Source organism: Burkholderia sp. 9775_39 (genome assembly GCF_015712225.1).
GTDB classification, from domain to species: Bacteria; Pseudomonadota; Gammaproteobacteria; order Burkholderiales; family Burkholderiaceae; genus Burkholderia; species Burkholderia cenocepacia.
Genome location: NZ_JACCQC010000003.1, coordinates 284796 through 341762 on the forward strand (window position 1 = coordinate 284796; position 56967 = coordinate 341762).

The 56967-nt window shown below is 68.6% G+C and carries 50 protein-coding genes (1 of these 50 cut by a window edge); 37 read left to right on the forward strand and 13 right to left on the reverse strand.

All coding sequences use genetic code 11. The features are described 5' to 3' along the window. Positions 1–221 precede the first annotated feature (221 nt). The gene (locus H0X90_RS06420; RefSeq protein ID WP_196438136.1) at positions 222–908 is read left to right on the forward strand and encodes a hydrolase; all 687 of its coding nucleotides are present in this window, start codon (positions 222–224) and stop codon (positions 906–908) included. A 63-nt stretch (positions 909–971) separates the two neighbouring features. Here the strand turns inward: H0X90_RS06420 and H0X90_RS06425 are convergent, their stop codons facing one another. Then, the gene (locus H0X90_RS06425) at positions 972–1895 is read right to left on the reverse strand and encodes a LysR family transcriptional regulator (protein WP_077191071.1); all 924 of its coding nucleotides are present in this window, start codon (positions 1893–1895) and stop codon (positions 972–974) included. A 98-nt stretch (positions 1896–1993) separates the two neighbouring features. Here H0X90_RS06425 and H0X90_RS06430 point away from each other — a divergent pair, with 98 nt between their 5' ends. Genes H0X90_RS06430 through H0X90_RS06455 form a run of 6 tightly spaced genes read left to right on the forward strand, consistent with a single transcriptional unit; the run spans position 1994 to position 7676 of the window. After that, complete coding sequence (locus H0X90_RS06430) at positions 1994–2161, forward strand: DUF1427 family protein (RefSeq protein WP_006498993.1); 168 nt, start codon at positions 1994–1996, stop codon at positions 2159–2161. An 18-nt stretch (positions 2162–2179) separates the two neighbouring features. Continuing rightward, complete coding sequence (locus H0X90_RS06435; RefSeq protein WP_060263230.1) at positions 2180–4072, forward strand: amidohydrolase; 1893 nt, start codon at positions 2180–2182, stop codon at positions 4070–4072. Position 4073: 1 nt separating this feature from the next. Then, positions 4074–4535 (forward strand): DoxX family protein, encoded by a 462-nt coding sequence (locus H0X90_RS06440; RefSeq protein WP_006482676.1) that lies wholly within the window; start codon positions 4074–4076, stop codon positions 4533–4535. A 26-nt stretch (positions 4536–4561) separates the two neighbouring features. Beyond that, the gene (locus H0X90_RS06445) at positions 4562–5476 is read left to right on the forward strand and encodes a glyoxalase (protein WP_077191070.1); all 915 of its coding nucleotides are present in this window, start codon (positions 4562–4564) and stop codon (positions 5474–5476) included. Beyond that, positions 5473–6174, forward strand: a complete 702-nt coding sequence (locus H0X90_RS06450; protein ID WP_006497734.1) for a YoaK family protein — start codon at positions 5473–5475, stop codon at positions 6172–6174. Before H0X90_RS06445 ends, H0X90_RS06450 begins: the two co-directional genes overlap by 4 nt. Next, positions 6171–7676, forward strand: coding sequence for an alginate export family protein (locus H0X90_RS06455; RefSeq protein ID WP_077191069.1), 1506 nt, complete (start codon positions 6171–6173; stop codon positions 7674–7676). The genes H0X90_RS06450 and H0X90_RS06455 overlap by 4 nt, the downstream gene beginning before the upstream one ends. Before the next feature lie 109 nt (positions 7677–7785). On the opposite strand, the gene H0X90_RS06460 is transcribed toward H0X90_RS06455, so the two are convergent. Beyond that, a complete protein-coding gene (locus tag H0X90_RS06460; protein WP_006490385.1) occupies positions 7786–9372 on the reverse strand; it encodes an acid phosphatase in 1587 nt (528 codons plus the stop codon). Positions 9373–9594: 222 nt separating this feature from the next. Between H0X90_RS06460 and H0X90_RS06465 the strand changes: the two genes are divergently transcribed. The 3 genes from H0X90_RS06465 to H0X90_RS06475 all read left to right on the forward strand — a co-directional run bounded on the left by H0X90_RS06465 (position 9595) and on the right by H0X90_RS06475 (position 11931). Continuing rightward, positions 9595–10953: a cytochrome-c peroxidase gene (locus H0X90_RS06465; RefSeq protein ID WP_077233820.1), complete on the forward strand. Its 1359-nt coding sequence runs from the start codon at positions 9595–9597 to the stop codon at positions 10951–10953. A gap of 109 nt (positions 10954–11062) precedes the next feature. After that, entirely contained in the window at positions 11063–11449 is a 387-nt protein-coding gene (locus tag H0X90_RS06470; protein ID WP_006482251.1) for a hypothetical protein, read from the forward strand. Between the two features lie 8 nt (positions 11450–11457). Beyond that, the gene (locus tag H0X90_RS06475) at positions 11458–11931 is read left to right on the forward strand and encodes an NUDIX hydrolase (protein WP_034200688.1); all 474 of its coding nucleotides are present in this window, start codon (positions 11458–11460) and stop codon (positions 11929–11931) included. A gap of 134 nt (positions 11932–12065) precedes the next feature. Here the strand turns inward: H0X90_RS06475 and H0X90_RS06480 are convergent, their stop codons facing one another. Next, positions 12066–13775: a glutamine--tRNA ligase/YqeY domain fusion protein gene (locus H0X90_RS06480; RefSeq protein WP_006482253.1), complete on the reverse strand. Its 1710-nt coding sequence runs from the start codon at positions 13773–13775 to the stop codon at positions 12066–12068. A gap of 253 nt (positions 13776–14028) precedes the next feature. Between H0X90_RS06480 and H0X90_RS06485 the strand changes: the two genes are divergently transcribed. Both H0X90_RS06485 and H0X90_RS06490 read left to right on the forward strand, forming a co-directional pair. Next, entirely contained in the window at positions 14029–14238 is a 210-nt protein-coding gene (locus tag H0X90_RS06485; RefSeq protein ID WP_006497729.1) for an ornithine acetyltransferase, read from the forward strand. Positions 14239–14428: 190 nt separating this feature from the next. Then, complete coding sequence (locus tag H0X90_RS06490; protein WP_006489670.1) at positions 14429–14977, forward strand: alpha/beta hydrolase; 549 nt, start codon at positions 14429–14431, stop codon at positions 14975–14977. Positions 14978–15010: 33 nt separating this feature from the next. On the opposite strand, the gene H0X90_RS06495 is transcribed toward H0X90_RS06490, so the two are convergent. After that, complete coding sequence (locus H0X90_RS06495) at positions 15011–16231, reverse strand: CaiB/BaiF CoA-transferase family protein (RefSeq protein ID WP_034200686.1); 1221 nt, start codon at positions 16229–16231, stop codon at positions 15011–15013. 243 nt (positions 16232–16474) lie between these two features. Between H0X90_RS06495 and alaS the strand changes: the two genes are divergently transcribed. Further along, positions 16475–19099: an alanine--tRNA ligase gene (gene alaS, locus H0X90_RS06500; protein ID WP_077191068.1), complete on the forward strand. Its 2625-nt coding sequence runs from the start codon at positions 16475–16477 to the stop codon at positions 19097–19099. 140 nt (positions 19100–19239) lie between these two features. Here the strand turns inward: alaS and H0X90_RS06505 are convergent, their stop codons facing one another. Then, complete coding sequence (locus tag H0X90_RS06505; RefSeq protein WP_077020087.1) at positions 19240–20154, reverse strand: LysR family transcriptional regulator; 915 nt, start codon at positions 20152–20154, stop codon at positions 19240–19242. A gap of 125 nt (positions 20155–20279) precedes the next feature. Here H0X90_RS06505 and H0X90_RS06510 point away from each other — a divergent pair, with 125 nt between their 5' ends. The 8 genes from H0X90_RS06510 to H0X90_RS06545 all read left to right on the forward strand — a co-directional run bounded on the left by H0X90_RS06510 (position 20280) and on the right by H0X90_RS06545 (position 27255). After that, positions 20280–21542: a YbfB/YjiJ family MFS transporter gene (locus tag H0X90_RS06510; RefSeq protein WP_077191067.1), complete on the forward strand. Its 1263-nt coding sequence runs from the start codon at positions 20280–20282 to the stop codon at positions 21540–21542. Positions 21543–21654: 112 nt separating this feature from the next. Continuing rightward, the gene (locus tag H0X90_RS06515; RefSeq protein WP_227739772.1) at positions 21655–22257 is read left to right on the forward strand and encodes an NUDIX domain-containing protein; all 603 of its coding nucleotides are present in this window, start codon (positions 21655–21657) and stop codon (positions 22255–22257) included. Between the two features lie 11 nt (positions 22258–22268). Then, the gene (locus tag H0X90_RS06520; RefSeq protein WP_077191066.1) at positions 22269–22706 is read left to right on the forward strand and encodes a thioesterase family protein; all 438 of its coding nucleotides are present in this window, start codon (positions 22269–22271) and stop codon (positions 22704–22706) included. 9 nt (positions 22707–22715) lie between these two features. Further along, positions 22716–23651: a branched-chain amino acid ABC transporter permease gene (locus H0X90_RS06525; RefSeq protein WP_077191065.1), complete on the forward strand. Its 936-nt coding sequence runs from the start codon at positions 22716–22718 to the stop codon at positions 23649–23651. Continuing rightward, on the forward strand, positions 23644–24873 hold the full coding sequence (locus tag H0X90_RS06530) for a branched-chain amino acid ABC transporter permease (RefSeq protein ID WP_077191064.1): 1230 nt from the start codon (positions 23644–23646) through the stop codon (positions 24871–24873). Before H0X90_RS06525 ends, H0X90_RS06530 begins: the two co-directional genes overlap by 8 nt. Next, a complete protein-coding gene (locus H0X90_RS06535; protein WP_058901375.1) occupies positions 24870–25622 on the forward strand; it encodes an ABC transporter ATP-binding protein in 753 nt (250 codons plus the stop codon). The genes H0X90_RS06530 and H0X90_RS06535 overlap by 4 nt, the downstream gene beginning before the upstream one ends. After that, positions 25619–26323: an ABC transporter ATP-binding protein gene (locus H0X90_RS06540; RefSeq protein ID WP_077191063.1), complete on the forward strand. Its 705-nt coding sequence runs from the start codon at positions 25619–25621 to the stop codon at positions 26321–26323. The genes H0X90_RS06535 and H0X90_RS06540 overlap by 4 nt, the downstream gene beginning before the upstream one ends. A 185-nt stretch (positions 26324–26508) precedes the next feature. Beyond that, a complete protein-coding gene (locus H0X90_RS06545; RefSeq protein WP_006481604.1) occupies positions 26509–27255 on the forward strand; it encodes an SDR family NAD(P)-dependent oxidoreductase in 747 nt (248 codons plus the stop codon). Positions 27256–27301: 46 nt separating this feature from the next. Here the strand turns inward: H0X90_RS06545 and H0X90_RS06550 are convergent, their stop codons facing one another. From H0X90_RS06550 to iolC, 5 genes are all read right to left on the reverse strand, one after another. Continuing rightward, positions 27302–27796 carry a heme-degrading domain-containing protein gene (locus H0X90_RS06550; protein ID WP_077191062.1) on the reverse strand — a complete coding sequence of 165 codons (495 nt, stop codon included), beginning with the start codon at positions 27794–27796 and terminating at the stop codon, positions 27302–27304. Positions 27797–27921: 125 nt separating this feature from the next. After that, positions 27922–28740: a 5-deoxy-glucuronate isomerase gene (gene iolB, locus H0X90_RS06555; RefSeq protein WP_077191061.1), complete on the reverse strand. Its 819-nt coding sequence runs from the start codon at positions 28738–28740 to the stop codon at positions 27922–27924. A 56-nt stretch (positions 28741–28796) separates the two neighbouring features. Further along, entirely contained in the window at positions 28797–29726 is a 930-nt protein-coding gene (iolE, locus tag H0X90_RS06560; RefSeq protein ID WP_077191060.1) for a myo-inosose-2 dehydratase, read from the reverse strand. Positions 29727–29785: 59 nt separating this feature from the next. Next, positions 29786–31669, reverse strand: a complete 1884-nt coding sequence (iolD, locus tag H0X90_RS06565; protein WP_006494057.1) for a 3D-(3,5/4)-trihydroxycyclohexane-1,2-dione acylhydrolase (decyclizing) — start codon at positions 31667–31669, stop codon at positions 29786–29788. A 46-nt stretch (positions 31670–31715) separates the two neighbouring features. Continuing rightward, the gene (iolC, locus tag H0X90_RS06570) at positions 31716–33671 is read right to left on the reverse strand and encodes a 5-dehydro-2-deoxygluconokinase (protein WP_077191059.1); all 1956 of its coding nucleotides are present in this window, start codon (positions 33669–33671) and stop codon (positions 31716–31718) included. Positions 33672–33988: 317 nt separating this feature from the next. Between iolC and H0X90_RS06575 the strand changes: the two genes are divergently transcribed. The 8 genes from H0X90_RS06575 to H0X90_RS06610 all read left to right on the forward strand — a co-directional run bounded on the left by H0X90_RS06575 (position 33989) and on the right by H0X90_RS06610 (position 43013). Beyond that, on the forward strand, positions 33989–34915 hold the full coding sequence (locus tag H0X90_RS06575; protein WP_012492538.1) for a sugar ABC transporter substrate-binding protein: 927 nt from the start codon (positions 33989–33991) through the stop codon (positions 34913–34915). Between the two features lie 68 nt (positions 34916–34983). Continuing rightward, positions 34984–36567: a sugar ABC transporter ATP-binding protein gene (locus H0X90_RS06580; RefSeq protein WP_012492539.1), complete on the forward strand. Its 1584-nt coding sequence runs from the start codon at positions 34984–34986 to the stop codon at positions 36565–36567. Positions 36568–36594: 27 nt separating this feature from the next. Next, positions 36595–37620 carry an ABC transporter permease gene (locus H0X90_RS06585; protein WP_034200677.1) on the forward strand — a complete coding sequence of 342 codons (1026 nt, stop codon included), beginning with the start codon at positions 36595–36597 and terminating at the stop codon, positions 37618–37620. A 43-nt stretch (positions 37621–37663) separates the two neighbouring features. Then, entirely contained in the window at positions 37664–38575 is a 912-nt protein-coding gene (locus tag H0X90_RS06590; RefSeq protein ID WP_006497761.1) for a sugar phosphate isomerase/epimerase family protein, read from the forward strand. Between the two features lie 74 nt (positions 38576–38649). Continuing rightward, a complete protein-coding gene (locus tag H0X90_RS06595) occupies positions 38650–39663 on the forward strand; it encodes a Gfo/Idh/MocA family protein (RefSeq protein WP_077191058.1) in 1014 nt (337 codons plus the stop codon). Positions 39664–39702: 39 nt separating this feature from the next. After that, positions 39703–40629, forward strand: a complete 927-nt coding sequence (locus tag H0X90_RS06600; RefSeq protein WP_077191057.1) for a TIM barrel protein — start codon at positions 39703–39705, stop codon at positions 40627–40629. 32 nt (positions 40630–40661) lie between these two features. Further along, on the forward strand, positions 40662–41834 hold the full coding sequence (locus tag H0X90_RS06605) for a Gfo/Idh/MocA family protein (RefSeq protein ID WP_077191056.1): 1173 nt from the start codon (positions 40662–40664) through the stop codon (positions 41832–41834). Between the two features lie 294 nt (positions 41835–42128). Next, positions 42129–43013 carry a MurR/RpiR family transcriptional regulator gene (locus H0X90_RS06610; protein ID WP_006488922.1) on the forward strand — a complete coding sequence of 295 codons (885 nt, stop codon included), beginning with the start codon at positions 42129–42131 and terminating at the stop codon, positions 43011–43013. 57 nt (positions 43014–43070) lie between these two features. Here the strand turns inward: H0X90_RS06610 and H0X90_RS06615 are convergent, their stop codons facing one another. Next, complete coding sequence (locus H0X90_RS06615) at positions 43071–44591, reverse strand: CoA-acylating methylmalonate-semialdehyde dehydrogenase (RefSeq protein ID WP_006488924.1); 1521 nt, start codon at positions 44589–44591, stop codon at positions 43071–43073. A 110-nt stretch (positions 44592–44701) separates the two neighbouring features. On the opposite strand from H0X90_RS06615, the gene H0X90_RS06620 reads away from it, so the two are divergent. From H0X90_RS06620 to H0X90_RS06650, 7 genes are all read left to right on the forward strand, one after another. Then, entirely contained in the window at positions 44702–45637 is a 936-nt protein-coding gene (locus tag H0X90_RS06620) for a LysR family transcriptional regulator (protein ID WP_006497756.1), read from the forward strand. 117 nt (positions 45638–45754) lie between these two features. Beyond that, entirely contained in the window at positions 45755–45982 is a 228-nt protein-coding gene (locus H0X90_RS06625) for a sulfurtransferase TusA family protein (RefSeq protein WP_006402122.1), read from the forward strand. Between the two features lie 241 nt (positions 45983–46223). Beyond that, the gene (locus tag H0X90_RS06630; RefSeq protein ID WP_034200673.1) at positions 46224–46658 is read left to right on the forward strand and encodes a hypothetical protein; all 435 of its coding nucleotides are present in this window, start codon (positions 46224–46226) and stop codon (positions 46656–46658) included. A gap of 267 nt (positions 46659–46925) precedes the next feature. Further along, on the forward strand, positions 46926–47630 hold the full coding sequence (locus H0X90_RS06635) for a response regulator transcription factor (RefSeq protein WP_006490421.1): 705 nt from the start codon (positions 46926–46928) through the stop codon (positions 47628–47630). Further along, positions 47627–48988 carry a FecR domain-containing protein gene (locus H0X90_RS06640; protein WP_048988915.1) on the forward strand — a complete coding sequence of 454 codons (1362 nt, stop codon included), beginning with the start codon at positions 47627–47629 and terminating at the stop codon, positions 48986–48988. Before H0X90_RS06635 ends, H0X90_RS06640 begins: the two co-directional genes overlap by 4 nt. 10 nt (positions 48989–48998) lie before the next feature. After that, positions 48999–51386 carry a CHASE2 domain-containing protein gene (locus H0X90_RS06645; protein ID WP_006490408.1) on the forward strand — a complete coding sequence of 796 codons (2388 nt, stop codon included), beginning with the start codon at positions 48999–49001 and terminating at the stop codon, positions 51384–51386. A gap of 37 nt (positions 51387–51423) precedes the next feature. Further along, positions 51424–52038: a DUF4136 domain-containing protein gene (locus tag H0X90_RS06650; RefSeq protein ID WP_077191055.1), complete on the forward strand. Its 615-nt coding sequence runs from the start codon at positions 51424–51426 to the stop codon at positions 52036–52038. A gap of 52 nt (positions 52039–52090) precedes the next feature. On the opposite strand, the gene galU is transcribed toward H0X90_RS06650, so the two are convergent. Continuing rightward, a complete protein-coding gene (gene galU / locus H0X90_RS06655) occupies positions 52091–52975 on the reverse strand; it encodes a UTP--glucose-1-phosphate uridylyltransferase GalU (RefSeq protein WP_077191054.1) in 885 nt (294 codons plus the stop codon). A gap of 87 nt (positions 52976–53062) precedes the next feature. Further along, a complete protein-coding gene (locus H0X90_RS06660; RefSeq protein WP_006497752.1) occupies positions 53063–55930 on the reverse strand; it encodes a valine--tRNA ligase in 2868 nt (955 codons plus the stop codon). A gap of 224 nt (positions 55931–56154) precedes the next feature. On the opposite strand from H0X90_RS06660, the gene H0X90_RS06665 reads away from it, so the two are divergent. Beyond that, positions 56155–56967: the beginning of a UvrD-helicase domain-containing protein gene (locus H0X90_RS06665; RefSeq protein WP_077191053.1), read on the forward strand. Its footprint extends 1551 nt past the window's final position; 813 of the gene's 2364 nt are visible here — the first part of the coding sequence; its start codon is at positions 56155–56157; its stop codon lies off the right edge, out of view.

Genomic DNA, 56967 nt, shown 5'->3' on the forward strand with positions numbered 1-56967 from the left:
AAAGCGTAGCGGGTTTGCGTGAAGAAAAAAAGGGCGGGCAGCCCCGAACGGGCATTCGTTCAGGAATCGGATCGATTCCATTTCTTGGGTGTTCGCGCCGTGCGTTTGCGGCTTAAATATTTCGGCCCGGATGACGATCCGGCGTCGACGCACACCAGGCTCCTCCCGTTTTCACGGTCGAGGCAGGCCTCCCTTTTTCCGTTCACAGGACCCCATTCGCCATGAGCAACCCGAAGCTTGAAGTACTGACGCCGCACAACAGCCAGCTGATCTTCATCGACCAGCAGCCGCAGATGGCGTTCGGCGTGCAGTCGATCGATCGCCAGACGCTGAAGAACAACGTCGTCGGGCTCGCGAAGGCCGCGAAGGTCTTCGACATCCCGACCACGATCACGACGGTCGAAAGCGACAGCTTCTCGGGCCATACCTATCCCGAACTGCTCGACGTGTTCCCGAACCAGAAGACGCTCGAACGGACGTCGATGAATTCGTGGGACGACCAGAAGGTGCGCGACGCGCTCGCCGCGAACGGTCGCAAGAAGGTGATCGTGTCGGGGCTGTGGACCGAGGTCTGCAATACGACGTTCGCGCTGTGCGCGATGCTCGAGGGCGACTACGAGATCTACATGGTCGCCGACGCGTCGGGCGGCACGTCGCAGGCCGCGCACGATTTCGCGATGCAGCGCATGGTGCAGGCCGGCGTGGTGCCGGTCACGTGGCAGCAGGTCCTGCTCGAGTGGCAGCGCGACTGGGCGCGCCGCGACACGTACGACGCCGTGATGGCGATCGCGAAGGAGCACTCGGGCGCATACGGGATGGGCGTCGACTACGCGTACACGATGGTCCACAAGGCGCCGCAGCGCACCGCGACGCCGCACGAGTCGATTCGGGCCGTGCCCGCGAAGTAACGGGCCGGCGGCCGCGCTGGCCGCGCCGGAGGCGGCGAGCGCCTGCCACCGCTCATCACGCGTTCAGGCGGCGGGCAGCGCCCACGGCGCGTGCGCGAAGCGTTCCGCGAGGAAGTCGAGCAGCACCGTCACGCGCGCGGCGCGCAGCATGCCGGGCGGCGTGACGAGGTTCACGTTGATGTCCGCGATCTTCCAGTCGCTCATCACTTCCTCGAGCTCGCCGCGCTGCATCGCGTCCCACACGAGGAACTCGGGCTGCAGCGCCAGGCCGTGACCGCCGACGAGCGCGGGGAGGATCACGTCCGCGTTGTTGGTGCGGATGCGCCCGCGGACGGACACGCCGACTTCGTCGCCCGACGCCGGATGGCGGAAGCGCCAGTGCTCGGGGGTCGGCAAGTTGGTGTACGTGAGGCACACGTGCTGTTCGATGTCGCGCGGATGCGTGGGGCGGCCGCGCCGGTCGAGATACGCGGGCGATGCGACGAGCGGCCGGCGCACCGCGCAGAGGCGGCGCGAACGCAGCGTCGAATCGTTCAGCTCGGCGATGCGGATCGCGACGTCGAAGCCGCCCGACACGATGTCGACGATGTGATCGGTGAGCACGAGATCGATGTCGACGCGCGGATAGCGTTCGAGAAACGCGGGCAGCACCGGCGAAAGATGGCGCAGCCCGAACGACATCGGCGCATTCACGCGCACGAGGCCGTGCGGCTCGAGCGCCTGCGCGGACGCTTCGTTCTCGATCAGCTCCGCATCGGCGAGCAGGCGGATCGCGCGGTCGCGCAGCAGTTCGCCGGTCGGCGTGAGCGACAGCTTGCGCGACGTGCGGTACAGCAGCATCGCGCCGAGGCGTTTTTCGAGGCGCGCGATCGCCTTCGACACGGTGGGTTGCGATACGCCGAGCAGGTCGGCGGCTTTCGCGAACGAACCGGTCTCCGCGACGCGCGCAAAGATGGCCCAGGCTTCGAGATCAGGAAGGTGTTGCATGGTCGGCGTGAATGGCAGGGAAGCGAAACGGATGCGATGCGCCGCGCAGGCGGCCTCGCGATGCCGGTGATTCTAATCCGGCCGGGAGAAAAAACGTTATGGAATCTTATCTAATTTCATTGGGCGCCGGTGTGCTGATCGGCGTCGTGTACAGCGTGATCAGGGTGCGCTCGCCGGCACCGCCGCTGATCGCGCTGGTGGGCCTCGCCGGCATGCTGGCCGGCGCGCAGGCCATCGCGCCGGTTCGTCACTGGCTCGGCTTCTGACCGCATCGAGGACATTTCATGAGCGCAACCGATACCCAACCCGATCTGATCCTGCACAACGGGCGCATCACGACGCTCGATCGTGCGAACCCGGTCGCGACCGCCGTCGCGATCAAGGACGGCCGCTTCGTCGCGGTCGGCGGCAATGCGGAGATCGTGCCGCTCGCGGGCCGCGCGACGAAGGTCGTCGACCTCGACGGCCGCACCGTGCTGCCGGGCCTGATCGACAACCATACGCACGTGATTCGCGGTGGCCTGAATTACAACCTGGAGCTGCGCTGGGACGGCGTGCGGTCGCTCGCGGTCGCGATGGAGATGCTCAAGCGCCAGGTCGCGATCACGCCCGCGCCGCAGTGGGTGCGCGTGGTCGGCGGCTTCACCGAGCACCAGTTCGCCGAGAAGCGGCTGCCGACGATCGCCGAACTCAATGCAGTCGCACCCGACACGCCGGTGTTCATCCTGCACCTGTACGACCGCGCGCTGCTGAACGCGGCCGCGCTGCGGGTGGTCGGCTACACGAAGGACACGCCGGAGCCGCCGGGCGGCACGATCCTGCGCGACGACGCGGGCAACCCCACCGGCCTGCTGCTCGCGAACCCGAACGCGACGATCCTCTACGCGACACTCGCGAAAGGCCCGAAGCTGCCGTTCGAGTATCAGTACAACTCGACGCGTCACTTCATGCGCGAGCTGAACCGGCTGGGCGTGACGGGCGTGATCGACGCGGGCGGCGGTTCGCAGAATTATCCCGACGACTACGAAGTGATCCGCAAGCTGCACGACACGGGCGAGATGACGGTGCGGATCGCGTACAACCTGTTCACGCAGAAGCCGAATGCCGAGAAGGAAGACTTCGTGAACTGGACCAGGAGCGTCACGTATCACGACGGCACCGACTATTTCCGTCACAACGGCGCGGGCGAGATGCTGGTGTTTTCCGCGGCCGACTTCGAGGATTTCCGCGTCGCGCGCCCGGACCTGCCCGCGCAGATGGAAGACGATCTCGAAGGCGTCGTGCGCGTGCTCGCGCAGAACCGCTGGCCCTGGCGCATGCACGCGACCTACGACGAAACGATCAGCCGCGCGCTCGATGTGTTCGAGAAGGTGAACCGCGACATTCCGCTCGACGGGCTGAACTGGTTCTTCGATCACGCGGAAACCATCTCCGAGCAATCGATGGACCGCATCGCCGCGCTCGGCGGCGGTATCGCGGTGCAGCACCGGATGGCGTACCAGGGTGAATACTTCGTCGAGCGCTACGGCGCGCAAGCCGCGGAGGCGACGCCGCCTGTCGCGAAGATGCTCGCCAAGGGGCTCAAGGTGTCGGCCGGCACGGACGCGACACGCGTCGCGTCGTACAACCCGTGGGTGTCGCTCGCGTGGCTCGTGACGGGCAAGACGGTCGGTGGCCTCAGAATGTATCCGCAGCGCAACCTGCTCGATCGCGAAACCGCGCTGCGGATGTGGACCGAATACGTGACGTGGTTCTCGAACGAAGAGGGCAAGAAAGGGCGCATCGCGGTCGGGCAACTGGCCGACCTGATGGTCCCCGATCGCGATTTCTTCACCTGCGCGGAGGACGATATCGTCGACACGAGCGCGTTGCTGACGGTGGTCGGCGGCAAGATCGTGTGGGGCGCGGGGCCGTTCGCGTCGCACGACGCGCCGATTCCGCCGGCGATGCCCGACTGGTCGCCGGTGCGCGAGTACGGCGGCTATGGCGGCTGGGGCGCGACGCAGCGCAACGGCGCGCCGTTGCAGCGCGCGGCAGCGGCCGCCGCGGCGTGCGGCTGTTCGAGCGCGTGCAACGTGCACGGGCATGCGCATGCGGGCGCATGGGGCCGCGCGTTGCCGACGTCGGACGCGAAGGGCTTCTGGGGCGCGTTCGGCTGTTCGTGCTGGGCGGTCTGACATGGCGGCCCCGACCCACCGCGGCGGCGCCGGCAATCCGGCGTGGGTCCGCGCGCTGCTCGCGCAGCCGGGGGTGCTGCCGCTCGCGCGGCTCGCGCTGGTGTCCGCGTATCTGATCGGCGGCGTCGCGAAGGCGCTGGATTTTCACGGCGCGGTGGCGGAGCAGGCGCATTTCGGCCTGCAGCCGGCCGCGCTGTGGGCGGCGCTGGCGATCGCGGTCGAGATCGCCGGCTCGCTGTGCGTGGTGTTCAACCGCTTCACGTGGCTCGGCGCCGGCAGCCTCGGCATGCTGACGCTGGTCGCGATGGCCGTGGCCAACGATTTCTGGAACCGGACGGGCGCCGAGCACTTCATGGCGCTCAACAGCTTTTTCGAGCATCTCGGGCTGATCGCGGCACTCGTGCTCGCGACCCGGCTCGCCGATGCACCGCACGCGGCCGATGATGGCCGCTCCAATCGATGACGATGCAACAATCAGGAAAGCCTTTCATGAAAACGATTCGTTCAGTGCTGCTCGCCGCGATGTGCGCGGGCGGCCTTGCCGGTGCGCCGGCGGCGTTCGCGAAACCGCCGGTGCCGCCGGCGGTCGCGCCGACGGTGGCGGTCGGTCCGCAGTACGACACGACCCACGTGTGCGTCGCGCCGGAAGACTTCGACCGCTTCACCGACAGCTTCGTCGCGACGTTCGGCGGCACGAAGTCGAAGCAGGGCGTGTTCCAGGTCACGCCGACGCCGAGCCAGACGATGTCGCAGCTGGTGCTGACGCCGGTCGGCACGATCTCGGTGTTCGGCTTCAAGACCCCGATCCCGTATCCGTTCTGCGCGGAACGCACCGGCTATCTCGTGACCGACATGGACGTCGCGGTGAAATCCGCGCGCGAGCACGGCGCCGACGTGATCGTCGACACGTTCCCCGATCCGATCGGCCGCGACGCGATCATCGCGTGGGCGGGCGACGTGAAGATGCAGCTCTACTGGCATACCCAGGCGCCGCACTACGACGCGTTGCAGACCATCCCCGAGAATCGCGTGTACGTGTCGCCGCAGAGCGTACGCAAGTTCGTGCACGATTTCGTCAAGTTCTCGAAGGGCAAGGTGGTGTCCGACGACCTGAAGGCGCCGGGCATCGAAATCGGCCGGCCGAACGACAAGTACCGCCGCATTCGCATCGAATCGGGCTTCGGCAAGATGACCGTGCTCGCGACCGATGGTCACCTGCCTTACCCGTTCGGCCGCGAGATGACCGGCTACGAAGTGGCCGATCTCGCCGCGACGCTGAAGCAGGCACAGGCCGCGGGCGTGACGGTGCTCGTGCCGGCCTTCACGTCGGACGGCCGCGACGCGGCGCTCGTGCAGTTTCCGGGCGGCTACGTCGCCGAGATCCACGCGAGCGCGGCGCGATGAAGCACGAGGATACGATCCTTGCCGCGGTGGCCGGCTTCGTCGACACGCTGAGCTTCGTCGCGCTGTTCGGGCTGTTCACCGCGCACGTCACCGGCAACTTCGTGCTGATCGGCGCGGGCATCGCGGGCTTCGGCCAGGGCGTCGTGCTGAAGCTCAGCGTGTTTCCTGCGTTCGTGTGCGGCGTGATCGCGAGCAGCCTGATCGCGCGGTCGATGGCCGCGCGGCCGGCCTGGCAGGGCACGCGCATGCTGCACGCGGTGCAGGCCGTGCTGCTGCTCGGGTTCTGCGCGGCCGGCGTGTGGGCGACGCCCGTCACGCAACCGGACAGCCTGCCGGCGCTCGTGGCCGGCATCGTCGGCACGTTCGCGATGGGCGTGCAGAATGCGCATCCGCGCGTGATCGCGCGCGCGGGCGGCGTGCCGAACACGGTGATGACGGGCAACGTGACGCAGGCGATCCTCGATGCCGTCGACATGCTGTCGCCCGGCACGGCGGACAGCGCGCGTGCGACGGCGCGGGCGCGCTTCGCGAAGATGCTGCCGGCGATCGTCGCGTTCGCGCTCGGCGCGGCATGCGGCGCGCTCGGGTTTCGCGCGGTCGGGTTTCTCGCATTGCTCGCGCCCGTCGGTGCGCTGGCGGCGCTGGCGCTGGGGGCGGCGTCGCCAGCGGCCGGCACGACCCCGCGGGAGCCCGCATGATCGAGCGTCGGCGAAGCGGGCGCCGCGGCCGCCACTTCGAGCGGGCCGCGCGCGTGTCGATCGTCGCGGGATTGATGCTTTCGGGCGCCGACGCGACGTTCGCGGAAACGGCAGCCGCGTCGGCGTCGACGCCGACATCGACCGCGTCGTCGGCCTCGGCGCTCGCGGCCACCAGCGCATCGACGTGCCCGGCCAAGCGTCCCGCCGTCCTGTTCAACCGCTGGCAGGAAGACTGGTCGGTGCTCGCGAATCCCTGTGTGCCGCGCGCGCCGCTCGACGGGCTGAAAGCCATTGCGCTCGGCAACGATCCGTCCTCCTATCTGTCGCTCGGCGTGAACCTGCGCGAGCGGCTCGAAACCAACGACGCGCCGCTGTTCGGCATCGGCGCCGCGCAATCGGATACGTACCTGATCCAGCGCGTCGAAGTGCATGCCGATGCGCATCTCGGCCGGCACTGGCAGTTCTTCGTGCAGTTGCAGGATGCGCGCGCGTTCGGCAAGAACACGATCGCGCCGGTCGACCGCAATCCGCTCGATCTCGAACAGGCGTTCGCGACCTACACGGGCGCGCTCGGCGGCGGCACGCTGAAGTTCCGCGTCGGCCGTCAGGAGATGGCGTTCGACTTGCAGCGCTTCATCGCCGCGCGCGACGGCCCGAACGTGCGGCAGGCGTTCGATGCGGTGTGGGTCGACTACGAGTATCGGAAGTGGCGCTTCATCGCGTATGCGACGCAGCCGGTGCAGAACCGTACCGTGTCCACGTTCGACGACGTGTCGAATCGCGATCTCACGTTCAGCGGCGTGCGCTTCGAGCGGCAGTCGGTCGGGCCGGGCGATCTGTCCGGCTACTGGTCGCGCTACAACCGTGGCCACGGGCGTTTCCTCGACGCGAGCGGCCCCGAGCATCGCGACGTGTGGGACGTCCGCTACACGGGCACGCACGGCCGCTTCGACTGGGACCTCGAAACGATGCTGCAGACGGGCACGGTCGGCAACGACACGATCGCCGCATGGGCCGTCGGTTCGATCGCCGGCTACCGGCTCGACGCGCCGTGGTCGCCGCGCATCGCGCTGCAGGTCGACGCGGCGTCGGGCGACCGGCATCCGCGCGATGGCCGGGTCGGCACGTTCAATCCGCTGTTTCCGAACGGCTACTACTTCACGCTCGCCGGCTACACCGGCTACTCGAACCTGATCCACGTGAAGCCGTCCGTGACGCTGAAGCCGTCGCCGAACCTGTCGCTGCTCGGCGCGCTCGGCTTCCAGTGGCGCGAGACGACCGGCGACGCCGTCTATCAGCAGGGCAATGCGGTCGTGCCGGGCACCGCGGGCAAGGGCGGGTTGTGGACGGGGATGTACGTGCAGCTGCGTGCGGACTGGACGATCGCCGCGAACCTGATCGGCGCGCTCGAGGCCGTGCATTTCCAGGTCGGCGATGCGATCCGGCAGGCGGGCGGGCACAACGCCGACTACGTCGGCGTCGAGCTGAAGTACGGCTGGTAAGGCAAGCGCGCGGTCACGCGGACCCATGAACAAGGGCGGCCAGGAGGCCGCCCTTCGTTCGTTCGGAGCCGGCATCGCCGCCGGCTCGTTCGCGGTGACCGCGATGCGATTACAGGTTCGGCGACAGCGCGAGCGCGTTCGTCAGGTCGCCCATCGGCTGGGCGCCGTTCGCCTTCAGCGCGTCGTCGCGTTGCTGCAGGCCGGCGAGGCGCGGCAGCGAGAAGCGGCGCGTGATGAAGCGCAGGATCGAACCCGTGTCGTACTGCGTGTGGTCGACGAAGCCCTTCTTCGCGAACGGCGACACGATCAGCGCCGGAATGCGGGTGCCCGGGCCCCAGCGGTCGGCGGTCGGCGGCGCGGCGTGATCCCAGAAGCCGCCGTTTTCGTCGTACGTGACGACCACGACCATGTTCTTCCACTGCGGGCTGGCCTGCAGGTGCGCGATCACATCGGCGATGTGCTGGTCGCCGGACGTGACGTCCGTGTAACCCGGATGCTCGTTCAGGTTGCCTTGCGGCTTGTAGAACGCGACCTGCGGCAGCGTGCCCGCGTCGATTGCCTTGATGAACTCCGCGCCGTTCGCGCCGCCGTCGAGCAGGTGCTGCGCGCGGCTCGCGGTGCCCGGCGCCTGGTTCGCGAAATAGTTGAACGGTTGGTGGTGCGGCTGGAAGTTCGGCGTCGACAGGTCGGCGCCGTAGATCACGTTCGACGTGCCGTTCTGGCTCGCCTGCAGCGCCTGGCCCCACGCGCCGCCATACCACGCCCACGACACGCCCGCGTTGGTCATCAGGTCGCCGATGTTGGTCGCCGTCTGCGGCGGCATCGTCGACGGATTGGCCGGGTCGGCCAGCAGCGGATCGCCGCCCGCTGCCGCCTTGTTGCCGCTCGGCTGATACGCCGGCTGCATCGTGTTGATGCCGTAGAAGTCCGGCGTCAGCGCGCCGTCGTTGACGAACTTCGGCGGCCCGCTCAGCGCGGAAGCCGGCGAGTTCGTCGCGACCTTCAGCGACTTGCCGTCGGCGTTCAGCACGGCGATCTTGCCGGCCGCCGGGCTCTTGTCGGCGTTCGGGTAATACGGCGCGCACGCGCAGATCAGGTACTGGTGGTTCAGGAACGAACCGCCGAACGCGCCCATGAAGAAGTTGTCGGCGAGCACGTACTGCTGCGCGATCTTCCACAGCGGCAGCTTCGACGGATCGGCCGTGTAGTGGCCCATCGTCAGGCCGCCCGCGTCGGTCCATGCGGCGTACATGTCGTTCTTGCCGCCGTTGATCTGCATCTGGTCCTGGTAGAAGCGGTGCACGATGTCGCGCGTCGCGATGCTCATCGACTGGTTGAAGCCGTTCGGATCGTCGATCGCGAACGGCGCGTTCGGCAGGTTTGCCGTCATCGCCTCGGTCACCGCCGGCGTGATGCCGGTCGCGGTCAGGCCGCCCCAGATCTTCGGCAGCGTCGCCATCGTCGAGCCGTCGCGGTCCTTCTGCACCGAATTCGCGGCCGTCGCGTTCTGCAGACCGTTGGCGCCCGGGAAGTTGCCGTACAGGTTGTCGAAGCTGCGGTTTTCCGCGTAGATCACGACGACGTTCTTGACGGCCGACAGGCCCTGCTGCGTCACGTCGTCGCCGCCGCAGGCGGTCAGGCTGAGCGCGGCCGCAAGGGCGATCGGCGTGTAGCGAATCCAGGCGTGCTTCTTCATGCGATGTTCTCTCTCATTCGTCGTTGGTCGCGTGTGGGAACCGGGTGGCGGAGGGCCGGCGCGCGAACCTCGCGGTACCGCCCGGCTGCGCGCATTATCTGGAACCGATTTGACAGCCGGGTGTAGGGACGCTTTCAATTGACTGTCGGTTGAACGTCATCCAACGGTCACGGAACTGACATAAGCTCCGGCCGATTGCCCACCGCTACCAGAACAACGACGATGCACACCTTTCTGAAATCCTTCGCGTTCGCGCGGTCGCTGGTCCCCGCCGCGGCGACGCTCGCGGTGGCTGGCGCGCTCGCCGCGCTCGCCGCGCTCGCCGGTTGCGACGCGCAGCCCGGCACGACCGCGTCGGCCGCGTCCGTCGTCCCGGCGGCGCAGGCTGCTCCGGCCGCCCCGGCGGTCGCGCCGGCTCGCCAGCCGCAGACGCGCGCGCAGGTGTTCGAGGGCGTGAAGCAGATGACGGCGCTCGGCAAGCAGCTGTTCTTCGATCCGTCGCTGTCCGGGTCCGGCAAGCTCGCTTGCGCGTCGTGCCATAGCGCCGAGCATGCGTTCGGGCCGCCGAACGCGCTGTCGGTGCAGTTGGGCGGCGACGACATGCACCGTACCGGCTTTCGCGCGGTGCCGTCGCTGAAGTACCTGCGCGGCATCCCGCCGTTCAGCGAGCACTTCCACGATTCGCCGGACGAAGGCGACGAAAGCGTCGACGCGGGTCCGACCGGTGGGCTGACCTGGGACGGCCGCGTCGATACGCGCGATGCGCAGGCGCGCATTCCGCTCCTGTCGCCGTTCGAGATGAGCAGCTCGCCTGCGCGGGTCGCGAAGGCGGTCCGCGCCGCGCCGTATGCCGACGCGTTCCGCAAGGCGTTCGGCGACCAGGTGCTCGGCGACGACCGGGCGACGTTCGATGCGGTGCTGCGCGCGCTCGATGCATTCCAGCAGCAGCCGGCGCTGTTCGATCCGTACACGAGCAAATACGACGCATATCTGGCCGGCCACGCGCAGCTCACACCCGCCGAGTTGCACGGGCTGCAGCTGTTCAACGACGAGAAGAAGGGCAATTGCGCGAGCTGCCACATCAGCCAGCGCACGCTCGAAGGCGGCCCGCCGCAGTTCAGCGATTTCGGGCTGATCGCGATCGCGGTGCCGCGCAACCGCGCGCTGCCGGTCAATCGCGACCCGCGCTTTTACGATCTTGGCGCCTGCGGTCCCGAACGCACCGACCTGAAGGGGCGCGACGAATTCTGCGGGCTGTTCCGCACGCCGTCGCTGCGCAACGTCGCGCTGCGCAAGACGTTCTTCCACAACGGCGTGTATCACTCGCTCGAGGACGTGATGCGCTTCTACGTCGAACGCGACATCCATCCGGAGAAGTTCTACCCGGTCGTGCACGGCAAGGTGCAGATCTACGACGACCTGCCGAAGCGCTACTGGCCGAACATCAACCGCGAAGCGCCGTTCGACCGCAAGCGCGGCGACCAGCCCGCGCTGAATGCGGCCGAGATCAAGGACGTGATCGCGTTCCTGGGCACGCTGACTGACGGATATCAGCAAACGGCCGTCGCTGCCAAGCCCTAGAAGGCCTTCATCGCAGCACGCATGCTATGCTCGCTCGCTGACGGGCGCGGTGCGTGCCGGTTCGCCGGCATGCACCGCGCCTTTCGATCGAACATCCAAGGAGAAAAACATGTCGATGCGTGCATCCCTTTCCGTCGTCACGCGCGTGCTGGCCGGCGCCGCGTGCGCAGCCGCGATGCTTCCCGCCCACGCGCAGAACAACCTGAACTTCCTGAACGACACGCCGATCAGCTATTTCAGCAAGACCGACCGCGCGTCGCTTTCCAAGGCAGTCGTGCAGGCGCGCGACGAAGGCAAGGACGGTGAAACCACGACGTGGCAGAGCAGCGGCCGCGGCACGCAGATCGACGCGAAGCTCACGCCGAGCACGACCGAGGCGGACGGCAAGACCTGCCGCGAAGTCGCGACCGAAATCACCGCGAAGGGCCAGACGATGACGCTCAAGCCCGTCTATTGCAAGACTGCCGCGGGCAAGTGGCAGCTGCAGAAGCGCTGAGCACGCGCATGACGAAGCGGGGCGGCGCGCCGCGCACGGTATCGTGCGGCGTCGTGATCCTCGATGCGGCCGGCCGCGTGTTCCTCGCGCATGCGACGGACACCACGCACTGGGACATCCCGAAGGGGCAGGGCGAACCGGGCGAGACGCCGGCCGACGCCGCGCTGCGCGAACTGCTGGAGGAAACCGGCATCGCGTTCGCGCCGGCGCGGTTGCTCGATCTCGGCCGCTTCGCGTACCGGCACGACAAGGACCTGCACCTGTTCGCGGTGCAGGTGGCCGACGGCGAAATCGATCCCGCGCACTGCACGTGCACGTCGCTGTTTCCGAGCCGTCGCGACGGCTCGATGATTCCCGAGATGGACGCGTACCGCTGGACCGTGCCGGGCGACATCGACACCTATGCGAGCCGCAGTCTCGCGCGGCTGTTTCGCACGAAGCTGTCGCTGGCGGACTTGCATCGGCGGTTGTCGGGCGCGTGAACGGGCGCCGCGGCTTCCGTTTTCGCCTGCCGTTCCTCGGCCCGCGCCCATGAAAAAACCGGCTCCAGGGCCGGTTTTTTCATGCCGAGGCAGCGGCGGCTTGCGAGCCGCGCGCTACCGCGCGGAGCAGGCCGTCAGGCCGGCTTGCCCCAGCTGTCGCGCAGCCCGACGATCCGGTTGAACACCGGCTTGCCCGGCTTCGAATCGACACGGTCTGCAACGAAGTAGCCGTGGCGCTCGAACTGCAGGCGCGTTTCCGGCGCGACGTCGCCGTTGCCCGGCTCGAGGTACGCCTGCACGATCTTCTTCGAATCGGGGTTCAGCGCCTCGAGGAAGTTCGCGCCGCCCGCGTCCGGGTGCGGCTCCTTGAACAGGCGGTCGTAGATCCGCACTTCGGCCGGCTGCGCGTGCTTCGCGCTGACCCAGTGGATGTTGCCCTTGACCTTGTACGTGTTCGCGCCTTCGGTGCCCGACTTGCTGTCCGGGAAGTAGTTGCAGTGCACGGCCGTCACGTTGCCGTCGGCGTCCTTGTCGAAGCCCGTGCATTCGATCACGTAGCCGTAGCGCAGGCGCACCTTGTTGCCCGGGAACAGGCGGAAATAGCCCTTCGGCGGGTTTTCGACGAAATCCTCGCGCTCGATCCACAGTTCGCGCGAGATCGGGAACGTGCGCACGCCGCGGTCCGGATGGTGCGGATGCACGGGCGCCGTGCACGCTTCCTCGAGGTCTTCCGGATAGTTGTCGATCACGAGCTTCAGCGGATCGAGCACCGCGACCGTGCGCGCCGCCTTGTCGTCGAGGTCGTCGCGCAGCGCGCCTTCGAAGATGCTCATGTCGATCCACGAATCGATCTTCGTCACGCCGATCCGCTCGCAGAACAGGTGGATGCTCTCCGGCGTGAAGCCGCGGCGGCGCACGCCGACGATCGTCGGCATCCGCGGGTCGTCCCAGCCGTCGACGTGGCCTTCGGTGACGAGTTGCAGCAGCTTGCGCTTGCTGGTGATCGCGTACGTGAGGTTCAGCCGCGAGAATTCGATCTGTTGCGGCAGCGGGCGCGTGAACACGCCGGCTTCCGCGAGTTCGTTCAGCACCCAGTCGTACAGCGGGCGGTGATCCTCGAATTCGAGCGTGCACAGCGAATGCGTGATGCCTTCGAGCGCATCCGAGATGCAGTGCGTGTAGTCGTACATCGGATACACGCACCATGCGTCGCCGGTGCGGTAGTGGTGCGCGTAGCGGATCCGGTAGATCACCGGGTCGCGCATGTTCATGTTCGGCGACGCCATGTCGATCTTCGCGCGCAGCACGTGCTCGCCTTCCTTGAACTCGCCGGCCTTCATCCGGCGGAACAGGTCGAGGTTCTCTTCCGGCGTGCGCTCGCGGAACGGCGACGGCTTGCCGCCTTCGGTCAGCGAGCCGCGGTTCGCGCGCATTTCGTCGGCGCTCTGGCTGTCGACGTACGCCTTGCCGCGCTTGATCAGCAGCTCGGCGAACTCGTACAGCTTGTCGTAGTAGTCGCTCGCGAAATACTGATGATCGACCGCGTCCTTGCGCCAGTCGAAGCCGAGCCAGCGCACCGCGTCGACGATCGAGTCGACGTATTCGACGCTTTCCTTTTCCGGGTTCGTGTCGTCGAAGCGCAGGTGGCACACGCCGCCGTAGTCGCGCGCGACGCTGAAGTTCAGGCAGATGCTCTTCGCGTGACCGATGTGCAGATAGCCGTTCGGCTCGGGCGGGAAGCGCGTCTCGACGCGGCCGCCCCATTTGCCGGTGCGGTTGTCGTCGTCGATGATGTTACGGATGAAATTGGAAGCCGCGGGGGCGTCGTTGCGTTCGGTGCTCATGCGGTTGGCGTCAGGTTGTGTCGGCGCGTCGCGCCGGTTTAATCCTGTAATTCTACCTGACCGGGGTCCGTCCCGCGCGGCCTGCCGGTCCGGCGCCGTCCGTTCGTGATGCGTACCGCAATATATCGAGTGTGTGTCGGCTGTAACACGACGTAAATCGGATTGCCGGCGCCGTTCGGGTTTTCCTATGATGGCTTTACCGATTCAATGCCGCCATTCGCAATTTTTGCGTGGCGGGAGGAAGCCAATAATCATGATGAAGAAGACCACTTTTCTCGTTCGTACCGCGGTGATCGTCGCGGCCCTGTCGCAACTCGGCGCATGCGCGATGACGCATACGCAACGCAATGCCGGGATCGGCGCGGCCGCGGGCGGCGCGCTCGGCTACCTGATCACGGGCGGCCCGGTCGGCACGGTGGCCGGCGCGGCGGCAGGCGGCCTGGTCGGCGCCGGCGTCCGCTGACCCCGCCGGCAGGCGCCCGCGACGCGGGCGCCACGCATGCCGGCCGGTCGTGACGCCTGCCTGAGTGCATCACGACCCGCACGAACGTCACGCACATCCCCCGGATTTCGACAGGCACCATCAGGGAGAGGCGGGTGTGCGACACTGCGTCGACGCTACAACACGATTCCATTCGTCGACCAACCCTTCCATGACCGACTCCGTCGTTTTCGTCTTGCCGGGCTACGCCAATTCGGGCCCGCTTCACTGGCAGAGCCGTTGGGAGCGCGCCGACGCGCGCTTCTCGCGGGTCGCGATGCCCGACTGGGACCGTGCGTTCCGCAATGGCTGGTGTCTCGCGCTCGACCGGGCGGTCGAAGCCGCGCGCGGGCCCGTGCTGATCGCCGGCCACAGCCTCGGTACGCTGACCACCGCTTGGTGGGCGACCCGCTACGCACGCCCGGCCGCGCTCGCGAAAGTGCGCGGCGCGCTGCTCGTCGCATTGCCCGATCCCGCCGGGCCGGCGTTCCCGGTCGACGCGCACGGTTTCGGCCCGGTGCCGCACGAGCGATTGCCGTTTCCGACCTGCGTCGTCGCGAGCAGCGACGATCCGTACGGTTCGCTCGCGTTCGCACGCGGCTGCGCGCATGCGTGGGGCAGCGCGTTCCGCGACATCGGCCCGCGCGGCCACATCAACGCCGACAGCGGGCTCGGCGACTGGCCGGCCGCACGCGGCTGGCTCGACGCGCTCGCGCGCTAGCCGGGCCGTTCGCCGCCGCGCGAGCCTGACGCGTCAGATCGCCTGTTTCGCCTTCAGCGCGGCAATCCGCTCGTCGTCGTAGCCGAGCATGTCGCGCAGCACCTCTTCCGTCTGCGCACCGAGCAGCGGCGGGGCGGTGCGTGCGTCCGGCGGCGTCGCGCTCATCCGGATCGGGTTGCGCACGAGCTTCACGTCCGCGCCGCACGGGTGCGGCAGCGCTACCTGCATCCCGCGCGCGACCACCTGCTCGTTGTCGAACACCTCGTCGAGATCGTTGATCGGCCCGCACGGCACGCCGGCCGCTTCGAGCGCGCCGATCCAGTCGGCCTTGCCGCGCGCCTTCACCATTTCCGCGAGGATCGGCACCAGCGTGTCGCGATGGCGCACGCGCGACGGGTTCGTCGCGAAGCGCTCGTCGTCGGCCAGCTCGGGCCGGCCGCCGGCTTCGACGAACTTGCGGAACTGCCCGTCGTTGCCGACCGCGACGATGATCCAGCCGTCGCTCGTCTGGAACGTCTGGTACGGCACGATGTTCGGATGCGCGTTGCCCCAGCGCACCGGCGGCTTGCCGCTCGCGAGGAAGTTGGTGTTCATGTTCGCCAGCAGCGCGACCTGCACGTCGAGCAGCGCCATGTCGATGTACTGGCCTTCGCCCGTGCGGTCGCGGTGCGCGAGCGCGGCGAGCACGGCGATCGTCGAATAGAGGCCGGTCGCGAGATCGGCGATCGCGACGCCGGCCTTCTGCGGGCCGCCGCCCGGCTCGCCGTCGCGCTCGCCGGTGATGCTCATGAAGCCGCCGATCCCCTGCACGATGAAGTCGTAGCCCGCGCGGTGCGCGTACGGGCCGGTCTGGCCGAAGCCGGTGACCGAGCAGTAGACGAGATCGGGCTTCACCGCGCGCAGCGCGTCGTAGTCGAGCCCGTATTTCTTCAACTGACCGACCTTGTAGTTCTCGAGCACGACGTCGCTCTGCGCGGCGAGCTCGCGCACGATCCGCTGGCCCTCGGGCGTCGCGATGTCGATCGTCACCGAGCGCTTGTTGCGGTTCGCCGCGAGGTAGTACGCGGCCTCGGCGGTATCCGCGCCGTCCGCGTCCTTCAGGTACGGCGGCCCCCAGTGGCGCGTGTCGTCGCCGGCGCCCGGGCGCTCGACCTTGATCACGTCCGCGCCGAAATCGGCAAGGGTCTGCGCGCACCACGGGCCCGCGAGCACGCGGGTGAGGTCCAGCACGCGGATATGGCTCAGGGCACCCATCGTCGAATCGTCTCCTTTCATGGCTGGCCTGCCTTGCCGGGCAAGGCCGATTGGCATGCCGAGCATCTTAAGGCGAATCGGCCGCGCGGGTGGCCCAGGCCGGTCGTCCGGCGCAGCGGGCCGCCGCCGCTTGGGCGGGCGGTCTGTATCGTATAATCGATCGTTTCCGAATCCATGCCGCCGCGCGCCCCGCCTGGGGCGCCGGCGTTTGAAGCCGTCTTTGCCAGACTGTCCCCGCACGCCATGAAAGCTGCCGAAATCCGCGAGAAATTCCTCAAATTCTTCGAATCGAAGGGCCACACGATCGTCCGCTCGTCGAGCCTCGTGCCCGGTAACGACCCCACGCTGATGTTCACGAACTCGGGCATGGTCCAGTTCAAGGACGTCTTCCTCGGCACGGACCCGCGCCCGTACTCGCGCGCCACGACGGCGCAGCGCAGCGTGCGCGCGGGCGGCAAGCACAACGACCTCGAGAACGTCGGCTACACGGCGCGCCACCACACGTTCTTCGAGATGCTCGGCAACTTCTCGTTCGGCGACTACTTCAAGCACGACGCGATCAAGTTCGCGTGGGAGCTGCTGACCACGGTCTACCAGCTGCCGAAGGAAAAACTGTGGGTCACCGTCTACCAGGAAGACGACGAGGCATACGACATCTGGGCGAAGGAAGTCGGCGTGCCGACCGAGCGGATCATCCGGATCGGCGACAACAAGGGCGCGCGCTACGCATCGGACAACTTCTGGACGATGGGCGACACCGGCCCGTGCGGCCCGTGTACCGAGATCTTCTACGACCACGGCCCGGACGTGTGGGGCGGGCCGCCGGGGTCGCCTGAGGAAGACGGCGACCGCTACATCGAGATCTGGAACCTCGTGTTCATGCAGTTCAACCGCGACGCGCAGGGCAACATGACGCGCCTGCCGAAGCAGTCGGTCGACACCGGCATGGGCCTCGAGCGTCTCGCCGCGGTGCTGCAGCACGTGCACAGCAACTACGAGATCGACCTGTTCCAGAACCTGATCAAGGCCGCCGCGCGCGTGACCGAGATCAGCGACCTCACGAACAACTCGCTGAAGGTGATCGCCGATCACATCCGCGCGTGCTCGTTCCTGATCGTCGACGGCGTGATCCCCGGCAACGAAGGCCGCGGCTACGTGCTGCGCCGGATCGTGCGCCGCGCGATCCGCCACGGCTACAAGCTGGGCCGCAAGGGCGCGTTCTTCCACAAGCTGGTGGCCGACCTCGTCGCCGAGATGGGCACCGCCTACCCGGAGCTGAAGGAAGCCGAACAGCGCGTGACCGACGTGCTGCGCCAGGAAGAGGAGCGCTTCTTCGAGACGATCGAGCACGGCATGTCGATCCTCGAGGCCGCGCTGGCCGACGTCGACGCGAAGGGCGGCAAGGTGCTCGACGGCGAACTCGCGTTCAAGCTGCACGATACCTACGGCTTCCCGCTGGACCTGACGGCCGACGTGTGCCGTGAGCGCGGGATGACGGTCGACGAGCCGGCGTTCGACGACGCGATGGCGCGTCAGCGCGAGCAGGCGCGCGCGGCCGGCAAGTTCAAGGCCACGCAGGGCCTCGAATACTGGGGCGCGAAGACCACCTTCCACGGTTACGAGGAAATCGCGTTCGACGACGCGAAGGTCGTCGCGCTGTACGTCGACGGCTCGGCCGTCAACGAAGTGAAGGCCGGCCAGGATGCGGTCGTCGTGCTCGACCACACACCGTTCTACGCGGAATCGGGCGGTCAGGTCGGCGACCAGGGCGTGCTCGCGAACGCCGCGACGCGCTTCGCGGTGGCCGACACGCTGAAGGTGCAGGCCGACGTGATCGGCCATCACGGCACGCTGGAGCAGGGCACGCTGAAGGTCGGCGACGTGCTGCGCGCGGAAATCGACGCGCAGCGCCGCGCGCGCACGCAGCGCAACCACTCGGCCACCCACCTGATGCACAAGGCGCTGCGCGAAGTGCTCGGCGCACACGTGCAGCAGAAGGGTTCGCTCGTCGACGCGGAAAAGACCCGCTTCGACTTCGCGCACAACGCACCGATGACCGACGACGAAATCCGTCGCGTCGAGCAGATCGTCAACAACGAGATCCTGGCGAACGCGCCGGGCATCGTGCGCGTGATGCCGTACGACGAAGCGGTGAAGGGCGGCGCGATGGCGCTGTTCGGCGAGAAGTACGGCGACGAAGTGCGCGTGCTCGACCTCGGCTTCTCGCGCGAACTGTGCGGCGGCACGCACGTGCACCGCACCGGCGACATCGGCCTGTTCAAGATCGTCGTCGAAGGCGGCGTCGCGGCCGGCATCCGCCGGGTCGAGGCGATCACCGGCGACAACGCGGTGCGCTATGTGCAGGAACTCGACGCACGCGTGAACGAAGCGGCCGCGGCGCTGAAGGCGCAGCCGTCGGAACTCACGCAGCGCATCGCGCAGGTGCAGGACCAGGTGAAGTCGCTCGAGAAGGAACTGGGCGCGCTGAAGTCGAAGCTCGCGTCGAGCCAGGGCGACGAGCTCGCGCAGCAGGCCGTCGAGATCGGCGGCGTGTACGTGCTGGCCGCGACGCTCGACGGTGCCGACGCGAAGACGCTGCGCGAAACGGTCGACAAGCTGAAGGACAAGCTGAAGAGCGCGGCGATCGTGCTGGCGGCCGTCGAAGGCGGCAAGGTCAGCCTGATCGCGGGCGTCACGCCGGACGCGAGCAAGAAGGTCAAGGCCGGCGAGCTCGTGAACTTCGTCGCGCAGCAGGTCGGCGGCAAGGGCGGCGGCCGTCCGGACATGGCGCAGGCAGGCGGCACCGAGCCGGCGAACCTGCCGGGCGCGCTGGCCGGCGTGAAGGGCTGGGTCGAAGAACGGCTCTGATCGTTGCACGACCGATGCGATGCCGTCGCCCTGACGGCATCGCGTGAATCGAAAAACGACCCGATCGGCAGGCGCCGGTCGGGTCGTTTCGTTTGTGCGGTCGAGGCGTGTCGATCGATGCGGCGACGCGCGGGCACGGGTCAGGCCGGCACGGTCACCGTCGGCTTCGTCACGTCGCCGGGCTGCCGCGCGGTGTCGGTGAGCGCATCGCGCAGCGCGGCGAGCGCCGCCGACGCATAGCCCCGCCGCCACGCGAGCAGCGTGTCGATTCCTTCGAGTTCGGGAATCGTGTGCGCGGCGATGTTGCCCGTCTCGGGCTGCAGATCGAGCACCGAACGCGGCGCGACCGCGATGCCCGCGCCGGCCGCGACGCACGCGACGATCGCGTGATACGAGCCGAGCTCGAGCACGCGGGCCGGCTTCACGCCGTGCGCCGCGTACCACTGCTCGACGTACTTGCGATACGTGCAGCCGCGCTCGAACGCGATCAGCGTCGGCAGGATCACGTCGCGTGGCGTGCGCACCGGCGGATGGCCGCGCGGCGTGAGCAGCACGAGATCCTCGCGGAAGATCGGCACGGTCTCGAACGTGTCGGGCAGCATGTCCGGCTCGGGCGGGCGGGCGAACAGCGCGGCGTCGACCTCGAAGTCGCGCACGCGGTCGATCAGCCAGCCCGTCGTGCCCGTCAGCAATTCGAGCGACACGTCGGGCCACGCGTGGTGATAGCGCGCGAGGATGGTCGGCAGCCGACTCGCGGCCGTGCTTTCCATCGTGCCGAGCCGCAGCCGCCCGCGCGGCGTGTCCTCGCGCACCGCGTCGCGCGCCTCGTCGGCGAGCGCGAGCAGGCGCTCCGCGTACGGCAGCAGCGTTTGCCCGGCCGGCGTCAGCACGAGTCGGCGGCCGTCGCGCACGAACAGCGCCGCGCCGAGTTCCTCCTCCAGCTGCTTGATGCGCGTCGTGACGTTCGACTGCACGCGATTGAGCTTGGCCGCCGCGCGCGTCACGCCGTTCTCGCGCACGACCGCCCGGAAAATCGCCAGCGCCGCCAGGTCCATGATTCTCTCCGAGGGATGAGTCGATTCTTAATTATTCATTTTTCGAGAATGGTTGGTCAAGCTAGGATGGACCCATTCCGATTTCCGATCCGGCTGGCGCGCGCGAAGCGCCGGCCCATGCCGCCATGTCCCGCTTCGATGCTCCGCCCGCCGCCGCCCGCGTGCCTTCGTCCGACCAGGCCGACCGCCGCGCCCGCGCGGCCGCGCTCGCCTGCATGGTCGGGCTCGCCGTCGTGCTCGGCGTCGGCCGTTTCGCGTTCACGCCGCTGTTGCCGCTGATGCTCGCGGACGGCTCGATCGGCCTGAAAGCCGGCGGCTGGCTTGCGTCCGCAAACTATGCGGGCTACTTCGTCGGCGCGGCCAGTTGCGCGGCGCTGCACGTCGCGCCGGCGCGGATGGTGCGCTTCGGGCTTGCGGCGACCGTGCTGCTGACCGCCGCGATGGGCATCGGTCACTGGCTGCCGGCGTGGCTCGTCGTGCGTTTCGTCGCGGGCGTCGTCAGCGCATGGACGTTCGTGTTCATGTCGCAATGGGGGTTGCGGCGTCTGGCCGAGCTGGCTGCGCCCGAATGGAGCGGGGTGATCTACGCGGGGCCGGGCGTCGGCATCGTGGTGACGGGGCTGATCGGCAGTGCGCTGGCCGGCCGGCATGCGGCGGTGGGCTGGCTGGGTTTCGCGGCGTTGTCGGCCGTCCTGTCGGTCGCGATCTGGCGCACGTTCGGTGCGGCGCCGGCCGTGGCGCACGCGCAGCCAACGTCGACCGCTGCCGCGCCCACCGGTGCGCCGGTCGCCCCGGCGGCGCGGGCCGCCCCGCGAAGCCGTCGCGCGGACGCCGCGTGGCTCGTCGTGCTGTACGGCGCACCGGGCTTCGGCTACATCATCACCGCGACGTTCCTGCCGGTGATCGCGCGCGCCGCGCTGCCGGCCGGTTCGCCGTGGCCCGACCTGTTCTGGCCGATGTTCGGCGCGGCGCTGATCGTCGGCGCGATCACCGCCGCGCGGCTACCTGGCCACTGGGACAACCGGCTGCTGCTGGCGGCCGGCTGCGCGACGCAGGCGCTCGGCATCGCGGCCGGGATCGTGTGGCCGAACGCGGCCGGCTTCTCGATCGGCAGCGCGTTGCTCGGCCTGCCGTTCACCGCGATCACGCTGTTCGCGATGCGCGAGGCGCGGCGCCTGCACGGCGAGCGCGCGGCCGGGCTGATGGGTTACGCGACCGCCTCGTATGGCGTCGGGCAGATCCTCGGGCCGCTCGTCGCGGCGCCGCTGGCCGCGCGCTTCGGGTCGTTTACGCCTGCGCTGTGGGTCGCGGTGGCCGCGCTGCTGATCGGTGCCGCCGGCTTCGCGGCGACCGCCGCGCGCGGGCGCCGATCATCCCGGCGCGGGTAGGGCCGGATCGTCTCGGGCGCGGGCAAACTCGCTAGAATGAAGCCTTTCCCGCGCCGAGCGGGTGCGCGGGCAGCCGGCAGGCGGCCGTCCGGCGCCCGCCAGATTCTCATCGATGACCACCGCCGACTACCGTTTTTGCCCGCGCTGCGCGAGCCCGCTCACCGAGCGGGCCGATCCCGACCATGAGGGCGGCCGCGTTCGCCAGGCGTGCCCCGACGAGTCGTGCGGCTACGTGCACTGGAACAACCCGCTGCCGGTCGTCGCCGCGATCGTCGAACTCGACGGCAAGATCCTGCTCGCGCGCAACGCGGCGTGGCCCGAAGGGATGTTCGCGCTGATCACCGGCTTTCTCGAAAACGGCGAGACGCCCGAGGACGGCATCGCGCGCGAGGTGTTCGAGGAAACCGCGCTGAAGGCCGAGCAGGTATCGCTCGTCGGCGTGTACGAATTCATCCGCAAGAACGAACTGATCATCGCGTACCACGTGCGGGCGTCGGGCACGGTGTCGTTGTCGCCGGAACTGCTCGAGTACAAGCTCGTCGATCCGCCGCTGCTGCGCCCGTGGCGCGCCGGCACGGGCGTCGCGCTCGCCGACTGGATGCGCGCGATCGCGACGCGGCGCTTCGTCGCCGGCCGGCGCGCCGCGTCGTGCGGCCGCCACGCGTCGTCTTCGCCGTCGTTATCCCCATCGTTCCCTTCGCTTCCATCGTCCTGACCGCCATCGCCATGTCCGACAAGCCACAGCCGCGTCCGCGCGACGCCTATCGCCACTTCCTGCCGATCACGACCCGCTGGATGGACAACGACGTTTACGGGCACGTGAACAACGTCGTCTACTACAGCTACTTCGACACCGTCGTGAACGCGTACCTGATCCGCGCGGGCGTGCTCGACGTCGAGCACGGGCAGACGATCGGGCTGGTTGTCGAGACGCAGTGCAACTACTTCGCGCCGCTCGTGTTCCCGCAAGCGGTCGACGCGGGGCTGCGCGTCGTGAAGCTCGGCACGTCGAGCGTGCGCTACGAAGTCGGGCTGTTCGCGCAGGGCGATGCGTCACCCGCCGCGCAGGGGCACTTCGTGCACGTGTACGTCGATCGCGGCACGCGCCGTCCGGTGCCGCTGCCCGACGCGCTGCGCGCCGCGCTCGAACCGCTCGCCGCCTGACGCCACGCGGTGCACGCGTTCGCGCTCCAGGCCTTCAACGGCCTCAGCTACGGCTTGCTGCTGTTCATGCTGTCGGCCGGCCTCACGCTGATCTTCAGCGTGCAGGGCGTGCTCAACTTCGCGCATGCGAGCTTCTACATGCTCGGTGCATACGTCGGCTACGGCATCGCGGCCTGGGCGGGCTTCTGGTCCGCGCTCGTGCTCGCGCCGCTCGCGGTCGGGCTGCTCGGCGCCGGCTGCGAACGCGCGCTGCTGCGCCGTGTGCAGGCGCGCGGCCATACGAGCGAACTGCTGCTGACCTTCGGTCTCGCGTACCTGATCGGCGAGGGCGCGAAACTCGCGTGGGGCCTCGCGCCACTGCCGGCGCCCGTGCCGCCGCTGTTCGACGGCGCGCCCGTGACCGTGTTCGGTCTCGCGTTGCCGCGCTACCGGCTGTTCATGATGGCGATGTCCACGACGATGCTGGTCGCGCTCGGCGTGCTGCTGCGTGCGTCGAGTATCGGGCTCGTCGTGCGCGCGGCGCTCACGCATCGCGCGGCCGTCGAGGCGCTCGGCTACGACGTGCCGCGCGTGATGACGGCGCTGTTCGGCGCGGGCACCGCGCTCGCGGCGCTGGCCGGCGTGATCGGTGCGCCGCTCGCGGTGATCGAGCCCGCGCTGGCCGAAACCGTCGGGTCGGTCGTGTTCGCGGTGGTCGTGATCGGCGGGCTCGGCTCGCTCGGCGGTGCGTTCGTCGCGTCGCTCGCGGTCGGTTTCGCGCAGACCTTCGCGGCGGCGAGCGACACGTCGCTGCGCGACCTCGTGCAATGGACGGGCATCGCGCTGCCGGATAGCGTCGCCGCCGTGTCGATCGCGCAACTGGCGCCGCTGGTGCCGTACCTGCTGCTCGTCGCGGTGCTGGTCGCGCGACCGCGCGGGTTGTTCGGCGAGCGTGTCGATGCATAGTCGCGCATTGGCCGGATCCGCGCGCTGGGCGCTGTTCGCCGCGTGCGTCGCGCTGCCCGCGTGGCTGTGGCCGCACGGCGCGGTGCTCGGCTATCTCGCGCAGACGGCCGCGCTCGTCGTGCTCGCGCTGTCGTACAACCTGCAGCTCGGCACGACCGGGCTGCTGTCGTTCGGGCATGCGGCGTTCGCGGGCCTCGGCGCGTTCGCGGCCGCCCACTGGTTCAATCACGTCGGCGGCCCGCTGCCGCTGTTGCCGCTCGTCGGCGGTGCGGCCGGCGCGGGCTTCGGGTTCGTCGCCGGGCTGCTGGCGACGCGCCGCTCCGGCACCGCGTTCGCGATGATCACGCTCGGGCTCGGCGAATGCGTCGCGGCGGCCGCGTGGAGCGTGCCCGCGTGGTTCGGCGGCCTCGGCGGCGTGCCGATCGACCGGGCGAGCGGCGCGTCGTGGGGCAACGGCTATTTCGGCGCGCCGGCGCACGCGTATGCGGTGATCGCCGCGTGGTGCGTCGTGTCGGCGTGCGCGATGCATGCGTTGACGCGCACGCCGCTCGCGCGGCTCGCGAACGCGGTGCGCGACAACCCGGCGCGCGTCGCGGCGCTCGGCACCGATCCGCGCCGCGTGCGGCTCGCGATGGTGACCTGCGCATCGTTCTTCGCCGGCATCGCCGGCACGCTGACGCTGATCGACGTCGAAATCGCGACGCCCGACAGCGTGTCGATGGCGCGCTCGGCGACCGTGCTGATCGCCGCGGTGATCGGCGGCACCGGCGCATTCTTCGGGCCCGCGGCCGGCGCGGCCGTGCTGACCGCGCTGAGTATCGTCGTCGCGGGCGTGTCGCGCGCGTGGGCGCTGTATCTCGGCGTGTTGTTCGTCGCGGTCGTCGTGGCCGCGCCGGGCGGGATCGCCGGCATTGCGCAAACGCTCGCGCATGCGCTGCGCCGCGGCGCGCCGGCGGCCGAGCGGTGGCGCGTGCTGTGCGGCGTCGGCGCGTGCGCGTTCTGGGGCGTCGCGATCGTCTGTGCGGCCGAGCTCGGCTATGCGTGGCGGTTCGCGCAGGACGACGGCACGGGCCTCGCGTTCGGCGCGTGGGGCATCGATGCCGATACGCCGGTCGGCTGGGCCGTCGCATGCTCGGCGGCCGGCATCGGCACACTGCTGTGGGGCTGGCGCGCGCGGCTCGCGCATGACGCGGCAGCGACCCCGCGGGAGGACGCGCGATGAACGGCAACGCGATCGCGCTTCACGGCGTCGTGCAGCGCTTCGGCGCGCAGACGGTGCTCGACGGTGTGGATTTGAGCATCGCGGCCGGCGAGCGTCACGCGCTGATCGGGCCGAACGGCGCGGGCAAGTCGACGCTGTTCGGCGTGATCGCCGGGGCGACGCGGCCGACGCGCGGGCGTGTCGTGCTGCACGGCGTCGAGCTGCGCGGACGCGGGCCGGTCGTCGCGAGCCGCCTCGGCATCGGCCGCAGTTTCCAGCAGACGAGCGCGTTCGCGCGGCTGACCGTATTCGACAATCTGCGGTGCGCGGCGCTGCATGCGCCGGCCGAACGGCGGCGCTGGTGGAACCGGCTGCGCGAATCGGCGTCGATCGATCTCGCGGCCGCGCGCGTGCTGCACGACGTCGGCCTCGACGCGCGGCGCGACACGCCGGCCGGCGAACTGAGCTATGCGGAGCAGCGCGCGCTCGATCTCGGGATCGCGCTTGCAAGCGGCGCGCGTACGCTGCTGCTCGACGAGCCGACGGCCGGCATGAGCCGCGCGCAGGCGGCGCGGATGATCGCGCTGATCCGCGCGACGACGCAGGGCCGCACCGTGCTGATGATCGAGCACGACATGGACGCGGTGTTCGGGTTCGCCGAACGCATCACGGTGCTCGTGCGCGGCGCGGTGGTCGCGACCGGCGCGCCCGACGCGATCCGCGCCGATTCGCGCGTGCGGGCCGCGTACCTGGGCGAGGGCGCGACATGAACGCCGTGCTCGACATTCGCGGGCTGCGCGCGTGGTACGGGGTGCAGCCCGTGCTCGACGGCGTCGATCTCGCGCTCGCGCCGGGCGAGACGCTCGCGCTGCTCGGTCGCAACGGATCGGGGCGTTCGACGCTCGCGAAGGCCGTGATGGGGCTCGTACGCACGGCCGGTTCGGTGCGCATCGCCGGCGCCGAATGCACGGGCGCGCGCACGTTCGAAATCGCGCGGCGCGGCGTCGCTTACGTGGCTGAAAGCCGCGACGTGTTCCCGCTGCTGACCGTGCGCGACAACCTGCGGCTCGGTTTGCGCGGCGCGCGCGGCACGGCCGAACGCGCAGCGCTCGACCGCCTGCTCGACCGGTTTCCGCTGCTGGCCGCACGCGCGGACGTGAAGGCGGGGCGGCTGTCGGGCGGCGAGCAGCAGGTGCTCGCGCTGGTGCGCGCGCTCGCCGGCCGCCCGCGCGTGCTGATCGTCGACGAGCCGGCCGAAGGGCTCGCGCCGCTCGCGGTCGACGAAGTCGGCGCGTGCCTTGCCGCGCTGCAGGCCGACGGCGTCGCGATCGTGCTGATCGAGCAGCGGTTGCAGCTCGCGCCGCGGCTCGCGCGGCGCGTGGCGGTGATGGGGCGGGGACGGATCGTCTACGACGGCGCGCTCGACGGGCTGGGCGGCGAAGTCGCCCACGCATGGCTGAGCGCCGGCTGACGACGCCCGATCGATTGTTCGGCAAACGCCGCCAGTCAATTCGCTTCAAGCCGCTTTATCGCTGCGGTGCCGCACAAGTACATTGCCAGTCAGGCCGGTCGCCATCGCGATGCAACGACGCATCACCGCCTCGCTGCGGCAACCGGCACCATCCATCGAACGTCTTCGGACTGGAGAATGAAATCATGAGCAAGCTGGCAGGCAAGGTCGCGATCGTCACGGGCGCATCGAAGGGCATCGGCGCGGCAATCGCGAAGGCACTGGCCGACGAAGGCGCGGCGGTCGTCGTCAACTACGCGAGCAGCAAGGCAGGCGCGGACGCGGTCGTCAGCGCGATCACCGAAGCGGGCGGCCGCGCGGTCGCGGTCGGCGGCGACGTGTCGAAGGCCGCCGACGCGCAACGCATCGTCGATACGGCGATCGAAACGTATGGCCGTCTCGACGTGCTCGTCAACAATTCGGGCGTGTACGAATTCGCGCCGATCGAAGCGATCACCGAGGAACACTATCGCCGGCAGTTCGACACGAACGTGTTCGGCGTGCTGCTGACCACGCAGGCGGCCGTCAAGCATCTCGGCGAAGGCGCGAGCATCATCAACATCAGTTCGGTCGTGACCAGCATCACGCCGCCGGCCAGCGCCGTGTACAGCGGCACGAAGGGCGCGGTCGACGCGATCACCGGCGTGCTCGCGCTCGAACTCGGCCCGCGCAAGATCCGCGTGAACGCGATCAACCCGGGGATGATCGTGACCGAGGGCACGCACAGCGCGGGCATCATCGGCTCCGATCTGGAGGCGCAGGTGCTCGGCCAGACGCCGCTCGGCCGCCTCGGCGAGCCGAACGACATCGCGTCGGTCGCCGTGTTCCTCGCGTCGGACGATGCGCGCTGGATGACTGGCGAGCACCTCGTCGTCAGCGGCGGGTTGAACTGATCGTCCGCGGTACCGCGCGAACGGTGGGTGGGCGCCGTTCGCGCCGCTACGCGCTCATCGCCAGCGCATTCGCGCCGACGTGCCACCGCAAACATTCGACGACGAGCGCGTGATCGGCTTCGGAGCCGAGCCCCGCGATCGTCATCGCGCCGACGATGCCGGCGCCGGCGATCCGCAACGGCACGCCGCCGCCGTCGAGCGCGTAGTCGTCGTCCGACAGGCCCTGCGACCGCAGTGACCAGCCGGCCCGCCGAAAGCGCGCGCCGACCGCGAGCGAACTCTGGCCGAACCGCAGCACCGTGTTCTGCCGGCGGCGAATCGCGTCGCTGTCGTGCGCGCCGCTGCCGTCGAGCGCGCAGTAGAACAGCGGTGCGTGCCCGCCGACGATGCCGACCGCGATCGGCAGCCCGCGTCGCGACGCGAGGTTGACCGCGATTTCGCCCATTCGACGTGCGACGGCCGCATTGAAGTGCGGCAGCGCCGGGTTCGACGCGTCGTCGTCGAAGGCGTGGGGTGCGAGGCGAAAGGGGGGCGTCACCATGGCGGCTCCGTAGCGTGGCCGGCTCCGTACGCGCGTGCCGGGCGTCGCATCGTCACGGGCCGCGCGCGGGCCCGTGTTCCATTCAGTGCTTCGGCGTTTCAGCACGTCAGCACTTCTTCAGCACTTCAACGTTTCGGCGCCGCGTCGAGCATCCACTCGTGCGCGGGATCGTTCTTGAACGCCCACGCGCGGCTCGGACCCGCCATCACGTTCAGGTAGTACAGGTTGTAGCCGTGAGGCGCGACCACCGGGTGATAGCCGCGCGGCACCATCACGACGTCATGGTTCTCGACCGCGCAGGCCTCGTCGAGGCTGCGATCGTCGGTGTACACGCGCTGGAACGCGAAACCCTGCGGCGGATCGATCCGGTGATAGTAGGTTTCCTCGAGCGAGGTTTCGTCGGGCGCCGCGTCGCGGTCGTGCTTGTGCGGCGGATAGCTGCTCGAATGGCTGGCCGGCGTGACGACTTCGACGACCAGCAGCCGGTCGGCGGCCGGATTGTCGCCCATCAGGATGTCGCACACATAGCGCGTGTTGGTGCCCTGGCCGCGTACCGAGCGGCGCATCCGCTCGCCGTCGAGGCGCAGCACGCGCTTGTCGCCGCTCGCGTACGGCGCGGTGCACAGCGCGACTTCCGCATCGCGCGTCGCGACCAGCGTGACGGTCTTGCCGCCCGGCACGTACAGCGCGTCCGGCGACACGTCCTCGAATACGCTGTCGCGCTTGCCGAGCGCATCGTAGGTCTCGCCGTCGACTTCGGCGCGCACCGTGCCGGTCAGCACGACGACGCACAGCTCGCGCGTGTCGGTGGCGACCGTTTCGGTATCGCCGGCCTTCAGGCGCAGCGCGCGAAAGCCGACGTGCTGCCAGCCGGCCGATTCGGGCGTGACGTTGCAGATTTCGCGGTCGGCGGATGCCTTGACCAGCAGGGGAGAAATCGTCATGAAATGGGTCTCCGCAATAGGGTAGGGCTCGAGCGCTCACGCGCCTTCGTGCGGGCTCACGCGCTCAACCGGTCGACGATCGCGCGCAGCGACTCGTAGCCCTTCTTCGCATACGCGTAGCTCGGCGCGACGGCCGGGTCCTGTTCGGCCTCGACGACGAGCCAGCCTTCGTAGCCGGCGTCCTTCAGCGTGCGCAGCGTCGCGTCGTAGTCGAGCGCGCCGTCGCCCGGCACCGTGAAGGTGCCGTTGATCACGCCGTTCAGGAAGCTCCAGCCGTCGTTGCGCGCCTGGTTGACCACCTGCGGCCGCACGTCCTTGCAATGCACGTGCGCCACGCGCGATACGTGCTTCTTCAGCAGTGCGACCGGGTCGGCCGCGCCGCCGAAATACGCGTGGCCGGTGTCGAACAGCAGGAACACCTTCGCCGGATCGGTCAGCGCCATCAACCGGTCGACGTCGTCCGGCGATTCGACGTACGCGCCCGTGTGGTGATGGTAGGCAAGCCGGATCCCGTACGTGTCGAGCAGGTGCGCGCCGAACGCATCGAGGCGCGCGGCATAGCGCCGCCACGCTGCGTCGTCGACGAAACGCGGCCGCTTCGCGACCGGCGTGTCGATGCTGCCCTGGATCGTGCCCGCGCACTCGCCGTACACGACCACCGTCACGTCGTTGTACTGCAGCTTCGTCATGTGCGCGCGGCAGCGCTCGATTTCGGCGGCGACCGCATCGGCGTCGGTCATGCCCGGCGCGAGCTCCGCGAGGAAGCCCGAATACCAGCCCGACACGCATACGAGCCCGAATTCGGCGAGTTTCGCCTTCAGTTCGGGGCCGGTCTTCGGAAACTTGTTGCCGAGCTCGAAGCCCGCATAGCCGATTTCGGCGCCTTCCTTCAGCGCCGTTTCGAGCGGCGTCTCGCCGCCGAGCGACGGCAGGTCGTCGTTCATCCACGACAGGGGGTTGATACCGATGCGGACGTTCCAGCTCATGACGTGCTTCCTTGATTCGAATGTTGTTGTCTCGGCGCGGCCGATGGAAAGGGGGCGGCTCAGCGTCGCTGGCGGGTTTTCGCGTCGAGATACGCGCGGTGTGCGTCCACGACGCCCGCGCGTTCGGACACCTGCGGCACCGCGACTTCCCACCATGCGCCGCCGTCGTCGGTCGTGCGACGGTGCGTGGTGTCGATCACGAGCACCTGGCTCTTCTTCGCCGCGCGGGCGCGTTTCATTTCGTCGCGCAATTCGCCGATGTCGCGCACGTGCACGGCTTCGGCGCCCATCGCGCGCGCGTGCATCGCGAAGTCGATCGTCGAGCGTTCGCCGCCTTCGGGCACGCAGTCGTCGAGCATGTTGTTGAAGCTCGCGCCGCCGCAATTCAGTTGCAGCCGCTCGATGCAGCCGTAGCCGCGGTTGTCGAGGATCACGACGATCAGCTTGCGGCCGAGCATCACGGAGGTCGCGAGTTCGGCGTTGAGCATCATGTACGAGCCGTCGCCGACGATCACGATCACTTCGCGCTCGGGCCGCGCGAGCTTCGCGCCGAGGCCGCCCGCGACTTCGTAGCCCATGCACGAATACGCGTAATCCATGTGGTAGTTGCCCGGCACGCCGCTGCGCCACAGCTTGTGCAACTCCGCCGGCAGCGTGCCGGCCGCGCACACGACGAGATCGTCGCGCGCGCTGTCGAGGCCCGCGTCGGCCGCGGAGTCGCGCACCGCGCCGATCACTTCCGCATCGTACGGCAGCGTGTCCGTCGGAATCCGCGTGGTCAGCTCCGTCACGCGCGCGTTCCACGCGGCGGCCTGGTCGCGGCTTGCGGCGGTCCACGCCGGGTCGGCGCGCCAGCCGGCCAGCGCGGCCGACAATTGGCCGAGGCCCGTGCGCGCATCGGCCACCAGTTGCCGGCCGCGTTTCTTGCCCGCGTCGAACGGCTGCACGTTCAGGCTCAGCAGCGTCGCGTCGCCGTAGAGCGCGTGCGAACCGGTCGTGAAATCCTGCAGCCGCGTGCCGACCGCGAACACGACGTCGGCCTGCGCGGCCGCGCGGTTCGCGGCGGGCGAGCCCGTCACGCCGATCGAGCCGAGGTTCAGCGGGTGATCCCACGCGAGGCTGCCCTTGCCGGCTTGCGATTCGGCGACCGGTACGCCATGCGTGTCGGCGAACGCGCGCAGCGCGTCCCACGCCTGGCTGTACAGCACGCCGCCGCCCGCGACGATCAGCGGCTTCTTCGCGGCCTTCAGCACGTCGAGCGCATCGGCGAGCTCGAGCGCGTCGGCCGGCGGGCGGCGCATCCGGATCAGCGGCGGCGCGAAGAACGCCTCGGGCCAGTCGTACGCGAAGGTCTGCACGTCCTGCGGCAGCGCGAGACAGACGGGGCCGCACTGCGCGGGATCGGTCATCACCTGGATCGCGCGCGGCAGCGCGACGAGCAGTTGCTCGGGCGACGTGATGCGGTCGAAGTAGCGTGTCACGGGCCGGAAGCAGTCGTTCGCGCTGACGTCGCCCTGTTCGAAATCCTCGACCTGCTGCAACACGGGGTCGGGCAGCCGCGACACGAACACGTCGCCGGGCAGCAGCAGCAGCGGCAGGCGGCCGACGTGCGCGAGCGCGGCCGAGGTCAGCATGTTGGTCGCGCCGGGGCCGATGCTCGACGTCGCGGCCATCATCCGCTGGCGGAAATTCGCCTTCGCGAACGCGACGGCCGCGTTGGCCATTCCTTGTTCGTTGTGCGCGCGAAACGTCGGCAGCCGGTCCTTCTCCGCGTGCAGCGCTTCGCCGAGCCCGGCCACGTTGCCGTGGCCGAAGATCGCGAATACGCCGCCGCAGTACGGCAGGATCTCGGTGCGGCCGTCGGGCTGGACGACTTCGGCGCGCAGGGCGGCCAGGTAGCGCACGAGCGCCTGGCTGACGGTCAGTCTTACGGTGGTGGTCATCGTCGGTCGATAGAGAGAAGTCGGGTGGTCGTCACGAACGGAGGCATCAGGCCGCGGCGGCGCGGGCGGCGGCCCGGCGGCCGAGCCACGCGTCGACCAGTTGCGCGAAATTGCCGGCCACTTCGTCGATCAGCGCCTGATCGTCGATCCGGCCCGCGAACCAGTTCAGCGACGCATCGGCCCACAGCGTGCGGCCGACCATGAAGCCCTTGACGATCGGGTTGGTCGCCGAGCGGAAGCTGTCGACGAGGTATTGCAGCGGCTGGTTCAGCCCGAGGATCACCGCGCCGCGGCAATGCGGGTCGCGCTCGGCGATCAGCGCGGCGAGCCGCGTCCAGCCGTCGGCGGTGAGCGGCGTGAGCTTCCACCAGTCGGGTTTCACGCCGAGGTTGTAGAAGCGCGCGACGGTGCGCAGCACCGCGTCGTCCTCGGTGCCGGCCGGCGTGACCGCGCGCGGCGGAATCATCTCCAGCAGCAGCTCGTTGCCGCTCGCACGCGTGGCTTCCCACAGTTCCAGCACGCGCTGCTCCTGCTCGACGCGCAGGTCGACGGGGTCGTCGGGGTGATAGTGAACCAGGCACTTCACGACCTGTTCGGTCGGCCAGTGCGTGAGCGACGAGCCGACCGAGCGCGTGTCGTCGAACCGCAGCGGGCGCGAGCCCGGCAGCTCGACCGGACGGCCGACCCACCAGCCGCGCCCGGTGGCCGACGCGAGCGCGTCGCTGCCGTACGCGCCGCCGTCGATCAGCACGCCGACGTGGCCGGCGATGCCGCGATCGCGCTCGACCTGTTCGACCGCGCGCACGAGCAGGCGCTTCAGCGTCTTGATCCGCGCTTCGTCCGCGCCGGCCTGCACCGCGAGCTCGTAGAACTGGCTGCGATGGTCGAACGCCATCACGCACAGGTCGTCCCAGTCGCGGCGCGGCACCGTCACGCGATGCAGGTGCGCGAGCGTGCGGTCGGCATCGACTACCGGATTGCGGCTGCCGTCGAACCAGTGCGCGAGTTCGGCCGGCGTCGGCATCGCGGCCGAGCACGCGTGGCGCGACACGACGATCGCGCCGCACGCGTTCGCGATGCGCGTCGATTCGGCCCAGTCGCGCCCGCGCAGCAGCCCCGACAGCAGGCCCGACAGGAATGCGTCGCCCGCGCCGAGCACGTTGAGCACCTCGACGCGCTCGCCGAGAAAGGTCGGCGCAGCGTCGATGCTGGCCGGAATGTCGCCTTCGATCACGCAACAGCCGAGCGCACCGCGCTTGACGACCAGCGTCGCGTTCGTGATCGCGCGCACCGCCTGCAACGACCCGATCAGGTCGTGCGGCACGCCGCCCGCGATCAGGAATTCTTCCTCCGTGCCGACCAGCAGGTCGAATTCGCCGAGCACCTGCTGCAACTGCCGCGTCACCTGCGCGTCGGGCACGTAGCGGTTTTCGCCGGCGCCGCGTGCGGTCAGTCCCCACAGCACCGGCCGGTAGTCGATGTCGAGGATGCGCACCGTGCCGTGGCTGCGCGCATACGTCAACGCGGTCAGCGACGCCTCGCGCGTACCCGGCGTCGACAGATGCGTGCCGGTGATCGCGAGCGCGCGGCAACCGGCGATGAAGTCCTCGCGGATCTCGTCGGCGCGCACGGCCATGTCCGCGCAGTTCTCGCGCACGAACAGCAGCGGAAACGTATCGCGATCCTTCAGCCCGAGCAGCACCAGCGCGGTGAGGCGCTCGCGGTCGGTCTGCAACTGGCTCGTGTCGCAGCCTTCGCGCTCGAGCGTCTCGCGCAGGAAGCGGCCCATCTGCTCGTCGCCGACGCGCGAAATCATCGCGGTCTTCAGCCCGAGCCGCGCGACGCCGAACGCGACGTTGCCCGACGAGCCGCCGAGATACATCTGGAAGCTGCGCGCGTCCTCGAGGCGGCTGCCGTACTGCTGCGCATAGAGATCCACGGCCACGCGGCCGAGGCAGGCGAGATCGATGGGGCGGTCACTCGGAAAGTTCAGCAGGCTCATATCACGTGTCACGCTCGCGGCCGGCGTTCGGCGCTGCCGGCAGATTAGGGGACCGATCCCGCGACGGCTGTCCGCAGCAGGTGCTGCACGACGCGAGGCTGCCTGTCGCCGGGATTCGGGCTACGGAACGGAGTCTAGACTTTTTGGAAATCCAGTTCCCTAGGTGAAATCACGTAGAAATAAATTTCCAAATTTTCGAGGAAGTGATCTACAGTTTCATCCGGATGCTTCAGTCCCGATCGGACCCGATCGGACTCGGCCCGGCGGCGCGCAACGCGCCGTCTTCCGCCCCCCGGAGATGAGGAGACAGATTGATCATGAAGACCAAGCTGATGGCCGTCGCGGCCGCCGCGATCCTGGCTGCGCCGCTCGCGCATGCCGAGAAGATCGGCGTGACGATGGCATCGTTCGACGACACATTCCTGACCATCCTGCGCAACAGCATCGCCGATTCGGCGAAGAAGGACGGCGCGACGGTGCAGATCGAGGACGGCGGCAACGACGTCGGCAAGCAGTTGAGCCAGGTCCAGAACATGATCGCGCAGAAGGTCGACGCGATCATCGTGAACGCGGTCGATACCGACGCGACGCCGAAGATCACGAAGATGGTGACCGCCGCGAAGATCCCGCTCGTCTACGTGAACCGCAAGCCGGTCGATTTCGACAAGCTGCCGGCCGGCGTCGCGGTCGTCGCCTCCGACGAAAAGCAGTCGGGCACGCTGCAGGCGCGCCAGGTGTGCAAGCTGCTCGGCGGCAAGGGCGACATCCTCGTGCTGATGGGCGAGCTGTCCAACGAATCGGCGCGCGCCCGCACCAAGGACATCGAGGACGTGATCGCGACGAAGGATTGCGCGGGCATGAAGATCGTCGACAAGCGCGAAGGCAAGTGGAGCCGCACGCAGGGCCAGGACATCACGATGAACTGGCTGAGCTCCGGGACCAAGTTCGACGCGATCGTGTCGAACAACGACGAAATGGCGATCGGCGCGATCAACGCGCTGAAGGCCGCGCGCAAGCTCACGCCGAAGACCGTCGTCGCCGGCATCGACGCGACGCCGGACGGGCTTGCCGCGATGAAGGCCGGCGAGCTGAAGGTGTCGGTGTACCAGAACGCGACCGGGCAGGGCGCGCAGGCGGTGGCCGCGGCGCTCAAGCTCGCGAAGAAGCAGCCCGTCGATCGCTACGTGAACGTGCCGTTCGAGCTCGTGACGCCCGACAACATGAACCAGTACGCGAAGCACTGACCGGTTTTTCCGTTGAACTGCGCGGGCCCGGTACGCCGGGTTCGCGCGCGACTTGTCGAGGAACGTCCATGTTTACAGCCAGGATCGCGCGCCCGATGGCCGCCGGCGACGCGCCGGCCGCTTCGTCCGGGGCGGCCGGCGCGTCCGGTTCGCCGCCGCCTTCCGCGGCCGACTGCGTGCTCGAGGTGCGCGGGGTCGGCAAGTCCTTTCCCGGCGTCGTCGCGCTCGACGGCGTGCAGTTCCGCGTGCGCCGCGGCACCGTTCATGCGCTGATGGGCGAGAACGGCGCCGGCAAGTCCACGCTGATGAAGATCATCGCGGGCGTCTACACGCCCGACCAGGGCGAAATCCTGATCAACGGCGAACCGGTCGTGCTGAACGGCCCGCTCGACGCGCTCGACCGCGGGATCGCGATGATCCATCAGGAACTCAACCTGATGCCGTACATGACGGTCGCGGAGAACATCTGGATCCGCCGCGAACCGAAGAACCGCTTCGGCCTGATCGATCACGCCGAGCTGCGCCGCCGCACGGCCGCGCTGTTCGAGCGGCTGTCGATCGACATCGATCCGGAAACCGACGTGCGCACGCTGACGGTCGCGAGCCGCCAGATGGTCGAGATCGCGAAGGCCGTGTCGTTCGACTCGGACGTGCTGATCATGGACGAGCCGACCTCCGCGCTGACCGACAAGGAAGTCACGCACCTGTTCCGGATCATTCGCCAGCTGCGCGAGCAGGGCAAGGGCATCGTCTACATCACCCACAAGATGAACGAGCTGTTCGAGATCGCCGACGAGTTCTCGGTGTTCCGCGACGGCAAGTACATCGGCACGCATGCGTCGAGCGACGTCACGCGCGACGACATCATCCGCATGATGGTCGGGCGCGAGATTACGCAGATGTTCCCGAAGGAGGACGTGCCGATCGGCGACGTCGTGCTGTCGGTGAAGGATCTCTGCGTCGACGGCGTGTTCCGCGACGTGAGCTTCGAGCTGCGCGCGGGCGAAATCCTCGGCGTCGCCGGCCTCGTCGGCTCGGGGCGCTCGAACGTCGCGGAGGCGCTGTTCGGCGTCGTGCCGGCCACCTCGGGCGAAATCCGCATCGACGGCAAGCCGGTGCGGATCGCGACGCCCGCGCAGGCGATGAAGCACGGGATGGCGTTCCTCACCGAGGACCGCAAGGATTCCGGCTGCTTCCTGAATCTCGACCTGCTCGCGAACATGGAAGCGGCGGTGCTCAGCCACCGCTACGTGAAGTTCAATTTCGTGCAGCAGGCGCAGTTGAAGCGCGACTGCGAGGAAATGAGCCGGATGCTGCGCGTGAAATCGCCCGGGCTGCACGAGGAAATCCAGAACCTGTCGGGCGGCAACCAGCAGAAGGTGCTGATCGGCCGGTGGCTGCTCACGCAGCCGCGCATCCTGATTCTCGACGAACCGACCCGCGGCATCGACGTCGGCGCGAAGGCCGAGATTCACCGGCTCGTCAGCGCGCTCGCGGGCAAGGGCGTCGCGGTGCTGATGATCTCGTCCGAAATGCCGGAAGTGCTCGGGATGAGCGATCGCGTGATGGTGATGCACGAAGGGCGCATGACCGGCATCGTCGATCGCAAGGACGCCGACCAGGTCCGCATCATGGATCTCGCGTCGCGCTGAGCCGAAACAAGATTGGAGACAACTGAAATGGGCAACCTGAACCCGGTCGCGGATGCGCAGACCATGACACTCAAGTCGCGGCATACGAAGTGGCCGCCCGAACTGAGCATCTTCCTCGTACTGGTCGGCATCAGCCTGTTCTTCGAGATCGTCGGCTGGATCGTCGTCGGCCAGAGCTTCCTGTTCAATACCGAGCGGCTCGAGATCATCGTGCTGCAGATGGCCGTGATCGGCATCATCGCGGTCGGCGTGAACCTCGTGATCATCACCAGCGGGATCGACCTGTCGTCGGGGTCGGTCGTCGCGGCGGCGGCCGTCGTGTCGGCGAGCCTCGCGCAGGTGTCCGACTTCCCGCGCGCGGTGTTTCCGCACCTCACCGACCTGCCGATCATCTGGCCGGTGCTGGCCGGCGTGTGCGTCGGGCTGCTGGTCGGCCTGCTGAACGGCTCGCTGATCGCGATGACGGGCATCCCGCCGTTCATCGCGACGCTCGGCACGATGGTCGCCGCGCGCGGCTTCGCGAAGTGGTTCACCAACGGGATGCCGGTGTCGATGCTGACCGACCAGTTCGCGGCGATCGGCGCGGGCGCCAACCCGGTGATCATCTTTCTCGTGATCGCCGCGATCTTCCACGTCGTGCTGCGCTATACGCGCTTCGGCAAGTACACCTATGCGATCGGCGCGAACCGCCATGCGGCCGTCGTGTCGGGCATCAACGTCACGCGGCACCTGGTGTTCGTCTATGCGATCGCGGGCCTGCTGAGCGGGATCGCCGGCACCGTGACGGCCGCGCGCGCGATCTCCGGCCAGTCGGGCATGGGCGTGATGTACGAGCTCGATGCGATCGCGGCCGTCGTGATCGGCGGCACGTCGCTGTCGGGCGGCCTCGGCCGCGTGACGGGCACCGTGATCGGCGTGCTGATCCTCGGCGTGATGACGTCGGGCTTCACGTTCATCCGCATCGACGCGTACTACCAGGAGATGGTGAAGGGCGCGATCATCGTCGCGGCCGTGATCGCCGACCAGTACCGCAACAAGAAGTCGCGCCGTTGAGCGCGCGCGTGATCCCGAAATCAGACTTCGCATAGGACACCCGATGAAGATCGCGCTGGACCCCTACATGATTCGCCACCTGCCGCTCGACCGGCTGCCGCACGCGGTGGCCGAGCTCGGCTACGACCAGATCGAGCTGTCGCCGCGCAGCGACTTTCTCGACTGGTGGGTGATGCCGCGCGCGACGCGGGAACGCATGGCCGCGTTCCGCCAGGCGCTGCGCGCGAGCGGCGTCGGCCTCGCGTCGCTGCAGCCGATGTACCGCTGGGCAAGCCCGTTCGACGACGAGCGGCAATGGGCGGTGCGCTGCTGGAAGAAGGCGATCGAGGTGGCAGTCGAGATGGAGTGCCCGCTGATGGTGTCGGAGTTCGGGCGCGGCGCGTCGCCCGAGCGTTCGGTCGGCGAGCGGCCGGGCGCGAACCCGAAGGAGCTGTGCGAGGCCGCGTGGTTCCGCTCGATGGACGAGCTGCTGCCGATCCTCGAGCGCGAACGCATCGTGCTGTCGGTCGAGCCGCATCCGGAGGACTGGATCGAGCAGTTGCAGCCGGCGATCGACATCGTCACGAATCTCGGTTCGCCGTCGCTGAAGCTGTCGTACATCGCGCCGCACACGTTCTACTACGGCGACGACATGGCCGCGATGATCGCGCAGGCCGCGCCGATCCTCGCGCACGTGCGCGTGGCCGACACGTTCGACCACCGCAAGAGCAGCCAGCTGCGCTACATCGTGAACCCGCCCGGCTCGAACCAGATCCGCGTGCACCAGCATCTCGACATCGGGCAGGGCGAGATCGACTGGGACGTGTTTTTCCGCGCGCTCGGCGCGGCCGGTTTCGACGGCGTGATGTCGTCGTGCGTGTTCGCGTGGGAAGACCGCGCGGAAGCGTCGTCGCGCTACATGCGCGACACCATCCAGCGCTACGTCGATCGCCATTTCGATCGCACCGCGCGCTGAACGGCTGATGACCGATGACTGACCGGCGCGGCACGGGCCGCGCCGCTGATGAACGAACGACTGGAGAGAACTGCATGACCTTGCAAATCGGCGTGATCGGCTGCGGCGCGATCGGCCAGGACCACATTCGCAGACTGACCCGCACGCTGTCCGGCGCGCGCGTCGTGGCCGTCAACGACATCGATCCGCAGCAGGCGCGCGACGCGGTGACGAAGTACGGGCTCGACGCCGAGATATACGGCGACGGCCACGAAGTGGTCGCGGCCGCCGACGTGCAGGCCGTGCTCGTCACGTCGTGGGGGCCGACGCACGAAGCGTTCGTGCTCGACGCGATCGCGCACGGCAAGCCGGTGTTCTGCGAGAAGCCGCTGGCCGTCACGGCCGACGGCTGCATGCGGATCGTCGAGGCGGAAGTCGCGCACGGCAAGCGGCTCGTGCAGGTCGGCTTCATGCGGCCGTACGACGAAGGCTATCGCGCGCTCAAGCGCGTGATCGACAGCGGCCAGATCGGCGCGCCGCTGATGCTGCATTGCGCGCACCGCAACCAGTCGGTCGGCGAGCGCTACACGACCGACATGGCGATCACCGACACGCTGATCCACGAACTCGACGTGCTGCGCTGGCTGCTCGGCGAGGACTACACGAGCGCGCAGGTCGTCTATCCGAAGAAGACGCGCCATGCGAGCGCGCATCTCGCCGATCCGCAGATCGTGCTGCTGGAGACCGCGAGCGGTGTGCGCATCGACGTCGAGATCTTCGTGAACTGCCAGTACGGCTACGACATCCAGTGCGAGGTGGTCGGCGAGCAGGGCATCGCGAAGCTGCCCGATCCGCCGGCCATCGGGCTCAAGCATGCGGCGCGGCAGTCGGTCGAGATCATGACCGACTGGAAGGAGCGCTTCATCGCGTCATACGACGTCGAACTGCAGGCGTTCATCGACGGCGTGCGGCAGGGCGCGCTGACCGGGCCGTCCGCGTGGGACGGCTACGCGGCGGCGGTCGCGGCCGACGCGTGCGTGCGGGCCCAGCAGAGCGGCGCGGTCGAGCCGATCGCGATGGCCGAGCGCCCCGCGTTCTATCGCGGCTGACCCGCGGCTGCGCGCCGCTTACTTGCCGGACCGACCGACATGACGATGAAGATTGGCTGCGCGCCGTGCTGCTGGGGCGTCGACGACGTGAAGAACCCGCACCTGCCGCCGTGGCGGCACGTGCTCGCCGAGGCCGCGCAGGCCGGGTACTCGGGCATCGAGCTCGGGCCGTACGGCTACATCCCGCTCGATCTCGACGCGGTGAGCGCGGAGCTCGAACGGCAACGCCTGAGCATCACGGCCGGCACGATCTTCGACGATCTCGTGTCGCCGGAGAACCTGCCGAACCTGCTGCGCCAGACGCGCGACATCTGCGCGCTGATCACGCAACTGCCGAAGCTGCCGACGCAGGACGGCCAGCGCTACGCGGCGCCATACCTGGTCGTGATGGACTGGGGCCACGAGGAACGCGACTACGCGGCCGGCCACGGCGATCGCGCGCCGCGGCTGTCCGCCGAGCGCTGGGCGCGGATGGTCGAGCATATCCGGCAGATCGCGACGATCGCGCGCGACGAGTTCGGCGTGCGCGCGGTGATCCATCCGCATGCGGGTGGCTACATCGAGTTCGCGGACGAGATCGACCGGATCGTCGCCGATATGCCGGCCGACACGGCGGGCCTGTGTCTCGACACCGGCCACCTGTATTACTCGGGCATGGACCCCGAAACGTGGTTGCGCCGCCATGCGGCACGGCTCGACTACGTGCACTTCAAGGATATCGACGCGGCCGTATACGACGCGGTGATGGGCGAGCACATCGCGTTCTTCGCGGCCTGCGCGCGCGGCGTGATGTGCCCGATCGGCACCGGCGTGCTCGACTACCCGGCGATCCGCCAGGCGCTCGTCGACATCGGCTACGCGGGCTACATCACGATCGAACAGGAGCGCGACCCGCGCAACGCCGGCACGAGCCTGCGCGACGTCGCCGCGAGCCGCGCGTTTCTCGCGTCGGCCGGTTTTGCATGATCCCCTGAACCCGCACCAGGAACACCACCATCATGATTGACGGACAGATTCTGCTTGGCCATTCGATTCGCTGGGGCATGGTCGGCGGCGGTCTCGGCAGCCAGATCGGCTACAGCCACCGGTCGGCCGCGCTGCGCGACGGCAGCTTCCAGCTGGTCGCCGGCGCATTCGACCTCGATCCCGAGCGCGGCCGCCAGTTCGGCGTGAAGCTCGGTGTCGCGGCCGAGCGCTGCTATCCCGACTACACGACGATGTTCGACGCCGAGGCGCGTCGCCCCGACGGCATTCGTGCGGTGTCGATCGCGACGCCGAACAACACGCACTTCGAGATCTGCCGCGCCGCGCTGAACGCGGGGCTGCACGTGGTCTGCGAGAAGCCGCTGTGCTTCACGACCGAAGAGGCCGAGGCGCTGCAGCGTCTGTCGGTCGAGAAGAACCGGATCGTCGGCGTCGCGTACGGCTATTCCGGACACCAGATGATCGAACAGGCGCGCGAGATGATCGCGCGCGGCGATCTCGGCGAGATCCGCATCGTGCAGATGCAGTTCGCGCACGGCTTCCACAGCGAGGGCGTCGAGGCCGCGAGCGCGGCCGCGCGCTGGCGCGTCGATCCGAAGTTCGCGGGCCCGAGCTACGTGCTCGGCGACATCGGCACGCATCCGCTGTACATCTCCGAGGTGATGGCGCCGGCACTGAAGATCCGGCGGCTGATGTGTTCGCGGCAGAGCTTCGTGAAGAGCCGCGCGCCGCTCGAGGACAACGCGTTCACGATCATGGAATACGACACCGGCGCGATCGGCTACGTATGGTCGAGCGCGGTGAATGCCGGCTCGATGCACGGGCAGAAGGTGCGCGTGATCGGCTCGAAGGCGAGCATCGAATGGTGGGACGAGCATCCGAACCAGTTGCGCTACGAAATCCAGGGGCAGCCCGCGCAGGTGCTCGATCGCGGGATGCCGTACCTCCATCCGCACGCATTGCGCGAAGACCGCATCGGCGCCGGGCATCCGGAAGGGTTGTTCGAGGCCTGGTCGAACCTCTACGCGCGCTTCGCGCTCGCAATGGACGCGGCCGATCGCGGCGACATGGCGGCGGTGAAGGCCATCCGTATTCCGGACGTGCACGCCGGTGTCGAGGGCGTACGGTGGGTCGAGAATTGCGTGCGTTCGGCCGATGCGGGCAGCGTGTGGGTCGACTATCGTTGAAACGGGGGCGGGCCGGCTGCGCCGCGCGTCGTCGCGTTTGGTCGCGTTTGTTCGCGACCGCCGGCCTCGGTAGACGCCCTAATCTTTACGACGCCGCGAGCGCGTTGGACAATCGTTTTCAGTCTTGCCGTGGAGCGTGTGCAAGTGATGATCGAGCGCGTGGGAGCGAGCAGGCGGCGCGGGCCGTGCCGCAAACGTGATTAAATTCGCCCTTCATGCATGTATCCAGTCGAGCCCCGGGCCGTGCCGGCCAGCCACGCGCGCGCACCGGGGCCGTCAACTTCGCGCTATCCGATGAGTTCATCCGAGAAACCTCCCGCCACCGTCGAGGCGTTCCTGCAGCACCTGACGCAGGAGTACGACGGCCTCAGCAATCGCCTGAAGGTGATTGCGCGCCACGTGGAAACGCATCGGGACCAGCTTGGGCTGGAAGGCATCCAGTCGCTCGCGGAGGCCTGCGGCGTGCAGCCGTCGGCCGTCGTGCGCTTCGCGAAGCACTTCGGCTTCTCCGGGTTCTCCGAGATGCAGCGGCTGTTCCGCGAAGGGCTCGCGCAGCAGATCGCGCCGGGGCGCGCGTACAACCTGCGGCTGCGCGACGTGATCGAGGCCGGCTCGTCGAGCCTGCAGCCCGAACAGATCGCCGACGAATTCATCAAGGGCAGCATTGCCGGGATGCAGCAGTTGCGGCAGACGCTCGATTCGCAGGCGCTCGCGCAGGCCGTCGACCTGCTCGCCGATACGCAGGCGATCTGGATCGCCGGGTCGCGGCGCGCGTTCCCGATCGCCGTGTATCTCGACTATGCGTTGCAGCACACGGACAAGCGCATCGGGCTGTTCAGCGCGCTCGGCAGCATGCATCTCGGCCAGATCCGGTCGGTGCGCGAGGGCGACGTGATGATCGCGATCTCGTTCATGCCGTATGCGGACGAGACCGTGCAGGTCGCGCAGCAGGCCGCGCAGCGCGGCGCGCGGTTGATCGCGATCACCGACAGCCGGATGAGCCCGCTCGCGCGGGAGGCGGAAGTGACGCTGATGGTGCAGGACAGCGCGACGTTCGGTTTTCGTGCACTGACGGCCACGATGGGCCTCGCGCAGAGCCTGTTCGTCGCGCTCGCGTACCGGCTCGAGCTGTCGTACCTGCCGACCGCCGACGGCGCGCACGGCACGAAGGCCGGTTGATCCCGGCTGCCGGTGCGCCGCCCGCCGAACGCGGCGGCGGAGGGCGCTCCGGCCGGCTTACTTCGCGGTCGGCATCGCGAATTCGGCGCCCTTGCCGATGCTCGACGACCAGCGCTGCATCACCGACTTCTGGCGCGTGTAGAAGCGCACGCCTTCCTCGCCGTACGCGTGCATGTCGCCGAACAGGCTCTTCTTCCAGCCGCCGAAGCCGTGCCATGCCATCGGCACCGGAATCGGCACGTTGATGCCGACCATCCCCACCTGGATGCGCCGCGCGAATTCGCGCGCGATCCCGCCGTCGCTCGTGAAGCACGACACGCCGTTGCCGAACTCGTGCGCGTTGATCAGGTCGACCGCTTCGCCGAAATCCTTCACGCGCACACAGCCGAGCACCGGCCCGAAGATCTCTTCCTTGTAGATCCGCATGTCGGGTTTCACGTGATCGAACAGCGTGCCGCCGGTGAAGAAGCCTGCCTCGCGGCCCGGCACGCGCAGCCCGCGGCCGTCGACCACCAGTTGCGCACCTTCGTTCACGCCTTGCTCGATATAGCCTTCGATGCGCTTCAACGCTTCGCCGGTGACGATCGGGCCCATCTCGACTTCCGGCGACATCCCGTCGCCGATCACCAGCTTGCGCGCGCGCTCGGCGACGGCCGGCACGATCTTGTCGGCCACGTCGCCGACCAGCACCGCAATGCTGATCGCCATGCAGCGCTCGCCGGCCGAGCCGTACGCGGCGCCGATCAGCGCGTCGACCGCCTGGTCGATGTTCGCATCGGGCATCACGACGAGGTGGTTCTTCGCGCCGCCGAGCGCCTGCACGCGCTTGCCCGACTGCACCGCGCGCTGCTGCACGTAGGCCGCGATCGGCGTCGAGCCGACGAAGCTGACGGCCTGCACGTCCGGGTGGTCGAGGAGGGCATCGACCGCGCCCTTGTCGCCCTGCACGACGTTGAACACGCCGGCGGGCAGGCCTGCCTGCGTGAGCAGGTCGGCGATGAACAGCGCGGCCGACGGGTCGCGCTCGCTCGGCTTCAGCACGAACGTGTTGCCCGTCGCGAGCGCGACCGGGAACATCCAGCACGGCACCATGCACGGGAAGTTGAACGGCGTGATGCCCGCGACGACGCCGAGCGGCTGGCGCATCGTCCAGTTGTCGATGCCGGTGCTGACCTGGTCGGTGAAGTCGCCTTTCAGCAGTTGCGGCACGCCGCACGCGAATTCGATGATGTCGATGCCGCGTGCGACTTCACCCTGCGCGTCCGAGAACACCTTGCCGTGCTCGGCGGTGATGATCGCCGCGAGCGTGTCGCGGTGCTCGTTCATCAGCTGCAGGAAGCGGTGCAGCACGCGCGCGCGGCGGATCGGCGGCGTGTCGGCCCAGGCCGGGAACGCGGCACGGGCCGACGCGACGGCCCGTTCGACCTCGTCGTTGCCGGCGAGCGCGACGCGGCGCACCGCGCGACCGAGCGCGGGATTGAAGACGTCCTGGAAGCGGCCGCTGCGGCCGGCGACGGGCGCGCCGTCGAGGTAGTGGCCGACGTCGGCGTCGGACGTATAGGCGGGAACCGTGGTCATGCGTGTCTCCTGGGAATAGGGGGTGGACGGAACCTAGTCTAGGCAAAGCGGCAGGGCGCGAGAAGACCGCGAAACTTGATTCACTGTTCAGAATTCTGAATAATCGGTGGATGAATCAGCAAAATGTCCAGGCGCTCTGGCCGCATATCCATTCACTGACGGTGCTGGCCGCGGCCGGCAGTTTCACCGCTGCCGCGCAGCGGCTCGGCATCAGCAAGGCCGCGATGAGCCAGCGCATCGCCGATCTCGAAAAGGCGGCCGGCGTGCCGCTCGTGCGCCGCACCACGCGCAGCGTGCGGCTCACCGATGCGGGCCAGACGCTCGTCGACAGCACGCGCGACGCGTTCGAGTCGATCGGCCAGCACTTCGCGCGCGTGAAGGATCTCGCCGGCGAGCCGCGCGGGCTGCTGCGCGTGACGGCGCCGGTCGCGCTCGGCCGCCAGCAGGTCGTGCCGCACCTGCCCGATTTCCTGCGCCAGCATCCGGGCGTACAGATCGAGCTCGACCTGTCGGACCGCCTGCATTCGCTGACGCAGGAGGGCTTCGACCTCGCGATCCGCCATACGACCACCGCACCGCAGACCCACGTCGCATGGAAGCTGTGCGACACGCGTTCGCTGCTGGTCGCGAGCCGCGACTATCTCGACGCGCGCGGCGCGCCGCGCCACCCGAGCGAACTCGTCGATCACAGCTGCCTGTGCTACCTGCGCGACAACGAGCCGGCCGCGTGGAGCTTCGAGCCGGACGGCCGCCGGCGCCAGCGCGTGAGCGTGCCGGTGCGCGGCAGTTTCGCGGCGAACAACAGCGAGGCGATGCGCGAGGCCGCGCTCGGCGGGCTCGGCATCGCGCTGCTGCCGGACTTCAGCGCGCGGCGCGATCTCGACGCCGGCCGGCTCGTCGCGCTGCTCGACGGCTGGCGGCCGTCGGGCGCGTTCGGCGACCACATTTTCGCGATCCGCCCGTACAGCCCGGTCGTGCCGAGCGCGGTGCGCGCGCTCGTGCGGCATCTGCGCGACCGGCTCGCGGGCGGCTTTTCCGGCGCGTGAGCCGGGCGCCGGCGGGCGCCCGGCCGTGGGCGGGCCGGGCAGGCGCCGCGGCGCTGCGGTAAAATCGCGGCTTCCTCCCGCGCCGTGTGTGGCGCGTCATTCGAAGGTCGACAGCCGATGCAGATTCACAAGGAAGTGGACGCGCGCGGGCTCAATTGCCCGTTGCCGATCCTGCGTGCCAAGAAAGCGCTTGCCGATATGGAAAGCGGGCAGATCCTCAAGGTGCTCGCGACCGATCCGGGCTCGCAGCGCGATTTCGCCGCGTTCGCGAAGCAGACGGGCAACGAGATCGTCGAATCGACGACCCAGGACAAGACCTTCGTGTTCCTGATGCGTCGCCGCTGACGGCGCGCGTCGCACGTCCCGCCGCGCCGGGCTCCTGGCCGGCGCGCTTGACCGGCCGCACCTGACCGGGCGCCCCTAGCCGGGCGCCCCTCTCTGACAATTCTTAAACCTCGTTGCGTGACCGGCTGCGTATACTGACCCGGCCGGTCGTCCGCTCCCAGCGGAGGCGCCGGCCACGGTACGTCGTACGGCGGGCACGGGGGCCATGCCTGACGCTACCGTCGTACAACGGGGAGAGGACATGTCCTTCAGACCAGGGACCCTTCGAAGTCCGTCCGGAGCGGAAAGCATTGCGCCCGTGCGCACCTCGGAATTGAGCCGGATCGAGCTCGATCCGCAACAGGACCGCCATGCGCGTGCCGCGCTGGAGGCGTATGCGGATTCGGCCGCGGCCGAGATGCCGTGGCTGGCCGAATGGCTCGACGAACGGCTGCGTGACGCCGCGCGGGACGACGGCTCCGGCCTGACCTACTGCGGTGCGACGATCGAACGCGTGTTCGATCTGGCGCAGGCATGGGCGGCAGGCCAGCCCGACTATGCGGCCCATGCCTGGGAGCGGGTGCGCGACCAGCTGCAGCGGATGCTTGCGCAACCGCCGCTGTCGGAGTCGCCGTCGCCACGCATGCCGATCGACGATTTTGCCGAGCCGGTGGCCGGCATCGCGGGCGCCGAATAGGCGCCCGGTTGCGCAACAGAAAGGATTATTCGAAGAAAGGGCGATAGTCCGCGCAATTTCTTGGCGAATTTCATACTACTATGATGAAATCGCCGGTTCGTCCGTGCCCCGTTTTTGAGATATTTGACCGGGGTCGCCGGTTTGCGCAGGTGGCGCAAGCGGCGAACGACGGCTCGCCGGCCGGTATCCGGACGCCGCGCGCAGGCTGCGCGGCCGGGGCAGGCGCGGGAGCCGGATGGACGAATCGACTTCGATTTGCGGGGTGCTATGAGAATTGCTGTACTGGATGACGATCCGGCCCAGACGGATTTCGTCAGTCAAACGCTGACGGCCGTTGGCCATACGTGCTATGCGTTCAAGGAAGGCAAGGCCCTGAAGAAGCGCCTGCAGCGCGAGACGTTCGATCTGCTGGTGCTCGACTGGAACGTGCCCGACATGTCCGGCGAGGAAGTGCTCAAGTGGGTGCGCGCCAATCAGACCGAGCACAGCCTGCCGATCATCTTCATGACGAGCCGCGACGACGAGGCGGGGATCACGCAGATCCTCAACGCCGGCGCCGACGACTACGTGGTCAAGCCCGTGTCGGGCCCGATCCTGCGCGCGCGCATCGGTTCGCTGCTGCGCCGCGCGTATCCGGTCAACGCCGAGGCGACCGTCCGCGAATTCGACCAGTTCCGTTTCGACGTGAACCTGAAGCAGGCGTACGTCGGCGACAAGGCCGTGAGCCTCACGCAAAAGGAATTCGAGCTCGCGCTGCTGCTGTTCCAGCATCTCGACCGGCCGCTGTCGCGCGCGCACATTCTCGACCTCGTGTGGAAGCAGGCGACCGACATCCCGTCGCGCACGATGGATACGCATATTTCGATGCTGCGCACCAAGCTCGGCCTGCGGCCCGAAAACGGCTACCGTCTGGCGCCGATCTACGGGTACGGCTACCGGCTCGAGCGGGTCGGCCAGGGGGAACCGGAGTGACCATGCGAATCACGCAGCGCACGGCGAGTGTGCGCACGGCGGCGCTGCGCGCCGCCTGCGCGGTCGCGTTGGCGTTCACCGCGCAGCAGGCCGCGGCGCAGCCGCCCGCCGCCGCGGGGAAGATGGTCGTCTATCGCACGCAGGCGGGCGACACGCTGTACGACGTCGCCGCGCGCTACCTGCAGGGCGCGGACGACTGGCAACTGCTCCAGCAGATCAACGGCGTGCCGGCGCCGAAGCACCTGCAGCCCGGCGTCGCGCTGAAGCTGCCGGTCGCGCGGCTGCGCAAGGAAAAGCTCACCGCACGCGTGATCGCGGTGCAGGGCACGGCCGAGCGCGCGTCCGGCGCGGCTTTCGCGCCGCTCGCGAACGATGCGACGCTCGCCGAAGGCGACCGCGTGCGCACCGGCCCGAACGGCTTCGTGACGATCGAGCTGACCGACGGCACGCACATGAGCCTGCCGCCCGACAGCCAGCTCGACCTGAAGTCGCTGCGCCGCACGGTGCTGACCGGCACGCTCGATCGCGAGTTCGAACTCACGCGCGGCTCGGTCGACAGCGAAGTCACCCACCTGAAGAAGCGCGACGACCGCTTCCAGATCCGCTCGCCGTCGGTCGTGGCCGGCGTGCGCGGCACGCGTTTTCGCGTGAACTACGACGCGGCCGGCAATGCGGCGACGCGCGTCGAAGTGCTCGACGGCACCGTCGGCGTCGCGGGCGGCCGGCAGCCGGCCGGCGCGACCCTCGTGCATGCGAACTTCGGCAGCGTCGCGACGTCGTCCGGCGCGGTCGGTGCGCCCGTCCAGCTGCTGGGCGCGCCCTCGCTCGCGCATCCCGACAAGGTGCAGGACGAGCCCGATGTCGCATTCGACGTTGCGCCGCTCCCGCAAGCGCACGCGTATCGCGTGCAGCTCGCGCACGACGCGGGGCTGCTCGACCTGTTCCGCGAAACGCGCACCGATTCGCCGCGTGCGGTGTTCCGCGACGTGCCGAACGGGAATTACTTCGTGCGGATCGCCGCGATCGATGCGAACGGCCTCGAAGGGCTGCCGCGCACCTATGCGTTCGAGCGCCGCGTGATGGGGCTCGACGCGAGCGCGTCGCAAGGCGCGGGCGGTTACGAGTTCCGCTGGTCGCCGAACGGTTCGGGCAAGGGCGCGCGTTACCGGTTCGTGCTGTCGCGCTCGAAGGACCTGAGCGCGCCGGTCGTCGACCAGGTCGGCCTGCACGCGCGCCAGATCACCGTCGCGCACCTGCCGCCGGGCGACTATTTCTGGGCCGTGACCGTCGAGGAATTCGAAGGCGGCAAGTTCTACGAGAAGACCAGTCCGGTCAGCGCGTTCACGTTGTCGCGCTGACCCGCGGCGCATGAAACCCGACTCCGTTTCTCCGCGGCGGCGCCTCGGCCGCCGCTTCCTGATCGAATGGATCGCGATCGGCTGTCTCGGGATCGCGGTGATTCTCGCGTGCGCGCTCGGCCGCCTGTCGTCGAGCGTCGACGGGCTGATCTACGACCGGCTGCTGATGCTGCGCAGCCTGCCGCTGTCGCCCGACGTGGTCGTCGTCGACATCGACAACCAGAGCGTGTCCGCGCTCGGTCGCTGGCCGTGGCCGCGCGACGTGCATGCACGGCTGCTCGACACGCTCGCGCGCGCGCAGCCGGCCGCCGTCGTCTACGACGTGCTGTTTACCGAACCGTCGCCGGAGGATCGCACGTTCGCGGATGCGATGAGCCGCGTGCCGACTTTCCTGCCGGTGCTGTTGAGCCCCGAGCAGGCGGACGGCACGCGCTCGGTCGATCCGCCGGTCGCCGCGCTCGCCGCGCGCGCGACGGGGCTCGGCCATATCAATCTCGAAGTCGATCGCGACGGCATCGTGCGCAGCGTCGCGCTGTTCGAAAGCGACGGGCGCGTGCGCTGGCCGCAGCTGATGGTGCCCGTCTATCGGGCGATCCAGGCCGGCCGGCTGCACCCGGTCGGCGGCGTGCCCGGCGCGAACGCGCACGACCTGTCGCGCGATGCGGCGGGCGACGGCCGCTACCTGATCCCGTTCAGCCGCAATACGCCCGCGTATCCGACGCTGTCGTTCGACGACGTGCTCGAAGGGCGCGTGAAGCCCGACGCGCTGCGCGGCAAGATCGTCGTCGTCGGCGTGACCGCGTCGGGGTTGTACGACCGCTTCGCGACGCCGGTGTCCGGCGAGTTCGGCCCGCTCGCCGGCGTGTACATTCATGCGAACGTGCTCGACATGCTGGCAACCGGCAGCGCGATCTCGCCCGCGTCGCGCGCGGGGCTGTTCGTCGCGTCGCTGCTGCCGCTCGCCGTGTTGCTCGGCGGCTTCCTGATGCTGTCGCCGTGGCGCGCGCTGCTGCTGACGCTGAGCCTGGCCGCGCTCGCCGTCGTCGCGAGCCTCGTGCTGCTGTTCGAGGCGCGCATCTGGCTCACGCCGGCGCCGGCGATCTTCGGGTTGATTGCCGTCTACCCGATCTGGAACTGGCGGCGGCTCGAAATGACGATGTCGTACCTGCGTCGCGAGCTGCAGAAGCTTGCCGACGAACCGCACCTCCTGCCGGAGGCGCCGCGTACGCGCAGCGTCGGCGGCGACGTGCTGGAGCGGCAGATGGCGCTGATGGCGCAGGCCGCGCAGCGCGTGCAGGACATGAAGCGCTTCGTGTGGGACAGCCTCGACAGCATGCCCGAGCCGATCTTCGTGACCGATCTCGCGGGCACCGTGCTGATCGCGAACCATGCCGCGAAACGCTACGGGTCGCGGCTCGCGTTGCCGCTGCCGGAAGGGCGGCCGCTGCGCACCGCGCTTGGCGAGCTGACGTTCATGAAGACCGTCGACGGCAACGCGGAGCACGACGCGGCGATCCGCGAGCACTGGCCGGCCGTGCTCGATCCGACGCTCGAGGCCGAGCACGACGCGATGGCGCGCGGCATCGAGGTGCGCGATCGCGACGGGCTCGACCATCTGCTACGCTACGCGGCGTGTACCAACGCGCAAGGGCGCGTGACCGGCTGGATTGCCGGCCTCGTCGACGTGACCGAGCTGCACGCGGCCGAGCGGCAGCGCGAGGAAGCGCTGCACCTGCTGTCGCACGACATGCGCTCGCCGCAGTCGTCGATCCTCGCGCTGGTCGAGATCGAGCGCGACCGCGTCGAGAGCGACGCGATGCGCGGGCTGCTCGCGCGGATCGAGCGCTATGCGCACCGCGCGCTGTCGCTCGCCGACGAGTTCGTGCAGCTGGCGCGCGCCGAGTCGCAGGCGTACCAGCTCGAGGTGACGAGCCTCGTCGACGTGCTGATCGATGCGAGCGACGAGGTGTGGCCGCAGGCGCAGGCGAAACACATCCGCGTCGAGACCGGCGTGGGCACCGACATGTGCTGGGTGCGCGCGGACCGTTCGCTGATCACGCGCGCCTTCGTGAACCTGCTGAACAATGCGGTCAAATACAGTCCGTCCGACACGGTGATCACGTGTACGCTGACGGTCGAGCACGCATCGAAGCGGATGTTCTGTACGATTCGCGATCAGGGGTACGGCATTGCGCCGGAAGATCAGCGGCATCTGTTCGAGCGTTTCAAGCGATTCCATGCCGGCGAGCGGCCCGAAATCTCGGGTTCCGGGCTCGGCATGGCGTTCGTGAAGACGGTCGTCACGCGCCATGGGGGCAGCGTGTCGGTCGACAGCGAAGTGGGTGTCGGCACCGCGGTGACGGTGTCGCTGCCCGCGATCGACGAGCCGTCCGCCTGACAGGGCCGGGCGCGACGGCAGGCATTTGGGGAAAGTCATGAGAAAGCAATGGGCAGCGACCGCGCTGGCGGCGTCGCTGTTGACGGGTTGCGCCGGCGTGACGACCGGCGTGAGCGCGGTCGGGCAGCCGAATGCATTTGCATCCGGTGCGTACGGCTACGATTTCGTGCGGACGGCCGCACAGGCGGGCGATGCCGAGTACCGGCAGATCGAGACGCTCGTGCGCGACGAGCTCGCGCGCCGCGGCTTCGATGCGCAGCCGCTCAAGGACGCGCGTTACCGGTTGTCGATCGCGTATGCGACGCAGCCGGCGGCGGTCGCGGCGATCGCCGAGCGGTGCGGCGCGGCGAGCAGCGCCTGCGTGACGGTCGACGGGCCCGCGCCGCTCGCGCTGCCGTTCATGGGGCGTGTGTACCGCCACGTGCTGACGCTGCGTTTCGTCGATGCGAAATCCGGCGCCGACGTCTATCGCGTATCGGCCTCGCTGCGCGACCGCGATCCGGGCACGCAGCAGGCCGCGCCGGCGCTCGTGAAGAGCGCGCTGGCGAAGGTGCCGTTCGGCGACGGCAGCGGCTGGCTGGTCAAGACGAAAAAAGACGACGCGGGCGGCATGCCGGGCGTCGTCTCGGTGAAGCCGGCCGACGCGCGCTGAAGCGGTGGCCGTGGGGTGAGGGCGGGCCCGCCGGGGCGCGCCCTTGCCGCGTTCAGACGGTCGGTTGAGCGCCGTCGCGCATGCGCAGGTACGTCTCGAACTCCGCACCGACTTCCGGGTGGCGCAGCGCGAATTCGACCGTCGCCTTCAGGTAGCCGAGCTTGCTGCCGCAGTCGTAGCGCGTGCCCTGATACTTGTAGGCCAGCACCTGTTCGTCGGCGAGCAGCGCCTGGATCGCGTCGGTGAGCTGCAGCTCGCCGCCCGCGCCCGGCTTCAGCGCGCGCAGGTGCTCGAAAATCCGCGGCTTCAGGATGTAGCGGCCGACCACGCCGAGGTTCGACGGCGCGACTTCCGGCGCCGGCTTCTCGACGATCGCCGACATCTTGACGATCGACTCTTCCCATTCCTTGCCGTCGACGATGCCGTACGACTTCGTCTCCGACGGCGGGATCTCTTCGACGCCGATCACCGAGCTGTGATAGTGGTCGAACACGTCGACCATCTGCTTCATCACCGGCGGGTTGCCGTCGAGCAGGTCGTCCGCGAGGATCACCGCGAACGGGTTGTCGGCAACGAGCTTTTCCGCGCACAGCACCGCGTGGCCGAGGCCGAGCGCCTCCGGCTGGCGCACGTAGAAGCAGTCGACGTGGCTCGGCTTGATGCTGCGCACCAGTTCGAGCAGCTTTTCCTTGCCGCGCGCCTCGAGTTCGGCCTCGATCTCGTACGACTTGTCGAAGTGATCCTCGATCGCGCGCTTGCTGCGCCCGGTGACGAAGATCATCTCGGTGATGCCCGCCGCGATCGCTTCCTCGACCGCATACTGGATCAGCGGCTTGTCGACGACCGGCAGCATCTCCTTCGGGCTCGCCTTCGTTGCCGGGAGGAACCGCGTGCCGAGACCGGCAACGGGGAATACCGCCTTGGTGACTTTCAACATGATCGAACCTTTATTCCTGTAATCGACTTGTCAGACGGTCTATGTTCACGTTCGCATTATAGTGAACGCAAACGACCTTACCGTTTGTTACGCAGGCAACCGATCGAGCTGCGCACGCAGTTTTTCGAGCGTGCTCTGGAATTCCGCGACGCGTTTCTGCTCCTGTTCGACCACGGCCGGCGGGGCTTTCGCGACGAAAGCCTCGTTGCCGAGCTTCGCGTTGCACTTCGCGATCTCGCCCGTCAGGCGCGTGATTTCCTTCGACAGGCGCTCGCGTTCGGCCGCGACGTCGATTTCCACCTTCAGCACCAGCTTGTTCGGGCCGACGATCGCGATCGGCGCGCCGTGCGCTTCCTTGTCGAGCGCCGCTTCGTCCGCGAGGATCTGTACTTCCGACAGGCGCGCGAGCGCCTGGACGTACGGTGCGAACGAGCGCAGGCGCTCGGCGTCGCCCGCCGCGAGCAGCGGCACCTTGGTGGCCGGCGACAGGTTCATCTCGCCGCGCAGGTTGCGGCACGCGTCGACGATCGCCTTCAGGTCGGCCGCCCACTGCTCGGACGCCTCGTCGAGCTTCTGCAGGTTCGCGACCGGATACGCCTGCGTCATCAGCGACGCTTCGCCTTCGGCCTTGCCCTGCGGATAGCGGCCGGCGAGCGGCGCGACCTTCTGCCAGAGCGCTTCGGTGATGAACGGGATGACCGGGTGCGCGAGGCGCAGCACCGTTTCCAGCACGCGCAGCAGCGTGCGGCGGGTGGCGCGCTGCTGTTCCGGCGTGCCGTTCTGGATCTGCACCTTCGCGAGTTCGAGATACCAGTCGCAGTACTCGTCCCACACGAACTTGTAGATGCTGCTCGCGATGTTGTCGAAGCGGTAATCGGCGAAACCCTTCGCGATGTCGGCTTCGGTGCGCTGCAAGAGCGACACGATCCAGCGGTCGGCCGCGGAGAAGTCGAGGTAGCCGCCGGGGCCGCAGTCGCCCGCGCCGCACACTTCCGGCTTGTCGTTGCCGCAGTCGTGGCCTTCGCAGTTCATCAGCACGAAGCGCGTCGCGTTCCACAGCTTGTTGCAGAAGTTGCGATAGCCTTCGCAGCGTGCGAGGTCGAAATTCACGTTGCGGCCGAGCGTCGCCATCGACGCCATCGTGAAGCGCAGCGCGTCGGTGCCGAACGCGGGGATGCCGTCCGGGAATTCCTTGCGCGTCTTCTTCTCGATGGTCGCGGCCTGCTTCGGGTTCATCAGGCCCGTCGTGCGCTTCGCGACCAGCGACTCGAGGTCGATGCCGTCGACGATGTCGATCGGGTCGAGCGTGTTGCCCTTGCTCTTCGACATCTTCTGGCCTTCCGCGTCGCGCACGAGGCCGTGCATGTAGACGGTATGGAACGGCACCTTGCCGGTGAAGTGCGTGGTCATCATCACCATCCGGGCGACCCAGAAGAAGATGATGTCGAAGCCGGTGACGAGCACCGACGACGGCAGGAAGTGCTTCAGTTCGGGCGTTTCGTTCGGCCAGCCGAGCGACGAGAACGGCACGAGCGCCGACGAGAACCACGTGTCGAGCACGTCTTCGTCACGCTTGAGCGCGCCCGTGTAACCCTTCGCGGCGGCTTGCGCGCGCGCGTCTTCCTCGTTGCGCGCGACGAACACCTCGCCGTTCTCGCCGTACCACGCGGGAATCTGGTGGCCCCACCACAGCTGGCGCGAGATGCACCAGTCCTGGATGTTCTCGAGCCACTGGTAGTAGGTGGTCGTCCAGTTTTCCGGGACGAACTTGATCTGGCCGTCGCGCACCACGTCGAGCGATACTTCGGTGATCGACTTGCCCGGATTGAACGTGCCTTCCGGCGCCGGCTTCGTCATCGCGACGAACCACTGGTCGGTCAGCAGCGGCTCGATCACGACGCCCGTGCGGTCGCCGCGCGGCACCATCAGCTTGTGCGGCTTCACGGAGTCGAGGAAGCCCTGCGCGTCGAGGTCGGCGACGATCGCCTTGCGCGCGTCGAAGCGGTCGAGGCCGCGATACTGCTCGGGGCCGTTGTCGTTGATCTTCGCGTCGAGCGTCAGGATCTCGATCGGTGCGAGCTTGTGGCGCACGCCGACCTGGTAGTCGTTGAAGTCGTGCGCGGGCGTGACCTTCACGACGCCCGTGCCGAATTCGCGGTCGACGTAGTCGTCGGCGATCACCGGGATCTCGCGGCCGGTCAGCGGCAGCGTGACGCGTTGGCCGATCAGGTGCGCGTAGCGTTCGTCTTCCGGATGGACCATCAGCGCGACGTCGCCGAGCATCGTCTCGGGGCGCGTGGTGGCGACGGTCAGCGAGCCCGAGCCGTCGACGAGCGGGTAGCGGATGTGCCACAGGTGGCCGTTTTCCTCTTCGCTGACGACTTCGAGGTCCGACACGGCGGTGAGCAGCACCGGATCCCAGTTGACGAGGCGCTTGCCGCGGTAGATCAGCCCTTGTTCGTACAGCGTGACGAACACGTCGCGCACGGCGGCCGACATCTTGTCGTCCATCGTGAAGTATTCGCGCGACCAGTCGGTCGATGCGCCGAGGCGGCGCACCTGGTCGGTGATCGTCGAGCCGGATTTCTGCTTCCATTCCCACACGCGCTCGACGAACTTCTCGCGGCCGAGATCGTGGCGCGACACGCCCTGCGCGTCGAGCTGGCGTTCGACGACGATCTGGGTCGCGATCCCCGCGTGGTCGGTGCCGGGCACCCACAGCGTGTTCTCGCCGAGCATCCGGTGGTAGCGGGCGAGGCCGTCCATGATCGTCTGGTTGAACGCGTGGCCCATGTGCAGCGTGCCCGTCACGTTCGGCGGCGGCAACTGGATCGCGAAATCGGGGCGGGACGGATCGAATGCCGGGGCGGCATAGCCGCGTTTTTCCCACTCCGGCCCCCATTGGGACTCGATGGTATGGGGCTCGAAGCTCTTCGCAAGCGTGTTGTCGCTCATGTTGGAAATCTGCCGAAAAATGCGTGAATTGGATGCCGAATCTGACAATTATAAATGGATGCCCATCGGCCAGCCATCGCCTTGCCGGCGCGGGCCTGTCGGGACGCGTGCGCAACCGGCCTGCAACGCGCATGCGACCTGCGACCGGACGGATCGGAAACGGCATCGCGCGGCCGACTTATAATGTCGGGTCCGCATTTTTCTCGCCCGCCAGCTGCCGCTCCATGCCCGATCTGCTCGCCAATCTGAACCCCGAACAACTCGCCGCCGTCACGTTGCCGAACGAACCGGCGCTGATCCTCGCAGGGGCGGGCAGCGGCAAGACCCGCGTGCTGATCACGCGCATCGCTTGGCTGATCCAGCAGGGCTATGCGTCGCCGCCCACCGTGCTCGCCGTCACCTTCACGAACAAGGCCGCGCGCGAGATGATGGCGCGCCTGTCGGCGATGATGCCGATCGACACGCGCGGGATGTGGATCGGTACGTTCCACGGCCTGTGCAACCGGATGCTGCGTACGCACTGGCGCGACGCCGGCCTGCCGCAGACCTTCCAGATCCTCGACACGGCCGACCAGCTGTCCGCGATCAAGCGGCTGATGAAGGCGGCGAACGTCGACGACGAAAAGTATCCGCCGAAGAACGTCCAGTACTTCATCAACAACGCGAAGGAGCAGGGGCTGCGCCCGGACAAGGTCGACGCGACCGACAACTTCAACCGCAAGTTCGTCGAGCTGTACCAGGCGTACGACCAGCAGTGCCAGCGCGAAGGCGTCGTCGATTTCCCCGAGCTGCTGCTGCGCTGCTACGAACTGCTCGCGTACAACGCGCCGCTGCGCGCGCACTACCAGGCGCGCTTCCGGCACATCCTCGTCGACGAGTTCCAGGACACCAACAAGCTGCAGTACGCGTGGCTCAAGATGCTCGCGGGCGGCGAGAACGCGATCTTCGCGGTCGGCGACGACGACCAGTCGATCTACGCGTTCCGCGGCGCGAACGTCGGCAACATGCGCGACTTCGAAGACGAATTCCGCGTGCGC

Coding starts and splice junctions, on each gene's coding strand:
- H0X90_RS06460 (WP_006490385.1), bottom strand. CDS start 9,372: ATGAAGAAGCACGCCTGGATTCGCTACACGCCGATCGCCCTTGCGGCC.
- iolE (WP_077191060.1), bottom strand. CDS start 29,726: ATGAGCTGGAACGTCCGCATCGGTATCAACCCCCTGTCGTGGATGAAC.
- H0X90_RS06610 (WP_006488922.1), top strand. CDS start 42,129: ATGAGTTCATCCGAGAAACCTCCCGCCACCGTCGAGGCGTTCCTGCAG.
- H0X90_RS06445 (WP_077191070.1), top strand. CDS start 4,562: ATGAAAACGATTCGTTCAGTGCTGCTCGCCGCGATGTGCGCGGGCGGC.
- H0X90_RS06495 (WP_034200686.1), bottom strand. CDS start 16,231: ATGGGTGCCCTGAGCCATATCCGCGTGCTGGACCTCACCCGCGTGCTC.
- H0X90_RS06430 (WP_006498993.1), top strand. CDS start 1,994: ATGGAATCTTATCTAATTTCATTGGGCGCCGGTGTGCTGATCGGCGTC.
- H0X90_RS06530 (WP_077191064.1), top strand. CDS start 23,644: ATGCATAGTCGCGCATTGGCCGGATCCGCGCGCTGGGCGCTGTTCGCC.
- H0X90_RS06580 (WP_012492539.1), top strand. CDS start 34,984: ATGTTTACAGCCAGGATCGCGCGCCCGATGGCCGCCGGCGACGCGCCG.
- H0X90_RS06505 (WP_077020087.1), bottom strand. CDS start 20,154: ATGGACCTGGCGGCGCTGGCGATTTTCCGGGCGGTCGTGCGCGAGAAC.
- H0X90_RS06520 (WP_077191066.1), top strand. CDS start 22,269: ATGTCCGACAAGCCACAGCCGCGTCCGCGCGACGCCTATCGCCACTTC.
- H0X90_RS06635 (WP_006490421.1), top strand. CDS start 46,926: ATGAGAATTGCTGTACTGGATGACGATCCGGCCCAGACGGATTTCGTC.
- H0X90_RS06470 (WP_006482251.1), top strand. CDS start 11,063: ATGTCGATGCGTGCATCCCTTTCCGTCGTCACGCGCGTGCTGGCCGGC.
- H0X90_RS06630 (WP_034200673.1), top strand. CDS start 46,224: ATGTCCTTCAGACCAGGGACCCTTCGAAGTCCGTCCGGAGCGGAAAGC.
- H0X90_RS06645 (WP_006490408.1), top strand. CDS start 48,999: ATGAAACCCGACTCCGTTTCTCCGCGGCGGCGCCTCGGCCGCCGCTTC.
- H0X90_RS06420 (WP_196438136.1), top strand. CDS start 222: ATGAGCAACCCGAAGCTTGAAGTACTGACGCCGCACAACAGCCAGCTG.
- H0X90_RS06455 (WP_077191069.1), top strand. CDS start 6,171: ATGATCGAGCGTCGGCGAAGCGGGCGCCGCGGCCGCCACTTCGAGCGG.
- galU (WP_077191054.1), bottom strand. CDS start 52,975: ATGTTGAAAGTCACCAAGGCGGTATTCCCCGTTGCCGGTCTCGGCACG.
- H0X90_RS06540 (WP_077191063.1), top strand. CDS start 25,619: ATGAACGCCGTGCTCGACATTCGCGGGCTGCGCGCGTGGTACGGGGTG.
- H0X90_RS06465 (WP_077233820.1), top strand. CDS start 9,595: ATGCACACCTTTCTGAAATCCTTCGCGTTCGCGCGGTCGCTGGTCCCC.
- H0X90_RS06585 (WP_034200677.1), top strand. CDS start 36,595: ATGGGCAACCTGAACCCGGTCGCGGATGCGCAGACCATGACACTCAAG.
- H0X90_RS06515 (WP_227739772.1), top strand. CDS start 21,655: ATGACCACCGCCGACTACCGTTTTTGCCCGCGCTGCGCGAGCCCGCTC.
- H0X90_RS06535 (WP_058901375.1), top strand. CDS start 24,870: ATGAACGGCAACGCGATCGCGCTTCACGGCGTCGTGCAGCGCTTCGGC.
- H0X90_RS06450 (WP_006497734.1), top strand. CDS start 5,473: ATGAAGCACGAGGATACGATCCTTGCCGCGGTGGCCGGCTTCGTCGAC.
- H0X90_RS06485 (WP_006497729.1), top strand. CDS start 14,029: ATGATGAAGAAGACCACTTTTCTCGTTCGTACCGCGGTGATCGTCGCG.
- H0X90_RS06480 (WP_006482253.1), bottom strand. CDS start 13,775: ATGAGCACCGAACGCAACGACGCCCCCGCGGCTTCCAATTTCATCCGT.
- H0X90_RS06620 (WP_006497756.1), top strand. CDS start 44,702: ATGAATCAGCAAAATGTCCAGGCGCTCTGGCCGCATATCCATTCACTG.
- H0X90_RS06545 (WP_006481604.1), top strand. CDS start 26,509: ATGAGCAAGCTGGCAGGCAAGGTCGCGATCGTCACGGGCGCATCGAAG.
- alaS (WP_077191068.1), top strand. CDS start 16,475: ATGAAAGCTGCCGAAATCCGCGAGAAATTCCTCAAATTCTTCGAATCG.
- H0X90_RS06475 (WP_034200688.1), top strand. CDS start 11,458: ATGACGAAGCGGGGCGGCGCGCCGCGCACGGTATCGTGCGGCGTCGTG.
- H0X90_RS06660 (WP_006497752.1), bottom strand. CDS start 55,930: ATGAGCGACAACACGCTTGCGAAGAGCTTCGAGCCCCATACCATCGAG.
- H0X90_RS06615 (WP_006488924.1), bottom strand. CDS start 44,591: ATGACCACGGTTCCCGCCTATACGTCCGACGCCGACGTCGGCCACTAC.
- H0X90_RS06595 (WP_077191058.1), top strand. CDS start 38,650: ATGACCTTGCAAATCGGCGTGATCGGCTGCGGCGCGATCGGCCAGGAC.
- H0X90_RS06650 (WP_077191055.1), top strand. CDS start 51,424: ATGAGAAAGCAATGGGCAGCGACCGCGCTGGCGGCGTCGCTGTTGACG.
- iolC (WP_077191059.1), bottom strand. CDS start 33,671: ATGAGCCTGCTGAACTTTCCGAGTGACCGCCCCATCGATCTCGCCTGC.
- iolB (WP_077191061.1), bottom strand. CDS start 28,740: ATGACGATTTCTCCCCTGCTGGTCAAGGCATCCGCCGACCGCGAAATC.
- H0X90_RS06590 (WP_006497761.1), top strand. CDS start 37,664: ATGAAGATCGCGCTGGACCCCTACATGATTCGCCACCTGCCGCTCGAC.
- H0X90_RS06605 (WP_077191056.1), top strand. CDS start 40,662: ATGATTGACGGACAGATTCTGCTTGGCCATTCGATTCGCTGGGGCATG.
- H0X90_RS06625 (WP_006402122.1), top strand. CDS start 45,755: ATGCAGATTCACAAGGAAGTGGACGCGCGCGGGCTCAATTGCCCGTTG.
- H0X90_RS06490 (WP_006489670.1), top strand. CDS start 14,429: ATGACCGACTCCGTCGTTTTCGTCTTGCCGGGCTACGCCAATTCGGGC.
- H0X90_RS06440 (WP_006482676.1), top strand. CDS start 4,074: ATGGCGGCCCCGACCCACCGCGGCGGCGCCGGCAATCCGGCGTGGGTC.
- H0X90_RS06550 (WP_077191062.1), bottom strand. CDS start 27,796: ATGGTGACGCCCCCCTTTCGCCTCGCACCCCACGCCTTCGACGACGAC.
- H0X90_RS06575 (WP_012492538.1), top strand. CDS start 33,989: ATGAAGACCAAGCTGATGGCCGTCGCGGCCGCCGCGATCCTGGCTGCG.
- H0X90_RS06600 (WP_077191057.1), top strand. CDS start 39,703: ATGACGATGAAGATTGGCTGCGCGCCGTGCTGCTGGGGCGTCGACGAC.
- H0X90_RS06435 (WP_060263230.1), top strand. CDS start 2,180: ATGAGCGCAACCGATACCCAACCCGATCTGATCCTGCACAACGGGCGC.
- H0X90_RS06425 (WP_077191071.1), bottom strand. CDS start 1,895: ATGCAACACCTTCCTGATCTCGAAGCCTGGGCCATCTTTGCGCGCGTC.
- H0X90_RS06510 (WP_077191067.1), top strand. CDS start 20,280: ATGTCCCGCTTCGATGCTCCGCCCGCCGCCGCCCGCGTGCCTTCGTCC.
- iolD (WP_006494057.1), bottom strand. CDS start 31,669: ATGACCACCACCGTAAGACTGACCGTCAGCCAGGCGCTCGTGCGCTAC.